Source organism: Arthrobacter sp. P4_H3, from assembly GCF_056400885.1.
On record NZ_JBFUKK010000013.1, the window covers coordinates 1 to 56,600 of the forward strand.

At 65.3% G+C, this 56,600-nt stretch carries 49 protein-coding genes (1 of these 49 running past the window's edge); 23 read left to right on the top strand and 26 right to left on the bottom strand.

Annotation, left to right across the window (positions count from 1 at the left end):
- On the top strand, window positions 1-1,474 hold a 1,474-nt coding region (locus AC1DRE_RS16855), incomplete at its 5' end, for an HNH endonuclease signature motif containing protein (RefSeq protein ID WP_476985665.1).
- 145 nt (window positions 1,475-1,619) lie between these two features.
- Here the strand turns inward: AC1DRE_RS16855 and AC1DRE_RS16860 are convergent.
- On the bottom strand, window positions 1,620-2,954 hold the full coding sequence (locus tag AC1DRE_RS16860) for an FAD-binding oxidoreductase (RefSeq protein WP_476985666.1): 1,335 nt from the start codon (window positions 2,952-2,954) through the stop codon (window positions 1,620-1,622).
- Window positions 2,955-3,145: 191 nt separating this feature from the next.
- Here AC1DRE_RS16860 and AC1DRE_RS16865 point away from each other — a divergent pair, with 191 nt between their 5' ends.
- The 7 genes from AC1DRE_RS16865 (at window position 3,146) to AC1DRE_RS16895 (ending at window position 11,869) form a co-directional block, all read left to right on the top strand.
- A complete protein-coding gene (locus tag AC1DRE_RS16865) occupies window positions 3,146-3,556 on the top strand; it encodes a TOBE domain-containing protein (RefSeq protein ID WP_476985667.1) in 411 nt (136 codons plus the stop codon).
- The gene (modA, locus tag AC1DRE_RS16870) at window positions 3,553-4,371 is read left to right on the top strand and encodes a molybdate ABC transporter substrate-binding protein (protein WP_476985668.1); all 819 of its coding nucleotides are present in this window, start codon (window positions 3,553-3,555) and stop codon (window positions 4,369-4,371) included. Before AC1DRE_RS16865 ends, modA begins: the two co-directional genes overlap by 4 nt.
- A gap of 7 nt (window positions 4,372-4,378) precedes the next feature.
- On the top strand, window positions 4,379-5,278 hold the full coding sequence (locus tag AC1DRE_RS16875; RefSeq protein ID WP_476985669.1) for an ABC transporter permease: 900 nt from the start codon (window positions 4,379-4,381) through the stop codon (window positions 5,276-5,278).
- Window positions 5,275-6,333 carry a sulfate/molybdate ABC transporter ATP-binding protein gene (locus AC1DRE_RS16880; protein WP_476985670.1) on the top strand — a complete coding sequence of 353 codons (1,059 nt, stop codon included), beginning with the start codon at window positions 5,275-5,277 and terminating at the stop codon, window positions 6,331-6,333. The genes AC1DRE_RS16875 and AC1DRE_RS16880 overlap by 4 nt, the downstream gene beginning before the upstream one ends.
- Before the next feature lie 197 nt (window positions 6,334-6,530).
- Complete coding sequence (gene betT / locus AC1DRE_RS16885) at window positions 6,531-8,771, top strand: choline BCCT transporter BetT (protein WP_476985671.1); 2,241 nt, start codon at window positions 6,531-6,533, stop codon at window positions 8,769-8,771.
- On the top strand, window positions 8,768-10,282 hold the full coding sequence (locus AC1DRE_RS16890; RefSeq protein WP_476985672.1) for an aldehyde dehydrogenase family protein: 1,515 nt from the start codon (window positions 8,768-8,770) through the stop codon (window positions 10,280-10,282). Before betT ends, AC1DRE_RS16890 begins: the two co-directional genes overlap by 4 nt.
- A 6-nt stretch (window positions 10,283-10,288) precedes the next feature.
- Window positions 10,289-11,869, top strand: coding sequence for a GMC family oxidoreductase (locus AC1DRE_RS16895; RefSeq protein ID WP_476985673.1), 1,581 nt, complete (start codon window positions 10,289-10,291; stop codon window positions 11,867-11,869).
- Here AC1DRE_RS16895 and AC1DRE_RS16900 read toward each other — a convergent pair.
- Window positions 11,866-12,375, bottom strand: coding sequence for a carboxymuconolactone decarboxylase family protein (locus AC1DRE_RS16900; protein ID WP_476985674.1), 510 nt, complete (start codon window positions 12,373-12,375; stop codon window positions 11,866-11,868). The two genes, AC1DRE_RS16895 and AC1DRE_RS16900, sit on opposite strands and share 4 nt — an antisense overlap.
- Window positions 12,376-12,743: 368 nt before the next feature.
- Here AC1DRE_RS16900 and clpB point away from each other — a divergent pair, with 368 nt between their 5' ends.
- The gene (gene clpB, locus AC1DRE_RS16905) at window positions 12,744-15,413 is read left to right on the top strand and encodes an ATP-dependent chaperone ClpB (protein WP_476985675.1); all 2,670 of its coding nucleotides are present in this window, start codon (window positions 12,744-12,746) and stop codon (window positions 15,411-15,413) included.
- Here clpB and AC1DRE_RS16910 read toward each other — a convergent pair.
- Window positions 15,410-16,159, bottom strand: coding sequence for a septum formation family protein (locus AC1DRE_RS16910; protein WP_476985676.1), 750 nt, complete (start codon window positions 16,157-16,159; stop codon window positions 15,410-15,412). The genes clpB and AC1DRE_RS16910 overlap by 4 nt on opposite strands.
- A gap of 301 nt (window positions 16,160-16,460) precedes the next feature.
- Between AC1DRE_RS16910 and AC1DRE_RS16915 the strand changes: the two genes are divergently transcribed.
- The 3 genes from AC1DRE_RS16915 (at window position 16,461) to AC1DRE_RS16925 (ending at window position 18,701) form a co-directional block, all read left to right on the top strand.
- On the top strand, window positions 16,461-16,694 hold the full coding sequence (locus AC1DRE_RS16915; protein WP_104174527.1) for a DUF3073 domain-containing protein: 234 nt from the start codon (window positions 16,461-16,463) through the stop codon (window positions 16,692-16,694).
- Between the two features lie 343 nt (window positions 16,695-17,037).
- Window positions 17,038-17,832 carry a VOC family protein gene (locus tag AC1DRE_RS16920; protein WP_476985677.1) on the top strand — a complete coding sequence of 265 codons (795 nt, stop codon included), beginning with the start codon at window positions 17,038-17,040 and terminating at the stop codon, window positions 17,830-17,832.
- Entirely contained in the window at window positions 17,829-18,701 is an 873-nt protein-coding gene (locus tag AC1DRE_RS16925) for a VOC family protein (RefSeq protein ID WP_476985678.1), read from the top strand. Before AC1DRE_RS16920 ends, AC1DRE_RS16925 begins: the two co-directional genes overlap by 4 nt.
- 79 nt (window positions 18,702-18,780) lie before the next feature.
- Here AC1DRE_RS16925 and purM read toward each other — a convergent pair whose 3' ends face one another.
- From purM to uraD, 5 genes are read right to left on the bottom strand one after another with little or no spacing between them, the layout of a single operon-like run.
- Entirely contained in the window at window positions 18,781-19,950 is a 1,170-nt protein-coding gene (purM, locus tag AC1DRE_RS16930) for a phosphoribosylformylglycinamidine cyclo-ligase (protein WP_476985679.1), read from the bottom strand.
- Window positions 19,947-21,611: an amidophosphoribosyltransferase gene (gene purF / locus AC1DRE_RS16935; RefSeq protein ID WP_476985680.1), complete on the bottom strand. Its 1,665-nt coding sequence runs from the start codon at window positions 21,609-21,611 to the stop codon at window positions 19,947-19,949. The genes purM and purF overlap by 4 nt, the downstream gene beginning before the upstream one ends.
- A 47-nt stretch (window positions 21,612-21,658) precedes the next feature.
- Window positions 21,659-22,009 carry a hypothetical protein gene (locus AC1DRE_RS16940; protein WP_476985681.1) on the bottom strand — a complete coding sequence of 117 codons (351 nt, stop codon included), beginning with the start codon at window positions 22,007-22,009 and terminating at the stop codon, window positions 21,659-21,661.
- A gap of 34 nt (window positions 22,010-22,043) precedes the next feature.
- A complete protein-coding gene (gene uraH, locus AC1DRE_RS16945) occupies window positions 22,044-22,385 on the bottom strand; it encodes a hydroxyisourate hydrolase (protein ID WP_476985682.1) in 342 nt (113 codons plus the stop codon).
- Window positions 22,382-22,879: a 2-oxo-4-hydroxy-4-carboxy-5-ureidoimidazoline decarboxylase gene (gene uraD, locus AC1DRE_RS16950; protein ID WP_476985683.1), complete on the bottom strand. Its 498-nt coding sequence runs from the start codon at window positions 22,877-22,879 to the stop codon at window positions 22,382-22,384. Before uraD ends, uraH begins: the two co-directional genes overlap by 4 nt.
- A 284-nt stretch (window positions 22,880-23,163) precedes the next feature.
- On the opposite strand from uraD, the gene AC1DRE_RS16955 reads away from it, so the two are divergent.
- The 3 genes from AC1DRE_RS16955 (at window position 23,164) to AC1DRE_RS16965 (ending at window position 27,246) form a co-directional block, all read left to right on the top strand.
- Window positions 23,164-23,769, top strand: coding sequence for a GAF domain-containing protein (locus tag AC1DRE_RS16955; RefSeq protein WP_476985684.1), 606 nt, complete (start codon window positions 23,164-23,166; stop codon window positions 23,767-23,769).
- Window positions 23,756-26,272, top strand: coding sequence for an OpgC domain-containing protein (gene opgC, locus AC1DRE_RS16960; RefSeq protein WP_476985685.1), 2,517 nt, complete (start codon window positions 23,756-23,758; stop codon window positions 26,270-26,272). The genes AC1DRE_RS16955 and opgC overlap by 14 nt, the downstream gene beginning before the upstream one ends.
- Before the next feature lie 128 nt (window positions 26,273-26,400).
- Window positions 26,401-27,246 carry a class I SAM-dependent methyltransferase gene (locus AC1DRE_RS16965; protein ID WP_476985686.1) on the top strand — a complete coding sequence of 282 codons (846 nt, stop codon included), beginning with the start codon at window positions 26,401-26,403 and terminating at the stop codon, window positions 27,244-27,246.
- Between the two features lie 110 nt (window positions 27,247-27,356).
- Here AC1DRE_RS16965 and AC1DRE_RS16970 read toward each other — a convergent pair whose 3' ends face one another.
- From AC1DRE_RS16970 to AC1DRE_RS16980, 3 genes are all read right to left on the bottom strand, one after another.
- The gene (locus AC1DRE_RS16970; RefSeq protein WP_476985687.1) at window positions 27,357-28,166 is read right to left on the bottom strand and encodes an IclR family transcriptional regulator; all 810 of its coding nucleotides are present in this window, start codon (window positions 28,164-28,166) and stop codon (window positions 27,357-27,359) included.
- A gap of 89 nt (window positions 28,167-28,255) precedes the next feature.
- Window positions 28,256-29,512 (bottom strand): aminopeptidase P family protein, encoded by a 1,257-nt coding sequence (locus AC1DRE_RS16975; protein WP_476985688.1) that lies wholly within the window; start codon window positions 29,510-29,512, stop codon window positions 28,256-28,258.
- Window positions 29,513-29,561: 49 nt separating this feature from the next.
- Complete coding sequence (locus AC1DRE_RS16980; RefSeq protein ID WP_476985689.1) at window positions 29,562-30,974, bottom strand: MFS transporter; 1,413 nt, start codon at window positions 30,972-30,974, stop codon at window positions 29,562-29,564.
- 497 nt (window positions 30,975-31,471) lie between these two features.
- On the opposite strand from AC1DRE_RS16980, the gene AC1DRE_RS16985 reads away from it, so the two are divergent.
- The 3 genes from AC1DRE_RS16985 to AC1DRE_RS16995 are packed head-to-tail and all read left to right on the top strand — an operon-like array spanning window position 31,472 to window position 35,570.
- Complete coding sequence (locus tag AC1DRE_RS16985) at window positions 31,472-32,611, top strand: S-(hydroxymethyl)mycothiol dehydrogenase (RefSeq protein ID WP_476985690.1); 1,140 nt, start codon at window positions 31,472-31,474, stop codon at window positions 32,609-32,611.
- Window positions 32,608-33,228: an MBL fold metallo-hydrolase gene (locus AC1DRE_RS16990; RefSeq protein WP_476985691.1), complete on the top strand. Its 621-nt coding sequence runs from the start codon at window positions 32,608-32,610 to the stop codon at window positions 33,226-33,228. Before AC1DRE_RS16985 ends, AC1DRE_RS16990 begins: the two co-directional genes overlap by 4 nt.
- The gene (locus tag AC1DRE_RS16995) at window positions 33,225-35,570 is read left to right on the top strand and encodes an FdhF/YdeP family oxidoreductase (protein ID WP_476985692.1); all 2,346 of its coding nucleotides are present in this window, start codon (window positions 33,225-33,227) and stop codon (window positions 35,568-35,570) included. Before AC1DRE_RS16990 ends, AC1DRE_RS16995 begins: the two co-directional genes overlap by 4 nt.
- A gap of 31 nt (window positions 35,571-35,601) precedes the next feature.
- Here the strand turns inward: AC1DRE_RS16995 and AC1DRE_RS17000 are convergent, their stop codons facing one another.
- Window positions 35,602-37,758 (bottom strand): amylo-alpha-1,6-glucosidase, encoded by a 2,157-nt coding sequence (locus AC1DRE_RS17000; protein WP_476985693.1) that lies wholly within the window; start codon window positions 37,756-37,758, stop codon window positions 35,602-35,604.
- A gap of 261 nt (window positions 37,759-38,019) precedes the next feature.
- Here AC1DRE_RS17000 and AC1DRE_RS17005 point away from each other — a divergent pair, with 261 nt between their 5' ends.
- Window positions 38,020-38,307: a hypothetical protein gene (locus AC1DRE_RS17005; protein ID WP_476985694.1), complete on the top strand. Its 288-nt coding sequence runs from the start codon at window positions 38,020-38,022 to the stop codon at window positions 38,305-38,307.
- A gap of 45 nt (window positions 38,308-38,352) precedes the next feature.
- Here the strand turns inward: AC1DRE_RS17005 and AC1DRE_RS17010 are convergent, their stop codons facing one another.
- The 3 genes from AC1DRE_RS17010 to AC1DRE_RS17020 form a co-directional block, all read right to left on the bottom strand.
- The gene (locus AC1DRE_RS17010) at window positions 38,353-39,477 is read right to left on the bottom strand and encodes a sigma factor (RefSeq protein ID WP_476985695.1); all 1,125 of its coding nucleotides are present in this window, start codon (window positions 39,475-39,477) and stop codon (window positions 38,353-38,355) included.
- A 171-nt stretch (window positions 39,478-39,648) separates the two neighbouring features.
- Window positions 39,649-39,897: a hypothetical protein gene (locus AC1DRE_RS17015; RefSeq protein ID WP_476985696.1), complete on the bottom strand. Its 249-nt coding sequence runs from the start codon at window positions 39,895-39,897 to the stop codon at window positions 39,649-39,651.
- A 236-nt stretch (window positions 39,898-40,133) separates the two neighbouring features.
- Entirely contained in the window at window positions 40,134-40,484 is a 351-nt protein-coding gene (locus AC1DRE_RS17020) for a DNA-directed RNA polymerase subunit alpha C-terminal domain-containing protein (protein ID WP_476985697.1), read from the bottom strand.
- Between the two features lie 263 nt (window positions 40,485-40,747).
- Here AC1DRE_RS17020 and AC1DRE_RS17025 point away from each other — a divergent pair, with 263 nt between their 5' ends.
- Window positions 40,748-41,380: an RNA polymerase sigma factor gene (locus AC1DRE_RS17025; protein WP_476985698.1), complete on the top strand. Its 633-nt coding sequence runs from the start codon at window positions 40,748-40,750 to the stop codon at window positions 41,378-41,380.
- 66 nt (window positions 41,381-41,446) lie between these two features.
- On the opposite strand, the gene AC1DRE_RS17030 is transcribed toward AC1DRE_RS17025, so the two are convergent.
- The 5 genes from AC1DRE_RS17030 to AC1DRE_RS17050 form a co-directional block, all read right to left on the bottom strand.
- Entirely contained in the window at window positions 41,447-41,644 is a 198-nt protein-coding gene (locus tag AC1DRE_RS17030) for a YegP family protein (RefSeq protein ID WP_476985699.1), read from the bottom strand.
- Window positions 41,645-41,829: 185 nt separating this feature from the next.
- Complete coding sequence (locus AC1DRE_RS17035) at window positions 41,830-44,337, bottom strand: GcvT family protein (RefSeq protein WP_476985700.1); 2,508 nt, start codon at window positions 44,335-44,337, stop codon at window positions 41,830-41,832.
- A gap of 21 nt (window positions 44,338-44,358) precedes the next feature.
- Entirely contained in the window at window positions 44,359-45,330 is a 972-nt protein-coding gene (gene purU, locus AC1DRE_RS17040; RefSeq protein ID WP_476985701.1) for a formyltetrahydrofolate deformylase, read from the bottom strand.
- Window positions 45,331-45,339: 9 nt separating this feature from the next.
- Window positions 45,340-47,238 carry a BCCT family transporter gene (locus tag AC1DRE_RS17045; protein WP_476985702.1) on the bottom strand — a complete coding sequence of 633 codons (1,899 nt, stop codon included), beginning with the start codon at window positions 47,236-47,238 and terminating at the stop codon, window positions 45,340-45,342.
- 112 nt (window positions 47,239-47,350) lie between these two features.
- Window positions 47,351-47,701, bottom strand: a complete 351-nt coding sequence (locus tag AC1DRE_RS17050) for a bifunctional 3-phenylpropionate/cinnamic acid dioxygenase ferredoxin subunit (protein ID WP_214966667.1) — start codon at window positions 47,699-47,701, stop codon at window positions 47,351-47,353.
- Window positions 47,702-47,953: 252 nt separating this feature from the next.
- Between AC1DRE_RS17050 and AC1DRE_RS17055 the strand changes: the two genes are divergently transcribed.
- Both AC1DRE_RS17055 and AC1DRE_RS17060 read left to right on the top strand, forming a co-directional pair.
- Window positions 47,954-49,153 carry an NAD(P)/FAD-dependent oxidoreductase gene (locus AC1DRE_RS17055; protein ID WP_476985703.1) on the top strand — a complete coding sequence of 400 codons (1,200 nt, stop codon included), beginning with the start codon at window positions 47,954-47,956 and terminating at the stop codon, window positions 49,151-49,153.
- Between the two features lie 79 nt (window positions 49,154-49,232).
- Window positions 49,233-50,369 (top strand): aromatic ring-hydroxylating oxygenase subunit alpha, encoded by a 1,137-nt coding sequence (locus tag AC1DRE_RS17060; protein WP_476985704.1) that lies wholly within the window; start codon window positions 49,233-49,235, stop codon window positions 50,367-50,369.
- 53 nt (window positions 50,370-50,422) lie between these two features.
- Here AC1DRE_RS17060 and AC1DRE_RS17065 read toward each other — a convergent pair whose 3' ends face one another.
- From AC1DRE_RS17065 to AC1DRE_RS17085, 5 genes are all read right to left on the bottom strand, one after another.
- Window positions 50,423-51,217: an IclR family transcriptional regulator gene (locus tag AC1DRE_RS17065; protein ID WP_476985705.1), complete on the bottom strand. Its 795-nt coding sequence runs from the start codon at window positions 51,215-51,217 to the stop codon at window positions 50,423-50,425.
- A 408-nt stretch (window positions 51,218-51,625) separates the two neighbouring features.
- On the bottom strand, window positions 51,626-52,513 hold the full coding sequence (gene fdhD / locus AC1DRE_RS17070) for a formate dehydrogenase accessory sulfurtransferase FdhD (protein WP_476985706.1): 888 nt from the start codon (window positions 52,511-52,513) through the stop codon (window positions 51,626-51,628).
- Window positions 52,501-53,808, bottom strand: a complete 1,308-nt coding sequence (locus AC1DRE_RS17075) for a molybdopterin molybdotransferase MoeA (protein ID WP_476985707.1) — start codon at window positions 53,806-53,808, stop codon at window positions 52,501-52,503. Before AC1DRE_RS17075 ends, fdhD begins: the two co-directional genes overlap by 13 nt.
- Window positions 53,809-54,128: 320 nt before the next feature.
- A complete protein-coding gene (gene folE, locus AC1DRE_RS17080) occupies window positions 54,129-54,749 on the bottom strand; it encodes a GTP cyclohydrolase I FolE (protein ID WP_476985708.1) in 621 nt (206 codons plus the stop codon).
- An 11-nt stretch (window positions 54,750-54,760) separates the two neighbouring features.
- Complete coding sequence (locus AC1DRE_RS17085; RefSeq protein WP_476985709.1) at window positions 54,761-55,720, bottom strand: methylenetetrahydrofolate reductase; 960 nt, start codon at window positions 55,718-55,720, stop codon at window positions 54,761-54,763.
- Between the two features lie 133 nt (window positions 55,721-55,853).
- Between AC1DRE_RS17085 and AC1DRE_RS17090 the strand changes: the two genes are divergently transcribed.
- Window positions 55,854-56,510 carry a GntR family transcriptional regulator gene (locus AC1DRE_RS17090; protein ID WP_476985777.1) on the top strand — a complete coding sequence of 219 codons (657 nt, stop codon included), beginning with the start codon at window positions 55,854-55,856 and terminating at the stop codon, window positions 56,508-56,510.
- A 43-nt stretch (window positions 56,511-56,553) separates the two neighbouring features.
- Here the strand turns inward: AC1DRE_RS17090 and AC1DRE_RS17095 are convergent, their stop codons facing one another.
- Window positions 56,554-56,600: the final stretch of a hypothetical protein gene (locus tag AC1DRE_RS17095; protein WP_476985710.1), read on the bottom strand. The gene runs 178 nt beyond the window's last position; the window shows 47 of its 225 coding nt (coding positions 179-225); its start codon lies beyond the right edge, outside the window; it ends in the stop codon at window positions 56,554-56,556.

Sequence of the window (56,600 nt, forward strand, 5' to 3'; positions counted from 1 at the left end):
GCTGCTCGGCTTCCGCGAGGCCGCGGACTTCGCCGACACGGTCGAGGAGATCTCCCGGGCCGTCGAGTACCTGCAGATCGTGTCGGCCGGGGCCGTGGACCGCAGCCGGCAGGCAGCCGCAGTGGCTGCGCGCTCAGCCGCAGTCGGCTCAGGATCGGCCGGCTGGGGATCAGCCGGCCCGGGCTCTGGTACGGCGGTCTCCGGCGCGGGGGCCGGCTGGGTGACCGGATGGGGCACCGATACGGCCGCAGCGGATCATAACGCTCCACCGGCGCCGAACCCCGCCACTTCGGACCCGGCCGATGACGGGTCCCGGAACGCGGCCGAGTTCCTCCGCGCCAGGCTGCGGATCAGCATTGCAGAAGCACGGCGCCGGATCAGCCTCGCCTCGGCGGTGCTGCCCAGGCCAGGGTTTGCAGGCCACACGGAACCTCCGGAGCGGCCCGAACTCGCCGCCGCCGTCGCCGCCGGGACCGTCGCGTCCCGCCCGGCGACCATCATCACCCTGGCCTTGGACCGGGTCCGGCACCACGCGACCGGGGAGACCACCGCCCGGATGGAACACGCCCTGACTTGCACTGCAGCCGAATACGACACGGACTTCCTCACCCGGGTCGCCCGCCGCTGGACCGACGCAATCGACCAGGACGGGTCCGAACCKTCCGAGGAAGAACTCCGCCGCCGCCAGGGYGTGTTCCTCCGGCAGGCCCGCCGCGGCCTGCAGCACATCGAAATCTTCGCGACCCCGGACCAATACGAACCCCTCCTGACCGTGATGAACACCGCCACCAACCCCCGCACCCAGGCCGGTACTACCGAGGACCGCGACGGCACGGACGCCGCGCCCGATGAAGCCCTGGACTTGCGGACCCGGCAGCAGCGGCTACTGGACGGCCTCGTCGGCGCATGCAAAGCAGCCCTGACCACGGATGCGCTCCCCGCCGCGGGAGGGCTCCGCCCCCAGGTCATGGTCACTATCGACTACCGCGACCTCCTGGACCGGCTGGGCCGCCTCAACCCGGATACCGGAGCCCCAGGCACCGGCAGGCTCCCCGGCACCGGGTCGTTCACGTTCACCGGCCCCGTCCCGGCCTCCCTGGTCCGGAAGATCGCCTGTGACGCGGACATCATCCCCGTCCTGCTCGGCAGCCAGGGACGCATCCTGGACATCGGCCGCACCACCAGGATCTTCCCGCCCCACATCCGCAAAGCCATCACCGCCCGCGACCAAGGCTGCGCCTTCCCCGGCTGCACCATCCCCGCCCCCTGGTGCGAAGCCCACCACATCACCTACTGGTCACACGGCGGACCCACGAGCACCGATAACGGAACCTTGCTCTGTTCCCATCACCATCATTTGATCCACAAGGAGCAGTGGCACATCCAGGTCAAAACCGGGGTCCCGTGGTTCATCCCGCCACCCCACATCGACCCACGCCAGCGGCCCCAACGGAACAACTACTTCAAGACCTGAAGTACCGGCTGAGGTCGGGCGCCGCTATGGATCGCACCGGAAGCCTGGAATGGAATCGGCCCGTTGCTAACGGCCGAAGGCACCCAGCTGCCGCCGTCCGACCCGCCGCAAGCACCAGGCCCCGCCTGCGGCTGGTCAATACGCCCTACGCCGGGGCGGGCGGGATGTTCTGGTTGCCGCGGAACACGTTGTCCGGATCGAACTCCCGCTTCACCTGGGACAGCCGGACGAAGTTCTCGTTCCCGAAGGCTGCTTGGACGCGGGCCTGCCCTTCGTCACCCACGAAGTTCAGCCACACTCCGCCGGTGGCATACGGCGCAATGTCATGGCGGAACCTCTTGACCCAGGCTTTGGCTTCCTGCCCGCGTTCGGGAGTCTCCTCGATGCCGAAGGGGTGGCTGACCCAGTTGGCATTGCGGTTCTGCAGGGGAGTCAGTGCGGCGGCGGGTCCGCTCACTGCCCCGCCCCAACGGGCTATCAGCTGTTGTGAATGCGGGCCCGGCAGGCGGTGGGCTGAATCGATGAAGATATCCAGTGCGTCGTCGGAGAGTTCGTTATGATAATCGGCGCTCCAGTAGTTGTAGAGGTTGGGCGGATCGTCGATCATGCACTGGAAATCGGCGTAGTTCATGTCGCCCACGAGGTCAACGGAGGGATTCAGCGCACGGTACGGTTTGACCTGTTCTGCACCTTCGGCCGCATCGCCGGCGAACACGTACGCCATCCCCACGGCCAACTTCCCGAGCATGTCTTCCGGCACGAACGGCTCCGGCGGGGCTGTCAGGTACACCAGGGCTGAGCCGACGGCGTCAGGCGCCTTGAGTGCCAAGTCCCGGTAGCCGCGGCTGATCTCGGGTGCCGCATCGCCCGGCCAGAGCATCAGTCCCGCATGGACCGTTGGACCCAGTTCGTGGAGCGCAAATTTGAAGGACGTGGCCACCCCGAAGTTTCCGCCACCGCCGTGCAGGGCCCAGAACAGTTCGGGGTTCTCTTGAGCGCTGGCCGTCACCAGTTCGCCGGCTGCCGTGACGAGGTCCACCGAGACAAGGTGATCGCAGGCGAAGCCGTATGCCCTTTCCAACCAGCCCGAGCCGCCGCCCAGGGTGAAGCCGGCCAACCCTGTGGTGGAGACGCGGCCACCGGTCATGGCCAGGCCGTACTGCTGCGTGGCACGGTCGAAGTCCCCGCAGGTCACGCCGGCGCCAACGGTTACAGTGCGGCTTTCCGGGTCCACCTCAATGGACTTCATCGGGCGCACATCCACCACCAGGCCGCCGTCGTTCATCGACATCCCGGCGACAGAATGCCCGCCTGCGCGGACAGCGACGGCAAGTTCGTTGTCCCGTGCATGCTTCAGGGCCTCGGCCACCTCGCCGGCAGTGCCGCATGGTGCAATCACGGCAGGGCGCCGGTCGATCATTGCGTTGAAAAGCTTCCGGGATGCGTCATAGTCCGGACTGTCAGGCCTGATCCATTGCATTGCAACGCTCCTTCGCGCTGGCGGCTCCGCCCCCACGAAAAATCGTACTGCCGCAGCACTCGGCGGGGCTACGGCTCCTTCCTACGGGAGTCTGTCGCGTGGGTTGCCTGGCCTTTCCAATGCGTCGACGACTCCGAATTTGCGGATAAATTTGCCTTTCATATCCGCAAATGAGGAAATATGCTTGTCTGATGTCAACGATTAGGATCGCGGAAGCTGCCAGGTTCCTGGGCGTCAGCGACGATACCGTCCGCCGCTGGACCGAGAACGGAAGCCTCGCTCCGCTGAAGGACGAATCCGGCCGCCTGGCCGTGGACGGGTTCGAGCTGGCCACTCTCGCCCGCGAACAGGCGCAACTCCCGGAGGATCCGACCCGCGTCGGCAGTTCGGCCCGGAACCGGTTCGTCGGCCTGGTCACGGGCATTACCGCGGACAAAGTCATGGCCCAGGTGGAACTGCAGTGCGGGCCGTTCCGGGTGGTGTCGCTGATGAGCAGCGAAGCTGTCCGGGAACTGGGCCTTGAGCTCGGCTCCGTGGCCACCGCCGTCGTCAAGGCCACCACCGTGATCATTGAAACGCCCCAAGGGAAGAGCATCGTGTGAACATCCGGAATCTGCGCCTCACCGCACTGCTGGCACTTGGCGCCGTCGCCTCCGGCCTGGCGGGTTGTGCCCCCGCATCCCAGTCGCCTTCAGCTGACGTGTCCTCGACCGGGACTGCCCGGCAGGGGGCCGGGCAGCTGTCCGGGACCGTCACCGTCTTCGCAGCGGCGTCGCTCAAGGCCACCTTCACTAAGCTGGCCGGCGAGTTCGAAGCGAAGAACCCCGGCACCAAGGTGACGCTCAGCTTCGCCGGTTCCTCGGACCTGGTCACGCAGATCACCCAGGGTGCGCCCGCTGACGTGTTTGCCTCGGCCGACACCAAGAACATGGCCAAGCTTTCCGACGCCAAACTCATTGACGGTACGGCGACGGACTTCGCCACGAACGTCCTGGAGATCGCCGTCCCGCCGTCCAACCCGGCGTCGATCGACTCCTTCGCCGGCCTCGCCAGGCCGGGCGTCAAGGTGGTTGTCTGCGCCAGCCAGGTCCCGTGCGGGGCCGCGACGGACGCCGTGGAAAAGGCCTCCGGCGTCACGATTTTCCCGGTCAGCGAGGAATCATCCGTTACGGATGTCCTGGGTAAGGTGACCTCCGGTGAGGCCGACGCGGGTCTGGTGTACGTCACCGATGTGAAGGGCGCCGGTGACAAGGTGAAGGGTATCCCCTTCGCCGAGGCCGGCAAGGCCGTCAACACCTATCCCATCGCCACAGTAGGCTCAAGCAGGAACAAGGAACTTGCCGCGGCCTTCATCGCCATGGTGACCGGTACCGAAGGCAGGAAGATCCTCACCGACGCCGGCTTCGGCGCACCGTAAGGAGACCATGGGACGGGCCAGGGCAAGCGGGTACGACGGCATCCCGCGATGGATCTACGCGATCGCCGCGGCGGGCGGCCTGTTTGTCCTGCTGCCGCTGGCCGCGATGGCAGCGAGGGTCAATTGGCCCCAGTTCATCCCGCTCGTCACGTCCGACTCCTCCCTGACGGCTCTCGGCCTCAGCCTGCGGACCTCGGCGGCGAGCACGGCCCTGTGCATCGTCTTCGGAGTGCCGCTGGCCTTGGTGCTGGCCCGTTCGACCTTCCCGGGCCAGCGCCTGCTGCGCGCCTTCGTGCTGTTACCGCTGGTGCTGCCGCCCGTGGTGGGCGGCATCGCCCTCCTGTACACCTTCGGCCGCCAAGGCCTGCTGGGCCGCAGCCTTGAGGTCGCCGGGATCCAGATTGCGTTTTCGACGACGGCGGTGGTCCTCGCGCAGACGTTCGTGGCGCTGCCGTTCCTGGTGGTGAGCCTGGAAGGTGCGCTGCGGACTGCCGGCGGCCGGTATGAGGCCGTGGCCGCAACCCTCGGAGCCCGGCCCACCACTGTGCTGCGCCGCGTCACCGTGCCGCTGGTGCTGCCCGGCCTGGCGTCCGGGGCTGTGCTGTCGTTCGCGCGGAGCCTCGGCGAATTCGGCGCGACACTCACCTTCGCGGGGAGCCTGCAGGGGGTGACCCGGACCCTGCCGCTGGAAATCTACCTGCAGCGGGAAACGGACGCCGATGCCGCCGTCGCGCTTTCCCTGGTGCTGGTGGCCGTCGCTGTGACCGTGGTGGGGCTGACGTACCGGCGCCCGGGCACGCCGGTCCGGCGCAGTGCCCCGGCAGGCGCGGACCCGGCAGGCGGGAACCCGGCCGGCGCTGGCCTGAGACGCTCCGCTGCCGGCGGACGATCGGACGGTAACCGGTGAGCTTTCACGTGCAGGCAGCGCTGGGTGCCCGCGGATTCGACGTCGGGCTGGGCCTTGCGCCGGGCGAAACCGTGGCGGTCCTTGGCCCTAACGGGGCAGGGAAATCCACCCTGCTCAATGTCATTGCCGGACTCCTGCGGCCCGATTCCGGCCGGGCCGAAATCGATGGAAAGGTGCTGTTCGACCTCGACGACGGCGCCAGCACCTGGACCGCGCCGCACCACCGCGGAACGGCCCTCCTCGCGCAGGAGCCGTTGTTGTTCCCGCACCTCAGCGCCCTGGAAAATGTGGCCTTTGGACCCCGCAGCGCCGGGATTCCGCGGAAAACCGCCCGGGAGTCGGCCCGGAAGTGGCTGGCCGCGGTGGACGCCGGGGAACTCGAAGCACGGCGGCCGGCCGAACTCTCCGGCGGACAGGCCCAGCGCGTGGCGGTGGCCCGGGCGCTGGCTGCCAACCCCGAGGTGCTGCTGCTGGACGAGCCCATGGCAGCCCTGGACATCCATGCCGCGCCGCTGCTCCGCAGGCTCCTGAAGAAGGTCCTGGCCGGGCGCCGCGCCATCATCATTACGCACGACGTCCTGGACGCCCTGATGCTGGCCGACCGCGTGATTGTCCTGGAGGCCGGCAGGATCACCGAGGAGGGGCCCACCCGGGAGGTCCTGCAGCGGCCGCGGAGCCGGTTCGCCGCCGGCCTGGCCGGCCTCAACCTCATTCCGGGGACGCTTACCTCCACCGGGATCCGGACAGCAGAGGGGCTGGAGGTGGCCGGGCACCAGGACGAGGAAGTGTTCCCGGCCGGCGCCGGGCAGTCCGGCGTAGCCGCGTTCCCGCCGTCGGCCGTCTCCGTGTTCCTGACCGACGCGCACGGCAGCCCGCGGAACTCATTCGCCGTCACGGTCACGGATCTGGAGCAGCACGGAGACCAAATCCGGGTCCGGGCCGACGGGATGTCCGCCGACATCACCCCCGCAGCCTCGGCGGACTTGGGGCTGGCCCCGGGAATGACGGTCTTTTTCGTGATCAAGGCGGCTGCAGTCGCCGTCTATCCCGCCTAGCAAACGCCCCCAAACTGCGGTAAACGGCACCAAACGAGTGAGTAGTCTCATAAAACTTGGGGGTGCGGCGGAGCGCGTTGATAGCGTCGAAAGCCAAGCCAGACTCAACACGACGCCCGGCCCGGCCCCCGCGCGCCATCGCGCCGCGCGGGCTGACCCGGGGCCTGGACCGCAGCCTCAAAACTGAAATGGGACCGATGAGCCAGAACTCCACACCGCCTTCCGGCGCGCCGTCAGGACCGGAAGTGTCCGCAGGGCCGCCGGCCACAGGACCGCCAGGGCGGGCATCCCCGGTGCCGGGCGGGCCGGGCAAGCCCGGCGGGCCATACGGCCCGGGCGGCCCGGCCGCGCCGGACTCCGGACCCGAACGCACAACACGGGTCAACAAGACCGTCTTCTTCGGCTCGGCGACTGGCGTGGTGGGAATCGCGTTGTGGGCCATCCTCGCCAAGGACAATGCCGAGGCCGTCATCGGCTCCATGGTGGGCTGGGTGTCCACCAACATGGGGTGGTACTACTTCCTGATCGTCACGGCCGTGGTGGCTTTCGTCCTCGTGACAGCGCTGTCCCGGGTGGGGAAGACCAAGCTCGGCCCGGACCATTCCAAGCCCCAGTTCGGCATGTTCACCTGGGCCGCCATGCTGTTCGCCGCCGGCATCGGGATCGACCTGATGTTCTTCTCCGTGTCGGAGCCGGTCAGCCAGTACCTGGCCCCGCCGCAGGGCGAAGGCGGCAATGCGGAAGCAGCGCGCCAGGCCCTGGTCTGGACCCTCTTCCATTACGGCATCACCGGCTGGGCGCTCTATGCGCTGATGGGGCTGGCCCTGGGCTACTTTGCCTACCGGCACAACCTTCCGCTGAGCATCCGCTCCGCGCTGTACCCGATCTTTGGCAAGAGGATCGAAGGCCCGGTGGGGCATGCTGTGGACATCGCCGCCCTGCTCGGCACCATCTTCGGCATCGCCACCTCGCTGGGCATCGGCGTCGTGCAGCTCAACTACGGGTTGAACTTTATGTTCGGCATTCCCGAAAACCTCTCGGTGCAGATCGGCCTGATCGCGCTGTCCGTGGTGATGGCTACGGTCTCCGTGGTCTCCGGCGTCGAAAAGGGCATCCGGCGGCTGTCCGAGCTCAACGTGATCATGGCCGTGGCCCTGATGCTGTTCGTGCTGGTGGCCGGCAAGACCAGCTTCCTGCTGGACGGCATCGTGCAGAACATCGGCGACGTCATGAGCCGCTTCCCGTCCATGACCCTTGATACGTTCGCGTACGACCGGCCCACGGACTGGATGAATGCCTGGACCCTGTTCTTCTGGGCGTGGTGGATTGCCTGGGCGCCCTTCGTGGGCCTTTTCCTGGCCCGCATCTCCCGCGGCCGGACCATCCGCCAGTTCGTGCTCGGCACCATGACCGTGCCCTTCATCTTCATCCTGCTGTGGATCTCGGTCTTCGGAAACTCCAGCATCGACCTGATCATGAACGGCAACGCGGCCTTCGGCGAGGCGGCCATGAGCCACCCGGAGCGCGGCTTCTACAGCCTGCTGTCCCAGTACCCCGGCGTTCCGGTAACGGCCGCCGTCGCCACCTTCACGGGACTGCTGTTCTACGTCACCTCGGCGGACTCCGGGGCGCTGGTGATGGCGAACTTCACCTCGCACCTCAAGGATGCCGACGCCGACGGCCCGGAATGGATGCGCGTGTTCTGGGCGGTTGCCACCGGCCTGCTGACCCTGGCCATGCTGATGGTGGGAGGGGTGTCCACGCTGCAGAACGCGACAATTGTGATGGGCCTGCCACTGTCCCTGCTCCTGGTGTTCATCATGCTGGGGCTGTACAAGGCCCTGCGCGTGGAGAACTCCCTCAACGACAGCTACCGGGCCAGCCTGCCGGGCATCATCACCGGCCGGGCAGGGGAACAGCGCGGTGGACGCAGCTGGCGGCAGCGGCTCACCCGTGCCATGAGCTACCCGGGGCGCCGGCAGACCACGCGCTTCATGGAAACCGTGGCGGTTCCGGCGCTACGCGAGGTCAGCGAGGAACTGAAGACCCAGGGCGCCGAGACGGTCCTTTCGGTGTCCACTGTGGAATCCTGCGGGATCGACAGCATCGACCTGCAGCTTGCCATGGGGGAGGAGCGGCCCTTCAAGTACCAGATCTATCCGGTGCAGTACGAGACGCCGTCCTACGCGACCAGGCGGGCAGACCCGGACGACCACTACTACCGGATGGAAGTGTTCTCCCTCGAGGGCAGCCACGGCTACGACCTTATGGGCTACACCAAGGAACAGGTCATCACCGATGTCCTGGACCATTACGAGCAACACCTGGAATTCCTGCACCTGAACCGTGCAGCACCGGGGAACACCGTCCTCGTCGAGGACCAGGTGGCAAAAGACAATTGGGAATCAGACTTCGAAACGCAGGAGGCAGCGAAATGACCACCGCAACGCTATTCATCGGCGGCACCTGGAGCGCGGCGTCCGACGGCGGCACCCGGGAGATCCGCTGCCCGGCCGACGGCGAGCTGGCCGGCGTCGTCTCCGAAGCCAACGCCTACGACGCGGTCCGTGCGGTCGCCGCCGCCAGGGCGGCGTTCGACGGCGGCGAGTGGGCCGGTATCCCGGCCCTGGAGCGCGGCTCGTTCCTGCTGCGAGTGGCCGCGAGGCTGCGGGAGCGGAAGGACGAATTCGCCCGCGCCGAAACGCTGGACACCGGCAAGCGCCTGGTGGAAAGCGAAATCGACATGGACGACATCGCCAAGTGCTTCGAGTACTTCGGCAAGATCTCGGGCCAAGACTCCGGCAGGCTCGTGGACGCCGGCAGCAGCACCGTGGTCAGCCGGATCGAATACGAACCCGTGGGCGTCTGCGCGTTGATCGCCCCCTGGAACTACCCGCTGCTCCAGGCAGCATGGAAAATCGCCCCGGCGCTCGCGGCCGGCTGCAGCTTTGTGCTCAAGCCCAGCGAGCTCACACCCCACACCGCGATCCTGATGATGGAGGTCCTGGAAGAACTGGGCCTGCCCGCGGGCGTGGCCAACCTCGTCCTGGGCGACGGCAAGACTGTCGGATCCGTGCTGTCCGGCAACCCGGACGTGGATCTGGTGTCCTTCACCGGCGGACTTGAAACCGGCAAGACCATCGCCGCTTCGGCAGCGGCCACGGTCAAGAAGGTGGCCCTGGAGCTGGGCGGGAAGAACCCCAACATCATCTTCGCGGACGCCGACTTCGACGCCGCGCTGGACAATGCGCTCAATGCCGCCTTCGTCCACTCCGGCCAGGTCTGCTCCGCCGGCTCGCGCCTGATCATCGAGGAATCCATCGCCGAACGGTTCGTGGACGAGCTGGTCCGCCGGGCGGAGCGGATCCGCCTGGGCGGTCCCTTCGACCCCGACGCCGAAACCGGGCCGCTGATCTCCGCCGCCCACCGTGACAAGGTGGCCGCCTACGTGGACAAAGGCATCGCCGAGGGCGCACGGCTGCGCTGCGGCGGAAAGCGGGGCGACGGCGAGCTCAAGAAGGGGTACTACTACCTGCCCACCGTCCTGGACCAGGTCACCAGCGGAATGTCCGTCCTCAAGGACGAGGCCTTCGGCCCGGTGGTCACCGTGGAAACCTTCGCCACCGAAGCGGAAGCCGTCCGGCTTGGCAATGACACGCACTATGGCCTGGCCGGTGCCGTCTGGTCCCAGGACGCCAGCAAGAGCCAGCGGGTGGCCCGCAAACTGCGCCACGGCACCATCTGGATCAACGACTTCCATCCCTACCTGCCACAGGCGGAGTGGGGCGGGTTCGGCCAGTCCGGCGTCGGTCGGGAGCTGGGCCCCACGGGCCTGGCCGAATACCAGGAAGCCAAGCATGTCTATCACAACATCGATCCACAGGTGACGGGCTGGTTCGCGGACCACACCGCAGCCGGGAACACATCTACCGCCGCAGAGGGGGAGTAAACGCATATGACAGCCTTGGACAAGACTGACTTCGACTACATCGTCATCGGCGGCGGTTCCGCCGGCGCAGCAGTGGCCTCACGGCTGAGCGAGGACCCTTCGGTGGAAGTGGCGCTGGTGGAAGCCGGGCCCGACGACCGCGGTGTCGAGGCCATCCTGCAGCTGGACCGCTGGATGGAGCTGCTGGAATCCGGGTATGACTGGGACTACCCCATCGAGGAGCAGGAAAACGGCAACTCCTTCATGCGCCACGCCCGCGCCAAGGTGATGGGCGGCTGCTCCAGCCACAACTCCTGCATCGCCTTCTGGGCTCCCCGCGAGGACTTCGACGAGTGGGAGCAGAAGTTCGGCGCCACCGGCTGGAACGCCGAGATGGCCTACCGGCTGTACAAGCACCTGGAAACAAACGAGGACGCCGGTCCGGACGCGCCGCACCATGGCGACAGCGGTCCGGTGCACCTGATGAACGTGCCCGCGGCGGACCCCTGCGGCCGCGCCCTGCTGGATGCCTGCGAGGAATCCGGCATCCCGCGGGTGCGCTTCAACTCCGGCGAAACCGTGGTCGACGGCGCCAACTTCTTCCAGATCAACCGCCGCGCCGACGGCACCCGATCGTCGTCGTCCGTTTCCTACATCCACCCGGTCATGGACCGGCCCAACTTCACCCTGCTGACCGGGCTGCGCGCCCGCGAACTGAAGTTCAGCGCGGACAACCGCTGTACCGGCGTCGACGTCGTGGACAATTCCTTCGGGAAGACCCATGCCCTGACCGCACGCGCCGAGGTGATCCTGTCTGCCGGCGCCATCGATTCGCCCAAGCTGCTGATGCTTTCCGGGATCGGCCCGGCCGCGCAGCTGGCAGAGTTCGGGATTCCGGTCCGCTCCGATTCGCCCGGCGTGGGCGAGCACCTGCAGGACCACCCCGAAGGCGTCATCCAGTGGGAGGCCCGGAAGCCCATGCCGGAATCGTCAACCCAGTGGTGGGAAATCGGGATCTTCACCGCCACAGAAGCGGGCCTGGACCGGCCGGACCTGATGTTCCACTACGGCTCCGTGCCGTTCGACATGCACACCCTGCGCCAGGGCTACCCGACGACGGACAACGGCTTCTGCCTCACGCCGAACGTCACGCACGCCAGGTCGCGCGGAACGGTCCGGCTCCGCAGCCGCGACTATCGGGACAAGCCCAAGGTGGATCCGCGGTACTTCACCGACCCGCACGACATGCGCGTGATGGTGGCGGGCATCCGCAAGGCCCGGGAGATCGTGGCGCAGCCGGCCATGGCCGAGTGGGCGGGCAAGGAACTCTACCCGGGCGAGGCCGTCCAGAGCGATGCGGAAATCACGGACTACATCCGCAAGACCCACAACACGGTCTACCACCCCGCCGGAACTGTCCGGATGGGCGCTGCGGACGATGCGATGTCCCCGCTGGATCCGGAGCTGCGGGTGAAAGGCGTGACCGGGCTGCGCGTGGCGGATGCTTCCGTCATGCCCGAGCTGACCACAGTGAACCCGAACATCACCACCATGATGATCGGGGAGCGCTGCGCGGAACTCGTCAGGGCCGCGCGGCCGGCTTCCTAGCGCGCCTCGGATTCATCCCTGGCTTCCCGACGCACGGGGTGCTGGCTGGTGATGGACACGCGGTTGAACGCGTTCATGGTGATCACCAGCCAGCTCACCGCCGAATACTCTGCCGCATTCAGGTGCTGCCGGGCATAACCGTCCTCGCGGTCCCGCGTGTGGGCATCCGGCAGGGTGGTGATGGACTCCGCAAGCGCCAGGGCGGCGCGTTCCTTCTCGGTGAAAAGGGCGGTGTCCCGCCAGGCTGCCAGGACGGCGAGCCGCTGCGTGGTTTCCCCCTTCTTGAGGGCATCGGCAACGTGCATGTTCAGGCAATAGGCGCAGCCGTTGATCTGCGAGATGCGGACGTTGAGGAGCTCGGTGAGGGCCCTGCTGATGCCGGCCTCGTCAGCCGCTTCCCGTGCCTTGAGGCCGAGTCCGTTAAGTGCCCGCCAGACCGACGGGCTCTCCTTGTCGATGAAAATGTGCTGGGTGGTGGGGTGCGCGGCTTCAGTGGTCTGGTCCATGGCTCCCAGAATACCCACCCCTGCATGACAAGTTTTGTCACTATCGTGACAAGCGCAAGAAAGCATTGTAGTGTTTTCAACGGATCCCGCCCGCCCCTGCGACGGGCGGTGGTCCACCAAAGAAGTCTCTGTGTGGGGCCGTGCATCAGCGATGTGCAGGCTGCCGCACCAGCCGGAGGGCGGTTCCTTGGGGGAACCGCCCTCCTGCATGTCCGGACCCCCTGGAATCCCAGCATCCCGACTACGGGCCGATCGCCCCTAGACAGCCATTTCGCCGTCGGCAAACATGGACTAAAAGACCCAGTCCGCAAAGTTGAGCGTTGTACACTCAACTTTAAGAGTTGATCTACCCCCGAAAGGAGCTCTCTTTGGACGCCAAGTTCACCACCAAGAGCCAGGAGGCTCTTTCCGCTGCCGCCATGAACGCCTCCACGGCGGGAAATCCGCAGGTTGAGCCGGCCCATCTCCTCAAGGCGCTCATGGACCAGCGGGAGGGTGTCGCCGTCGCGCTCCTCCGCGCCACCGGCGCGGACCCGGACGCTGTCAGCGTCCAGGCCAGCACGGCCATCAAGGCCCTTCCGGCCTCGTCAGGCACGTCGGTGCAGCAGGCCCAGCTTTCCCGGGCGGCCCTGCAGGCCATCAAGAATGCCCAAAACGAGGCGGATAAACTGGGGGACACTTTCGTTTCCACCGAGCATCTTCTGCTGGGTCTCTCCGCCAGCAGCGACGCCGTCGGCAAGCTGATGCGCGACGCCGGCGCTTCCCACGAAGCGCTGCTCGCCGCCCTGCCGGGTGTGCGCGGGGACCGTAAGGTCACCAACGCCGACCCGGAGAACACCTTCCAGGCATTGGAGAAATTCGGCACGGACCTTACTGCCATTGCGCGGTCCGGCAAGCTGGATCCGGTCATTGGCCGCGACGCCGAGATCCGCCGCATCATCCAGGTGCTGAGCCGCCGCACCAAAAACAACCCGGTGATTATCGGCGAGCCGGGTGTCGGCAAGACCGCTGTCGTTGAGGGTCTGGCCCAGCGGATCGTCGCGAATGACGTGCCGGAAAGCCTGCGCGGCAAGACCCTCATTGCCCTGGACCTGGCCTCGATGGTGGCCGGGGCAAAGTACCGCGGCGAGTTTGAGGAGCGGCTGAAGGCCGTCCTGGAGGAAATCAAGAGTTCCGAGGGGCAGATTGTCACCTTCATAGATGAGCTTCACACCGTGGTGGGGGCGGGCGCCTCCGGGGACAGCTCCATGGACGCCGGCAACATGCTCAAGCCCATGCTGGCCCGTGGTGAACTGCGCCTGATCGGCGCCACCACCCTGGACGAATACCGCGAGAACATCGAGAAGGACCCTGCCTTGGAGCGCCGCTTCCAGCAGGTGTTCGTGGGCGAGCCGAGCGTGGACGACACCATCGGCATCCTCCGCGGCCTCAAGGAGCGCTACGAGGCCCATCACAAGGTCTCCATCGCGGACTCCGCCCTCGTCGCTGCCGCGACGCTCTCCAACCGCTACATCTCCGGCCGGCAGCTGCCTGACAAGGCGATCGACCTCGTGGACGAGGCTGCCTCCCGCCTGCGCATGGAGATTGATTCCGCGCCGGAGGAAATTGACCAGCTGCGGCGCCAGGTGGACCGGCTGACCATGGAAGAGCTGGCCCTCGCCAATGAGAAGGACGCAGCGTCCGTGGAGCGCCTGGCCGCGCTGCGGGCGGACATGGCGGACAAGAAGGAAGCACTGTCGGCACTCAACGCCCGCTGGGAGGCTGAGAAGGCCGGCCTCAACCACGTCGGTGACCTCAAGGCCCGGATCGACGAGCTGCGCTCGGCCGCAGAGAAGTACCAGCGCGAGGGGGACCTCGCTGCAGCCTCCCGCATCCTTTACGGAGAACTTCCCGCGCTGGAACGCGAGCTGTCCGCTGCCGCCGAGGCCGAGTCCGCCCGGGTGGCCGGCGGTGGCGCCAAGCAGGAACTCATGGTGGCCGACGAAGTCACGGCGGGTGACATTGCTGAGGTGATTTCGGCCTGGACCGGAATTCCGGCCGGGCGCATGCTGCAGGGCGAAAGCCAGAAGCTGCTGCACATGGAAGAGGAGCTCGGCAAGCGGCTGATCGGCCAGAAGAAGGCCGTCGCGGCGGTGTCCGACGCGGTCCGCCGTGCCCGCGCGGGCATCAGCGATCCGCACCGGCCAACCGGATCGTTCCTGTTCCTGGGACCCACCGGTGTGGGCAAGACCGAGCTTGCGAAGGCACTTGCGGAGTTCCTGTTCGATGACGAACGCGCCATGGTGCGGATTGACATGTCCGAGTACGGGGAAAAGCATTCCGTCGCGCGGCTGGTCGGAGCGCCTCCGGGCTACGTGGGGTACGAGGAAGGCGGCCAGCTAACCGAAGCCGTCCGGCGTCGTCCGTACTCCGTGGTGCTTTTGGACGAAGTGGAGAAGGCTCACCCCGAGGTTTTCGACATCCTCCTGCAAGTGCTCGACGACGGTCGCCTCACCGACGGCCAGGGCCGCACCGTGGATTTTCGCAATGTGATCCTGGTCCTGACCTCGAACCTTGGCAGCCAGTTCCTGGTGGACCAGACCTTGGATGCCAACGCCAAACGCAGTGCCGTCATGGCCACGGTGCATGCTTCGTTCAAGCCTGAATTCTTGAACCGGCTGGACGAAGTGGTGCTGTTCGATGCCCTGGACGTCGAAGAGCTGGCCCGGATCGTGGAGCTCCAGGTGGCAGAACTCGGCCAGCGGCTGCACGACCGCCGGCTCAGCCTGGAAGTCACCGAAGGCGCCCGGGCGTGGCTGGCCATGACGGGCTTTGATCCTGCCTACGGGGCACGGCCGCTGCGCAGGCTGGTGCAGCGCGAAATTGGCGACCGGCTGGCCAAGGCCATCCTCGCCGGTGACATCGCCGACGGGGACACCGTCCTGGTCGACACCGCCGCCGACGTCGACGAACTCACCATTGCCAGCCTGGAAGGCCGGGAAGGGCCCGACGGCGGTGCCCTTGCCGGCAGCGGGTTGTCCGTGCGGCGGAAGAGCTAGGGGATGAGGGATTCCATGATGATGTTGCCCTTGTCCGCCGTGACATAGCAGTCCACCCGCCGGTCGCCCTGTTCCCAGCTGGTGTCGCTGGGGTAGGCGTTGCGTTGCATGAGGACGTAGTTGGCCACGGCGTCGGTCAGCCCTGCGCCCTGGCAGATCTCGCGGCCCTTTTCCCGAAGTGCGGCAACGCCAGGGTACGAGTCCGACTCCGGGTAGCGGTGCACGGCGACCAGCTGGGCGGAGTGGCCCGTGGTGCAGGGCACTACCCGGGATTCGGTGGCTTCGGGATCGAAATTCTCGAAGCAGTCGCCCAGCTGGTAGTCCAGGGCCCCCACCCCATCCAGGGGGAGCTCGCCCCGGGTTGCCTGCGCGGAGGGGGACGCCGACTCCGTGGCCGGGGGCTGGGTTGTTGCCTGCTGGTTGCCGCTCCCGAGCAGGGTGGCAACCCACCAGATAAGCAGGCCCAGCAAAATCAGGCCCGCCACCACGATGCCGGCCTTCAGCAGGGTCTCCTTTGACACAGCCGACGGAGTTTCGTTGGAGAGAGTGTCGTCGGACGGATCGGACGTCTCATCAGACGGCGTGTCGCCAGGCAGTGCGGGATCGTCCGTGCCGGCCGGCGGCTGGATGGGAAGGCTGCTGGTCGGCGGCCGGGCAGGGGGAGGCGGCACGACTGGCGGCAGTCCGGTTCCCGGGGGTGTCTTCGGGTTCCCTGTGCTGTTGCCTGTTGTGTTCTCGTCATTCACGTGAGGATTCACCCTTCCCGGCGTCCTTTCCTGGCTTTTCCCTGCTTTTCCCCGGAGGAAATGTCGCAGATGCGGCCGCTGGCTTGGAGTCGCTCAAACGACTCTACCGAAGAAAATAGGGAGGCCGATATGGCCGGGACCAGCGCAAACGTGGCAACTCTGCTCCGGAGGCAACGGGTCGGGGCGCAGTTACCGCTGAAAGCATGTAATCTAGGTGTACGACAAATTGACCAAACATTCCGGGGCCTCACTAACGCCAATGGTGACCACCTCCGGTCCGAGTACAAAAGGGGGTCACGCCATGGGGCGCGGCCGTCAAAAGGCAAAAGCTACCAAGCAGGCTCGGGATATTAAGTACTATTCCCCGAACACTGACTACTCTGCTCTTCAGCGTGAGCTCAAGAGCTCAGAGGGTCGTGCACCGAGCCGTTTCTCGAGTGAGCCGGTTGAGCCGGATTATTCGGCTTATGTGGACAAGTACGCGGATGATTTGGAAGAAGACGACGACGAGGTAGACACCCGTCGAATCGGCTAGTTGTCGCCCGCTGAACCTGCCGTAAGGCAGTCAGCGGCGTGCCGTCGTCGTACTTTTCACCACAGTGTCCCGTACGACACTTCGGCTCTTCTTTTCCGGCACCCCGTGTGCTGACTTCAGTTATCAGGCCCGTCAGGGCATGCCGGCTTCCGGTGTGCCCTGACGGGCCTTTCTGCTGTTACCCGCCCGTTGTCAGGGTCGGTTCCGACCGGAACATCCTGCTCCGAGCGATGTGGCGGGGGCGATGTTGTCAGCCGTGTTGTCAGTGCCGGAGCCCCGTACTAGGTTGATCGTGGGCTGTTCCATTGACGGGTCCACCGGCGGTCGAAGGGGATTGATTTCCATGCCAGAAGTTGAGGGCTACAAGCAGGGCACGCCGTGTTGGGCGGACCTCTCTGCGAGCGACATCGAGGCGGCCAAGGAGTTCTACTCGCAGCTGTTCGGCTGGGAGCTGGATGCAATGCCCGCAGGCGCGGACATGACGTACTACATGGCCCGGCTGCAGGGCCGCTACGTCGCCGGGATGATGCAGCAGATGCCGGACATGGCGTCCGCCGGGTTGCCGTCCTACTGGGCCAGCTACCTTGCCGTGGACAATGCCGACGAAGCGGCCGCGAAGGTCGCCGAGGCAGGCGGAACCCTGCTGTATCCCGTGGATGATGTGGAAAACGGCGGCGGGAGGATGTTCTTCGCGGCGGATCCCACCGGCGCCCAGGTGGGCTTCTGGCAGGCCGGGTCCCACATCGGGTCCGGGCTGGTGGACGAACCCGGCGCCCCGGTCTGGAGCGAGCTGCAGACAAGCGACGTCCCGCAGGCCGTCCGGTTCTATGAGGCTGTGACCGGATGCACCACGGAAACCGCACCCGCCGGCGAGCTCGGCGAATACACCAACTTCATGGTGGACGGAAAGCCCGTGGCCGGCGCGTTGAAACAGCCCATGGGAGGGATGCCGTCTTTCTGGATGACCTACTTCAAAGTCGAGGACGTGGACCTGGCCGCCGCCCGGGCGGCCGAACTCGGCGGGCAGGTCCATGTGCCCGGGTTCGACGTCCCGGGTGTGGGGAGGCTGGCCGTGCTGACGGACCCCAACGGAGCCGCCTTCAGCATCATGGCTGCCGAAAGTGCAGGCACACGATGACCGGGCGCACCACCTTCAACGCCGGCGAGATCTGCTGGACTGACCTGCAGACCAAGGATGTGGAGGCCGCCAAGGCGTTCTACGCCGCGGTTTTCGGCTGGCGCTACGAGGACCTGCCCACGCCGGACGGGCGGAGCTACGCGAAGGCGTTCCTGGACGACGACCTGGTCACCGTCATTGCACCCCGGAACCCCCATCAGGAAGCCTCCGGAACAGCCGCGAAATGGAACATCTACTTTGCTGCCGCTGATGCCGGGGCCATCGTGGAGGAGACCCCGCACGCGGGCGGCTCCGTGGAGTTCGGCCCGGAAGAGGTGGAGGACACGGGCGTGATGGTGTTCCTGGCCCCGCCCGGCGGCGGCACCACCGGCGTGTGGCAGCCGGGAACGCACACCGGATCCGCGAGGTACAACGAGCCCGGCGCCCTTGCCTGGGCGGAGTTGCTGACACCAGAGCCCCAGGCCGCCGTCGCCTTCTTCCAGCAGCTGTTCGGGCATGAGGTCACCGAATACCCGCAGGACGACGGCGGAACGTACACCACGCTGATGGTGGACGGCGCGGAAGTAGCGGGGATCGCACCGCTGCCTAAGGATGACGCCGACGGGGACGAAGCGGAGTTCTGGGGTGCGGAGCCGGAGTACCCCGCCGGTGACGGGGACGACGCGGAGCCTGAGGAGCCGGCGCTGCAGACGGGCTGGCAGGTGTACTTTGGCGTCTCCAGCGTCGCGGACGCCGTGGCGGCAGCGGTGGCTGCGGGCGCCGTCGTCCTGGTCGAACCGGAAGCCGACAGCAGCGACGACCAGGAAGCCGGAAGTGTGGCCACCCTGCAGGATCCGCAGGGCGGCGTGTTCAGCGTGCTGGAGGTTTAAACACGTCGAGTGCTCCGCAACTGCCGTTATGGACCTGCTAAACGGCGGTTGCGGAGCACTCGATGAGGTTTAGGAACCCTTAGGCGTAGGCGTTCACCAGTCGGACTGCGCCGCCGTCAACACCCTTGGCGCCCTGGACGTAGTCCGGGCCGGTCTTGACGATTGCGTCCGAGTTCTGTTCCACCGTGCCCATGATCCAGGACGGCAGGCCGCGGTCGTTGAGGCGGTTCACGGCGGCGTCGGCGGCTTCGGGGGAGACGATTGCCACCATGCCCACGCCGAGGTTCAGCGTGCGCTCAAGGTCGGCCAGCGGGACGTTGCCCAGTTCCGAGACCAGCTTGAAGATGGCGGGCAGTTCCCACGTGGCACGGTCCACCGTGGCGATGAGGCCCTGCGGGAGGACCCGGGCCAGGTTGGCTGCGAGGCCCCCGCCGGTGACGTGGCTGAAGCCGTGGACGGCCTTGCCGGCTGCGGAGCCGTTCACCGGGAAGGTACGGGCCAGGTCCAGGCAGTCGGCCGCGTAGACGCGGGTGGGCTCGAGCAGTTCCTCGCCCAGCGTGCGTCCGAGTTCGGAGACCTGGCGGTCCAGGGCCCAGCCGGCGTGGTTGATGACGCGGCGGACCAGGGAGTAGCCGTTGGAGTGCAGGCCGGAGGAGGCCATGCCGATCACCACGTCGCCGGCACGGACACGGTCCGGGCCCAGCAGCGCGTCGGCCTCGACCACACCGGTGGCGGCACCGGCGACGTCGTATTCGTGCTCGCCCAGCAGGCCCGGGTGCTCGGCGGTTTCGCCGCCCACCAGGGCGGTACCGGCCACGGAGCAGGCTGCTGCAATGCCGCGGACGATGTCCGCGATTCGCTCGGGAACAACCTTGCCGCAGGCGATGTAGTCGGTCATGTAGAGCGGCTCGGCACCAACCACCACGATGTCGTCCACCACCATGCCCACAAGGTCGAACCCGATGGTGTCATGGATGTCCATGGCCTGGGCGATGGCCACCTTGGTGCCCACGCCGTCCGTGGATGTAGCCAGCAGGGGGCGCTTGTAGGTGAGGAGCTTCGAGACGTCGTAGAGGCCGGCGAAGCCGCCCACGCCACCGATCACCGAGGAATTGTGGGTGGCCTTGACGGCGTCCTTCATCAGTTCAACGGCGCGGTCTCCCGCTTCGACGTCTACGCCGGCAGAGGCGTACGTGATGCCGCGGGCTGTCTCTGAGGAGTTGCCGGCGGTGGGTGATGCGGAAGTCATACGGACTCTTTCTTGTCAGAGGTCAGACGGTCAGCGTCGGTCAGCAGGTTCTCGAACTCGGCGTCCGGTCCCGGATCGCAGCCCGTGGCGCCCGGCTTGCCCGCCGGGTCCTCGTCCGCGTCAACAGCAACGGCTGCACCAGCCGGAGCGGCGGCGGATCCTGCGGCGGCGGATCCTGCAGCGGGCAGGCCGCCGAGGTCCGTGCGCTCCAGCAGGTTCTTGCCGAGCTTGTCCGCGCCGGGAAGCTCGATGGGGTACTGGCCGGTGAAACAGGCAGTGCACAGACGTTCGCGCGGCTGCCGCGTGGCGTCGATCATGCCGTCCTCGGAAATGTAGGCGAGCGAGTCGGCGCCGATGGCCTGGGAGATTTCCTCGATGGTGGCGCCGTTGGCGATCAGCTCCGCGCGGGAGGCGAAGTCGATGCCGTAGAAGCAGGGCCACTGAACGGGCGGGGAGGAGATCTTCACATGCACGGAGGCGGCGCCGGCCTCGCGGAGCATCCGGACGATGGCGCGCTGGGTGTTGCCGCGGACGATCGAGTCATCCACCACCACAACGCGCTTGCCGCGGATGACGGACTCGAGGGCGTTCAGCTTGAGCCGGATGCCCAGCTGGCGCAGCGTCTGCGACGGCTGGATGAACGTGCGGCCCACGTAGGAGTTCTTGACGAAGCCGTGCGCGAAGGGGATGCCGGATTCCTCGGCGTAGCCCACGGCCGCGGGGGTGCCGGACTCGGGGACCGGGATGACGATGTCCGCTTCCTGGATGTTTTCGCGGGCCAGCTGGCGGCCCATCTCCACGCGGGATTCGTACACGGAGCGTCCCGCGATGGCGGCGTCCGGGCGGGCAAGGTAGACGTATTCGAAAACGCAACCCGCCGGCGTCGGCTCCGCAAAGCGCTGGGACCGCACGCCGTCTTCGTCGATGGCGATGAACTCGCCGGGTTCGATTTCACGGATGAAGCTCGCACCAACGGTGGCCAGGGCCGACTGCTCGGAGGCAACCACCCAGCCGCGTTCCAGCCGGCCGAGGACCAGCGGGCGGATGCCGTAGGTGTCGCGCGCGGCGTAGAGGGTGCCTTCGTCCATAAAGACGAAGCAGAAGCCGCCCTTGATCTTGGGCAGCAGCTCAATGGCGGTCTGTTCGAGGGACTTGCCCTCTTCGCCCTCCAGCAGTGCCGTGACCAGGGCGGTGTCCGAGGTGTTGCCCTGCTTCATCTCGCCGCTGAGCTGGCCGCCGTTGCGCTCAATGATCATGGCGTTGAGCTCGGCGGTGTTGGTGAGGTTGCCGTTGTGGGCCAGAGCCACGGTACCCGTGGCCGTTGCGCCAAGCGTGGGCTGGGCGTTGGCCCAGTGGCTGGCGCCGGTAGTGGAATAGCGGCAGTGGCCGACGGCCAGGTGCCCGGTCAGGGTGTTCAGCGTGGTCTCGTCGAAGACCTGGGATACGAGGCCCATGTCCTTATAGACGTTGATCCGCTTGCCGTCGCTGGTTGCTATGCCAGCCGACTCCTGACCGCGGTGCTGCAGTGCATACAGCCCGTAATAGGTGAGTTTTGCTACCTCCTCACCTGGTGCCCAGACCCCAAAGACGCCACAAGCGTCCTGAGGGCCTTTTTCGCCAGGGAGAAGATCATGAGAAAGTTTTCCATCGCCGCGTGCCACTGGTCGATTATCTCACGTGATGGGGTAGGACTTTTCCGGGCGCCCGTTTATGACTGACTGCCGGCCGTGGTGCCGTTGCCGGCGCCGTCGGCCGGATCGCTGCCGGGCCCGGTCTCCGGGACGGCTTCGACGACGGCGTGTTCGGCGCGACGGACGCTGAGCCGGTCCAGCAGGAGCGCGACAATTGCGCCCAGAATCACGCCGCCGGCGCCGAAAAGAACCAGGAAGAAGCCGAAGACGGAGCTCGGTTCGTAACTCGGGTCCCCGGGCAGGGCAAACGCAATGACCGCCGCCACGATGATTCCCACGAGGCCGCCCAGTATGAGGAACGGCACGTATTTGGGTGCCCGGCGGACGGTGATTTCGCGCCGCTCGGCGGGGGTGTCTTCAGAAGCCATGCCTTCTAGCCTACTGCCCGGGGATTTGCTTGGGTTAGCTGCCGCGGTACGTCGAGTAGGCGAACGGGCTCAGGAGGAGCGGCACGTGGTAGTGCTCGCCGGCGTCGGACACGGAGAACACCAGGTCCACCTCCGGGAAGAAAGTGGCCGTGCCCAGTCCCTCGTAATAGGCCCCCGTCGCGAAGTTCAGCCGGTACGTCCCGGCGGGGAGGAGCTCCGGGCCGAGGTCCTTGGCCCTGCCGTCGGCATCGGTGGTGCCGGAAGCAACGAGGTTCCAGCCGTCGCCGTCGCGCGCGTAAAGCCCGACGGCGACGCCGGCGGCCGGGCGCCCGGCGCCGGTGTCCAGGATGTGGGTGGTCACCTGTGAAACGGTCATTCGCTGATCACTCCTTCGAGCCGGAGCAGGGCGATTTCGCGCAGCTGCTGGGCCACTATGGCGTCTTCTTGGTCAGGGCTGTGCGTAAGGCGTTCGTGGAGCGCGGCCAGGATTTCCGGGGCCGTGCGTCCTGCGGCGCGAATCAGGAAGACCCGGCCGAACTTCTCCTCGTAGGCGCGGTTTCCCTCGGCCAGTGCCGTGGTCACGTCCGCGTCCGCCGGATCCACCCCGGCCTGCTCCGAACGGGACATGGATGCCTCCGTGGTTGAGGCCGTGGGCCGTTCCCCGATCCGCGGGTGGTGCGCCATTGCGGACTCCACCTCGTCCGGAGTGAAGGGGGCGGCGGCGTCGCGGGCGAAGTCCAGCAGGGCCTGGCTGCTGGCGAACGGGCGCGCGTCGGCGATCTGGTCCACCCAGCGCTGGACATCAATGCAGGGGCGGAGTGCCGCGGTGACTTCCGCGCGGTCCGCCCCGTTGAATACGGCAAGCTGCATGCTTGTTCATCCCTCGTGCAAATGCTGGCATCCATGGCGTCGGCTATGCGGAAAAGGGAGTGCCCCCGCTGCAGTTGTGCGCTGTGGCTCCATACCGGCCGCAACAGCTGCGCTGCATTCCACATCATGGAACTGTTATTTCAGCATGCGTAATAGTCAACCGGAGCTTCGGTGCCGGTGTCAAGAGATTACCGCACCCCGGATGGAAGCCACCGGCTCCGCTAGACTCCTGCGGGGGGACCTCGGCGCCTCGGCCGGCTGTCCTGAACTGGGGAAGGACTTCAATGGCTCATGCCTACGCGCGCAGTTTTCCTGATGCCGACCTGAAACGTCGTTCAGTGCTCGCGGAGTACGGGCTGCTTCCTGAGGGTCCGGATTCGGTAGCCGCCGCAGAGGTCCCTGACGCCGCCGGGGACACTCCCAGCGCCAGCGCCGCGCGGGCCCTGAATTTCCTGGTGGACCTTGCCGCCAAGCTCTGCGGTATGCCCTTCAGCGTGGTCAACATCATCACCCCCGATCAACAGGTCCAGCTGGCGGCAGCGGGACTGCGGCCCGGACTGTGCGCCCGGGAGGACTCGATGTGCGCCAAGGTTTTCCAGCAGGGCCTCACCACGGTGGTGCCGGATGCCGCAGCCGATCCGAGATTCGCGGACAACCCCTTTGTGACCGGCGAAATCGCGCGCGTCCGCTTCTACGCCTCCGCGCCGCTGCAGACCGGATCGGGTTTCGCGCTGGGCTCCCTGTGCGTGTTCTCCGATGTTCCGGCCGGAATCTCCGCCGAACAGATCGTGAATTCACACGGCGGAGAACTCTCGATCACGGAAACCCTCGGAGGCGGAACAACTGTTTCGGCCCTCTTCCCCGAAGGCGGCCAGGATGAATTTGCCTAGGGCCGCACTCAGGGCAACCCTGCTGCTGCTCACGCTTCTGCTTTTCGTGCCTACCGGAGCCGCGCAGGCCGCAGTGACATCGCGGGCCGGGATCCCGGCGTCGACCGTTAACAGTGGTGAGGACCTCGGCGCCTCGCCGGGAAGGCCGCTCCTGGGCGGCGTCCTGGAATGGGGCGAGGACGATGCCGCCGGTTTCGCCGGGCGGCTGCAGGCCACCCCGGCGGTTCTGGGCCACGATGTCTCCTTTCCCATCAAGGGCGCGGAAAAGGGCTACCTGCGCGAATTTCTGTCCCAGAGTGCCGCCTCGGGTGCCCACGCCCTGATCACGGTCAATCCAACGGTTCCGCTGGCCGAGGTCACCGCGGGCGGCGCCGCTGACTTCGCGGCGCAGCTCGAGGAACTGGCCGAGGGCTTCCCCGGAAAGCTGCTGATCCGCTTCGCCCCGGACATGAACTCAAGCTGGGTGTCCTGGGGCCAGCAGCCTGGGGCCTACGTGCCGGCCTACCGCGCCATGGCCCAGGCGTTCGATTCGAAAACCAACGCGCTGATGGTGTGGCAGCCGTTCCAGGCGCGGGATTATCCGTTCACCAGGAACCGCAATGCCCCGGCTTCCGGCTCTCCCGGGTTTGCCGCGCTGGACACGAATTCCGACGGCGCCTGGAACGGCCTGGACGCTCCCTATGCCCCGTACTACCCGGGCGACGACGTTGTTGACTGGGCGGGGCTGACCACACAGCACGATGACACCGGCGGGAAAGCCGCCGTCAACACGCTGCCCGCTGACGGGGAACTGGACTCGTTGCTGACCGGGACCGCCAGGGGCGCGGCCCCTGGCGGGGACGGCGGTGCAGCTTCCGACGGCGACGGCGACGCCAACTTCTACGAGTCCTACGCCGTCCGGCGGGACAAGCCGCTACTGCTCCAGACGGCCGCGTACTACAGCCCGTCGGCGGGCGGCCCTTCGGAAACCGACATCAAGTCCGGCTGGTGGAAACAGGTGCTGGGCGAGGCAGCACCGGGCAAACTGGAGCGGATTGCCGCCGTCGTCTGGGACGAGAAAACGGACGTTGGCGACGCCGGCAACACCATCATTGACTGGCGACTCACCCGGAACGCCGCCGTGGCCGCAGCTGCCGGCGAGGCCGTCAGGGAATCCACGCTCGTTTCCGGGCCGGTCACCAGGACGGTAGGTGATCTGGGCGGGTCCACCGGCAACACTCTTGCCGCCATGCCGGCGGGGATCGCGGCAGCGGCGCTGCTGCTCGGAGCGATCCTGCTGTGGCTGGTGCCGGTGCGCCTGAGCTCAGCCAGGCGGTGGGCGTACTCGGACAGGTCCTCGCGCGATTCCCGGGTGGACCTGATGCGCGGGCTGGCCATCCTGTTCGTGGTGGTGAATCACGTGGGCATGACGTCGCTTTTTCAGCTGTTCACCCAGGAAGCCATCGGCTTTGTGTCCGGCGCCGAGCTGTTCGTGCTGCTGTCCGGGCTGGTGCTGGGAATGGTTTACGGGCCCAAAGCCCAGGACCGCATTGGTGAAGTGGCGCAAAAGACCGGCCGGCGGGCCGGCAAGCTGTACATTACGGCGCTCGCCGTTGTGGTCCTGGTGTTCGTCATCAGCCTCATCCCGGCGCTCAACTCGGAGGCATTGACCACCTTCACGGACCAGGGCACCGGAGGCGCAGGCAGGTCGGGCGCGGGCCGGACCTACGACCTCTACACAGGCATGCAGGGCCTGCTGCAGTTCCCGGTGTCCGCGGCCGTCATTCCGGCTGTGCTGCTCCTGCAGTTCGGCCCGTGGCAGTTCAATGTGATGGGCCTCTATGTCATCATGCTCCTGGTCAGCCCGCTGATCCTGCTCGCCCTGGCCCGCGGCAGGGTGCTCTGGGTACTCGCGGCCACTACCGCGCTGTACATTGCCGGCACAGTGTTCCGCTTCAGGCTCCTGCCGTCGCAGTTCGAGGATTCCTTCCCGCTGCTGGTGTGGCAGGTCCTGTTTGTGCTGGGCCTAGTGGGCGGCTACTACCGGCGGACCATCGTGGCCTGGCTGTCCGCACACCGCTGGGTGGTGGGTGTTTGCGCCGCGATCACCGTTGCCTTCGCACTGATGTCCTGGGCCAACCCGTACCTGGCCAACGAGTTCGACGTCCGGCTCGCGCTGACGTCGGACGCGAACTTCCGTGCCGTGTACGACCAGTTCTTCGGGCGGACCTACCTCGAACCGGGCCGGCTCCTCAACGTGATCACGCTGCTGGTGACGGCTTATGCTCTCCTAACGGCGTACTGGAAGCCAATCGAACGCGCGGTGGGCTGGTTGCTGATCCCGCTGGGGCAGGCAACGCTGTACGTCTTCATCATGCACGTGGTGCTGATCGCCGTCGTGGCCAACATCCCGGCGCTGCAGCAGGGGAACATCTGGCTGAACACGGCCGCCTATGCGGCCATTGTGGCCCTGCTGTGGGTCATGGTCCGGACCAAGTTCCTGTTCCGCATCATCCCCACCTGACGCCCTCTCACTTCCTGCCGTTTCAGGTCGGGCGCTCTCTCACTTCCGGGGGCCTTAGCGCGGATATCCATTGCCCGGGAGGCAGTGCCGGAGCAGACTGTTGCCTACCCACGAGCATAGGAACAGCGATGCCAACTGATTCAGAGCAAGTCCGGGACCAGCAGCGTGATACCTGGGACAAGTTTTCGGCCGGATGGAAGAAATGGGACGACGACGTCGTGCAGTGGCTGGCTCCTTTCGGCGCGTCCATGATCGACCACGCGGGCCTGAAACCGGATTCGCGTGTGCTGGATGTGGCCGCGGGAACCGGCGAACCCGGCCTGACCGCGGCGGCGATGGTGCCCGCGGGAAGCGTTACTGTTACGGATTTGTCGGAAAACATGCTTCGCGCGGCTGCCGAGAAGGCCTCCGCCCGGGGCCTCACCAATGTCCGGACAGCCATTAGTGATGCCGGCTCGCTCCCGTTCAGCGACGATACCTTCGACGCCGTTCTGTGCCGGTTCGGTTTTATGTTTTTCCCTGACATCCCGGCGGCCATCGGGGAATTTGCCCGGTCAGCCAAACCCGGAGCGCGGATCTCTGCCGCAGTCTGGAGCGAGCCGGCAAAGAACGCCTGGGCAACCACAATCATGGGCACGATCGGCAGGCATGTGGAGCTTCCTACCAGTACGCCGGATGCTCCCGGACTGTTTCGCTGTGCCGCCCCGGGCTTCATGACAAAGGCATTTTCCGACGGCGGACTTACCAACATCGCCGAGGAGATCGTTACGAGTGAGATGGTCCACGAAACGCCGGAGCGCTACTGGGAATTCATGATGGACATCGCAGCTCCCGTTGTCGCCGGTCTTGCCCGGGCGGACGCCGACACCCGTGAACGCATCCGGACACAGGTCCTGGAACAGGCCAGAGGATTAGAGCGCGACGGCGCCATCCGGCTTGCGTCGACGGCAATCGTCGTGGCGGGAACAGTCTGACCTACCGGGTTTGGCAGCAGGTGAGAGAGCGTCGCCGAAAAAACGGCAGGAGGTGAGAGAGCGTCGCCGAAAAAACGGCAGGAGGTGAGAGAGCGTCGCGGGGGCCTGGCTCAGGCGGGGCCGGGGGATGCCCCGCCGAGGCGGGCCGTGACGCGGTCCGCGGCTGCCTTGCAGGACTCCCCGAGGCGCTGCAGTGTGTCCGGGGATACCCGGAAGCGCGGCGCAGGGATGAGGACCGCCGCCACGATGTCGCCGCGGTGATCGAAAACGGGGGCCGCCAGGCCCACTTCGTCCAGTGAGGATTCGCCGTAATTGGTGGCCCAGCCGCGCCGGGCGACGTCGCCCAGCCGGATCAGGTAGGCCTCGAGGCTGGTGTCGTCCAGGCCCGGGTAGGAAATTTCGCCGCTCTTGAGCAGTACGCGTACGCGTTCGGCGGGTTCCGCGGCGAGGAAGACCTGGACGGAGGCGCTGAGCGCGTCCTTGTACCGGGCGCCCAGCGGGGTGGTGTGCTTGATCTGGTGATGGCTGGCGATCTGTTCGACGCACATCGATTCGGACCCGTTCCACACCATGAGGGCGCTGGTTTCGCCGGTCTGCTCGGTGAGTTCGCGCAGGACGGGGTAGGCCACGCGGCGCTCTTCGAGTTCGGCCAGCAGCGGGCCGGCGACGGCGATGAGGCCCAGGCCCAGGCGGAACCTGCGGGTCTCCGCATCGCGCTCCACCAGGTGTTCCTGCTCGAACGTTGCCAGGATGCGGGAAACGGTGCTTTTGTGCAAGCCGACGCGGTTGGCGATCTCCGTGACGCCGAGCAGTGGCTCGTCCGCGGTAAAGCTTCGCAGTACTGCGATGGCGTTGACGATGACGGACGTGCCCTTGGCGTCGCCGTTGCTGTTGGTTTCGGGAGCTTCTGCAGAGGTCATGGTGTCCACCATCATTCCGTATGTGAGCCGGAAAGCGGCGCCACGCAGGACGTGGCGCCGCTTTCCGGCAGGGGCAGGTTGTGGTGCCGTTATGCCCCGATGATGTTGTATTCCGGACCGAACGGGAACTTGGTGATGTTCTCCGCGCCGTCCTCGCCGACAACCAGGATGTCGTGCTCGCGGTAGCCGCCGGCACCGGGCTGGCCGTCCAGGACCGTGATCATCGGTTCCATCGAAACCACCATGCCGGGCTCAAGGACGGTGTCGATGTCCTCGCGGAGCTCCAGCCCGGCTTCGCGGCCGTAGTAGTGGCTGAGGACGCCGAAGGAGTGCCCGTAGCCGAAGGTGCGGTTGGCCAAGAGGCCGTGTCCGACGTAGATCTCGTTCAATTCGGCAGCGATGTCCTTGCAGACGGCGCCGGGCTTGATGAGTTCGAGACCGCGTTTGTGGACCTCCACGTTGATGTTCCAGAGTTCCAGGGAACGGGCATCCGGTTCTCCGTAGAACAGGGTGCGTTCCAGGGCCGTGTAGTAGCCCGAGGTCATGGGGAAGCAGTTCAGTGACAGGATGTCGTGTTCCTGGATCTTGCGGGTGGTGGCCCAGTTGTGTGCGCCGTCCGTGTTGATGCCGGACTGGAACCAGACCCAGGTGTCCCGGATCTCGGAATCCGGGAAGGTCCGGGCGATCTCGTGGACCATGGCCTCGGTGCCGATCAGGGCGACCTCGTACTCGGTGATCCCCGCGGTGATGGCGTTGCGGATGGCCTCGCCGCCGAGGTCGCCGATCCGCGCCCCGTGCTTGATGACCTCGATCTCCTCGGCGGACTTGATCATCCGCTGGCGCATGGCGGCCTGGGCGACATCCACCAGCGTTGCGCCGGCGAAGGCGGCCTGGATCTTGTTGCGGTTGTCCAGCGGCAGCGAGTCGTCCTCGACGCCGATCCGGCGGGCGTTGATGCCGCGGGTGCGCAGGACTTCCTGGATGGCGAAGATGTAGTTGTCCCGGCGCCAGTCCGTGTAGACAATGTTGTCGCCGAAGCTGCGGCGCCACGGCATCCCGGCGTCAATGTTTGCCGTGACGGTGACGGTGTCGTCCTTGGTCACCACCATGGCGTAGGAGCGGCCGAAGGTCGTGAAAAGGAAGTCGGAGTAGTACTTGATCGAGTGGTAGCTGGTCAGGACGACGGCGTCCAGGTCCTTCTCTGCCATGATCCGGCGCAGCCCGGCGAGGCGGCGCTCGAACTCGGTATCGGAGAATGTTAGCTTGACCTTCTCGCCGTTCTTCAGGACTTTGAGTCGCTCCAGTGCGGCGACGGACGTTGCGTTCTCGGATGCTGTGGTGGTCATGATGGTGGTGCCTTTCTGTGGTGCTGTTACTTGACGTGGAAGGAAGTCTTTATTCGTGGCGCAGCGGTTCTTTGCAGGTTTCCTTGGAGAGCGCGACGGCGATCAGGGAGATGACCGCCGCAGCGACGAGGTACCAGGCCGGCGCCAGATCGCTGGCGGTGGCGGCGATCAGCAGCGTTGCCATGAACGGGGCCGTGCCGCCGAAAAGGGCGTTGGAGAGGTTGAAGCTGACCGCGAAGCCGCTGTAGCGGACACGGGTGGGGAACATTTCGGCAAGGAAGCTGGGGAGGGTCCCGTCGTTGAGCGTGAGCATGGCGCCCAACAGGATCTGGACCAGGACGATGACCAGGAAATTCCCGGTTCCCAGCAGTGCAAACGCGGGCACGGTGAGCAGGATGAAGCTCACGGAGGCGGTGATGAGCACCTTCTTGCGTCCGTAACGGTCCGAGAGCATCCCCGTCAGGAAGATGAATCCGATGTAAGTGAGCAACGCGATTGTGGTGGCCAGGAATGATTCAGTCTCCCCGAGGCCCAGCTCTGAAGACAGATAGGTGGGCATGTAGCTGAGGATCACATAGAAGCCGACGGCGTTCAGCAGCACAGCTCCGACGGCCTGCAGCAGCTGCCGCCAGTGGTTCCGGAACAGGCTTGAAACGGGTGCCTTGACCGCCTCGTCCTCCGCTGCCAATTCGCGGAACACCGGAGTGTCTTCCAGCTTGGTGCGGATGTAACGTCCGATCAGTCCCATCGGGGCAGCCAGCAGGAACGGCAGGCGCCAACCCCAGCTTTGCATCGCGTCGGAACTGAGCAGGACTGTCAGCAGGCCAGCCAGTAGGGAACCAAGGAGCAAGCCTGCTGCGGTGCTCGCAGGAACTACCGCGGCGTATACGCCCCGTTTGTTGGCGGGGGCGTATTCGACCAGGAAGGCTGATGCTCCGGCGTACTCGCCCGAGGCTGAGAAGCCCTGTACCACCCTGATGATCAGGAGCAGGATCGGAGCCCAGATACCGATGGTGCTGTAGCCCGGAATGAGGGCTATGCAGAACGTCGCTCCGGACATGATCAGGATCGATAGGGAGAGGGCGGTCCGCCGGCCCACTCTGTCACCGATATGGCCCCAGACGAACCCTCCGAGCGGGCGCACGAGGAAGGAAATCGCGAACAGGGCGAAAGTCAGCAGAAGCCCCGTCTGGGGATTTGATTCAGGGAAGAAGACCGTCGCGATCGTGACAGCCAGGTAGCCGTAAACGGCGTAGTCGAACCATTCGACGAAGTTGCCGATGAAGCTTGCCGCGATCACTCTGCGGCGCGTGTCCTTGCTGACGCCGTTGTCAGCAGGTTGGAAATTCTGGCCGCTCAACGTACTACGGCCGGTGCGGCGGTCTTCGTGGCGTTCATGCTCGCCAGCCTGCTCCGCGCCCGGGCCTCCCGCAAGAGCGGGAGAGGAAGTTTCGTTACTCATGTGTCCACCAAGTGTTAATGGTTGCATTCAGCGCAACGCTGTTGCACCAGATTATGCGTGATGTGCGACACAGTCAATACTTATTGGCTCTGGAATTATCAAGAGAGTGCGCGCGATAAGGCAGGGTGTGGCTTGGAGTTCGTTGGCGTATGTTGCGTCTGAAGCGACTTTGTTGCATTAATTGTTCCCGGAGTGATAGCCGGCCGTGGCGCCGTGAGGCAGCGTTCGGGCGATCTATTGACACTCCTGTGTGACGCCTGACATATTTTCAAGTACGCGCTATGTGCATCATGTTGTGTAATGCGCAATTCGGCGAAGGGTTGCGTCTCCGCCGAATGCTTCCGAGCATCGGCCGGGCCGGGTTGAGGCTGTCAAGACCGCGGACAGCAGCAACCAGCGGCTGGAAGAGGATTTGGATCCGCAGGGAGTCAGCTAGATTGGCAACGGGTGCCGTTGCCAAAGAGTCCCGCGGGGCTCAGGAAAGGAACACAGGAATCATGGTTCACAAAGTAAAGGCTGTCATTGCCAAGGAAAAGAACGCGCCGGTCTCGGTTGAGACAATCCTGGTGCCGGATCCCGGGCCCGGTGAGGCCCTGGTGGACATTCTCACTTGCGGTGTCTGCCACACGGACCTGCACTATAAGCAGGGCGGAATCACTGACGATTTCCCCATCCTGCTGGGTCATGAGGCCACCGGCGTGGTCAGCGCTGTCGGACCGGACGTCACCGACGTGGCTCCGGGGGACCGCGTGATCCTGAACTGGCGCGCTGTATGCGGGGAGTGCCGTGCCTGCGCCAAGGGCCAGCCGCAGTACTGCTTCAACACACACAACGCCACGCAGAAGATGACGCTCGAGGACGGTACGGAGCTCTCGCCGGCGCTGGGCATCGGCGCCTTCGCCGAGAAGACCCTCGTCGCCGCCGGGCAGTGCACCAAGGTTGACGAGGACGCCGATCCCGCCGCCGTCGGGCTGCTCGGTTGCGGAGTGATGGCAGGCATCGGCGCCGCCATCAACACCGGTGAGGTCAAGCGCGGCGAATCGGTGGCCGTGATCGGCTGCGGCGGTGTGGGCATCGCCGCCATCGCCGGCGCCAAGCTGGCCGGCGCCACCACGATCATCGCCGTGGACATCGACGCCAACAAGATCGAAATGGCGAAGTCGCTCGGTGCCACCCACGGGGTGGATTCCAGCAAGGAAGACCCGATCGAGGCCATCCGGGCGCTGACCGGCGGCAACGGCGCCGACGTCGTGATCGAGGCAGTGGGACGCCCCGAAACGTACAAGCAGGCGTTCTACGCCCGGGACCTCGCCGGGCGCGTGGTGCTGGTGGGTGTGCCGACGCCGGACATGATGCTCGAGCTGCCCCTGCTGGACGTTTTTGGCCGCGGCGGGTCGCTGAAGTCCTCCTGGTACGGCGACTGCCTGCCGTCCCGGGACTTCCCGATGCTGGTGGCGCAGTACAAGCTGGGCAACCTGGACCTGGACGCGTTCGTCACCGAGCGCATCACCATCGACCAGGTGGAAGAGGCCTTCGGCAAGATGCACGAGGGCAAGGTGCTGCGGTCCGTCGTGGAGATCCGCCCGGCTGCCGGGACTGTCACGTCCGCTGAGGCCGTCACGGCGGTGTCCGCATGAGCGTCACCATCGAAAACCTGGTCACCTCGGGGACGTTTTCGCTCGACGGCGGCACCTGGGACGTGGACAACAACGTCTGGATCGTGGGGAACGAGGAAGAATGCGTCATCATCGATTCCCCGCATGATGCAGCGGCGATCATCAATCAGGTCCGTGGCCGGAAAGTCCTGGCCATCCTGCTCACGCACGCGCACAACGACCACATCGGCGCCGCGCGTGCCGTGGCGGAAGCCGTGAACGCGCCGGTCTACCTGCACCCTGACGACCTGATGCTCTGGGAGCAGGTCTATCCGGATGCCAAGCCGGACCATTACCTGGCCGACGGTGACGTGTTCCAGGTGGCCGGGGCGACCCTTCGGGCGATCCACACGCCGGGCCACTCGCCGGGGTCCACCTGTTTCCACCTCGAGGAGGAAGGCACGGTCTTCACCGGGGACACACTGTTCAACGGCGGACCGGGCGCCACCGGCCGGTCCTACAGCGACTACCCGACCATCCTCACCTCCATCCGCGAACGGCTGCTGACACTGCCCGCACGGACAGTGGTGCGCACCGGCCACGGCGACGGCACCACTATCGGGGCGGAGCGGGAGACGCTGGCCAGGGTCAGCCAATGAAAGGCGTGCCCCTGAAGTTCGGTAAGCAGCCCGCCCCCGTCGCGGATATCAACGAGGATGAGCTGGAAGTCCATAAGCCGAAGACGCAGGCGGCGGGCGTGAAGGCGGTGATGGTGGCGCTGGAGCGCGCTGTGGCCCAGGCCGGGGTGTCCCGGACGGCTCAGTCGCTGCTGCGCCTGAACCAGCGCGGCGGCTTCGACTGCCCGGGTTGCGCGTGGCCCGAATCGGACAAGAAGCGCAAGACGGCCGAGTTCTGCGAGAACGGCGCCAAGGCGGTGGCGGAGGAGAACACCCTGCGCACGGTCGGGGCGGAGTTCTGGGCGAAGCACTCCATCGCGGAGCTGAGGGGGAAGACCGAATACTGGCTGGGCAACCAGGGCAGGCTCAGCGAGCCGGTGGTGATCCGCGAAGGCGAGACGCACTATTCGCCGATTTCCTGGGCGGACGCGTTCGAACTCATCGGCGAGCACATGCGGGCCTCCACGCCGGACCGTTGCGTCTTCTACACCTCCGGGCGCACAGCCAACGAGACGGCATTTATGTATCAGCTGTTCGCCCGGGCACTGGGCACCAACAACCTGCCGGACTGTTCGAACATGTGCCATGAATCCTCCGGTTCGGCGCTGAATCCGACCATCGGCATCGGCAAGGGCACCGTCTCGCTGGACGATATCCACGACTCCGAGCTGATCTTTGTGGTCGGCCAGAACCCCGGCACGAACCATCCCCGGATGCTCTCGGCGCTGAAGGAATGCAAGGACAAGGGTGGCAAAGTCGTGGCGGTGAACCCGCTGCCCGAGGCCGGACTGTTCAACTTCAGGGACCCGCAGACCGTTTCGGGTGTGGTGGGCGGCGGCACGCCGCTGGCCGACGAGTACCTGCAGATCAAGGTGGGAGGTGACCTGGCACTGTTCCAGGCCCTCGGCCACCTGCTCCTGGCGGAGGAGGAACGGAACCCCGGCACCGTCGTCGACCGCTCCTTCATCGATGCGCAGACCGACGGCTTCGACGCGTACCGTGACGCCCGCAAGGTGCTGGACTGGGACGAAATCGAGAAGGCCACCGGCCTGGCCCGGACGCAGATCGAGGACGTGGCCGGGATGCTGATCCGGTCCAAGGCCACGATCTTCTGCTGGGCCCTGGGCGTGACGCAGCAGCCGCACTCGGTGGACACCATCAAGGAAATGGTCAACGTCCTGCTCCTGCAGGGCAACTTCGGCAAACCCGGGGCCGGGGCCTGCCCGGTCCGCGGGCACTCCAACGTCCAGGGCGACCGGACCATGGGCATCTGGGAGAAGCCTAAGGAATGGCTCCTGGAGGCCCTCGACGAGGAGTTTGGAATCCAGTCCCCGCGCGGCCACGGTGTTGACGCCGTGGAGGCCATGGAGGCCTTCGAACGGGACGACGTGGACGTCTTTGTGTCGATGGGCGGCAACTTCTCGCTGGCCTGCTCCGACACGGAGATGCTGGAGGCCGGGATGCAGCGGATCGGCTTGACGGTGCACGTGTCCACCAAGCCGAACCGTTCCCACGTGGTGCACGGGCGCACCTCGCTCATCCTGCCCACGCTGGGCCGGACGGACAAGGATGACAAGCACCCGGGCGGGGCCCAGTTCCTGTCCGTGGAGGATTCCATGTCCGTGGTCCACTCCACCCAGGGCAGGCTCCAGCCGGTCTCCGAGCACCTCCTCGCCGAACCTGTAATCATCGCCCGGATGGCAGATGCCACCTTCGGCGAGGACCATCCGGTCAACTGGAAGGCCATGGCCGCGGACTATGACGTGGTCCGGGACCACATCTCCCGCGTCATCCCGGGTTTCCAGGACTTCAACGCCCGGGTCCGGACGAAGAACGGCTTTGTGCTGCCCAACCCGCCGCGCGATACCCGGTCCTTCAAAACGGACATCGGGCGGGGACGCTTCACGGTCAGCCCGCTGGAATACCTGACTCCGCCGGACGGCCACCTGGTGCTCCAAACGATGCGCAGCCATGACCAGTACAACACCACCTTCTACGGCCTGGATGACCGGTACCGCGGGATCTCGGGCGGCCGCCGGGTGATCCTGGTCCACCCCGAGGACCTGACCGAACTCGGCTTCCAGGACCGGGACCTGGTGGACGTGGTGAGCACCTTCCGCGGGATCGACCGGCAGGCGGACAAGTTCCGGCTGGTGGCCTACCCGACGGCGAAGGGCTGCGCCGCGGCGTACTTCCCCGAAGCCAACGCCCTGGTCCACAAGGAAAACGTCGCCCGCGAATCCAACACCCCCGGGTTCAAGGCCATGTTCGTCCGCTTCGTGCCGCACGAGGCTGAGGGCTCCGCAGAAGCGGCGGCGCCGTAGCCGCGGTAATCGCGGACGCCGCGCACAGTCCCTAGTCCTTCTTGGGCATCCTGGCCCTCTGCACCAGGTCGGACATCCAAGGGCGGGTTCCGTGGTGGAGGACCATGCCCTCGGGCAATCCCTGGATGGTCGCTTCGGAGCCGGAAACGTCGATGGTGATGCGGCCGCCGGCCATGGGCGCGTTGGTGATGTGGAGGTCCCCGTAGGATTCCGGCAGCACGGGGTCCATCCACAGCCCGCCCTCGGAGACGTGGGGGTTGTAGCGCATCAGGTTCGTTACGAGATAGATCGGCGTGGTGGCCGCCCATGCCTGGGGCGAGCACGCGGTGGGGTAGGGCACGGGAGCGGTGAAGTGCTGCCGGTCGAAGCCGCAGAACAGTTCGGGCAGTCGCCCCTCCGAATACTCGGCCGCGTCCAGCAGGGCCGTGGAAATCCGCTGCGCCTCCGCCACGAACCCGTAGCGGAGGAGGCCGGCCTGGATGATCGCATTGTCGTGCGGCCAGACGGAGCCGTTGTGGTAGCTGGCGGGGTTATAGGCGCCCATATCGGTTGCCAGGGTCCGCACTCCCCAGCCGCTGAACATTTCCGGGGACATCAGCCGTTCCACCACCATCGGCGCCTTGTCCTCGTCGATGATGCCGTTCCACAGGCAATGGCCCATGTTGGACGCGCACGCATCGACCTGACGCTTGTTGCCGTCCAGCGCGATGGCATAGTAACCGCGCTCGGGCATCCAGAACTGTTCGTTGAACTGTTTCTTCAGTCGTGCCGCGCGGTCCCGGAGGTCAGAGGCCAGAGCATCGTCGCCGGCGTCGTACGCCATCCACGACCTCGCCATGTACGCGCCATAGACATACCCCTGCACCTCGCACAGCGCGATCGGCCCCTCGGCCATGCGGCCGTCGGCGAAATTGACGCCGTCCCACGAATCCTTCCAACCCTGGTTGATCAGGCCCCTTTCGTTGAGGCGCGCATATTCGACGAACCCGTCGCCGTCGCGGTCCCCGTATGTACGGATCCACTCCATCGCCCGGTCCGCATGGGGTAGCAGGGCGGCGATGGTCTCCGCGGCAAAACCCCAGCGGCCCACCTCGCCGAGGACTATCAGGAACAGCGGCGTGGCGTCGACGCTACCGTAGTACGCGGATTTTCCGCCCAGTGCCAGCCCGCTGGAGACGTCGAGCCTGACTTCGTGGAGGATCTTGCCGGGCTCCTCCTCGCTCATCAGGTCCACCCTGCTGCCCTGACGGTCGGCCAGCGTCTGCACGGTGCCCAGCGCGAGTGACGGGTCCACAGTCATCGACATGATGGAGGAAATCAGTGAGTCGCGTCCGAACAGCGTCATGAACCAGGGGGCGCCGGCGGCCACGACGATCCGGTCCGGGTGGTGCGGATCCTCAATCCGGAGGGCGCCCAGGTCGTCGTAGCTGCGGCGGATGGTCCGTTCGATCGAGCGGTTGCCCATGTGCAGTGCAGGAATCTTGGACACCCAGGCCTGCCGGCGGAGGTCACGGGGGGACATTTCCCCGGCAGCGGGGTGGGCGAACGGCGTCGCGGGGCCGCTACCGTCGAACCTGGGCACCACGCTGACCCGGGTTTTCCACTCTCCATGCGCCGGGATAACCGTCCGGTAGGTCAGGGCCTCCGCTTCGATGTCCGCGCCACCTGCGTTGACGACGACTGCCTTTCGGACATCCTCCCAGGCGGCCCGGATGGTCAGCGTGTCACCGTCAGGCTCGCGGCTTTCTTTCCAGTGCCGCTGGATCCGGGCTTCCTTGACCTCGAAGAGGTCCGCGAAATCCGCTTCAACACTCAGCTCCACCACGCACTCTGCGGCGTCGGACGAGTAGTTCCTGATGGTGATCTCTTCCAGGATTCCCGCACCGACTTCCCGCAGCCTCTCCACGATCAGTGGGCTGTCCGCGTACCCGTCCGAACGGGGCACACGGCCTGCGAACAATGCACGGTACGGTTCCTTCGTTTCCGCCGCCAGCGGCTCGACGGACTGGCCGTTGACGGTCAGGTTCCAGCGGGAAAGGATCCGGGTGTCCTCATGGAAGACCCCGTGCGGGTGTTCCGGATGGACGTCCCCGTTGGCCGAAGAGATACAGAATGATGAACCTTCCACCAGCGTGACCGTTCCGGACCCCAATGGTCCGGCAGCTGTATCCGCGTTCCATCCCGCCATCGCCAACTCCTTCAGTGGATTGACTCCATTGAGGCGGCGCCCGGCTGCAAACGTGGCCCGGCCACAATCCAGCAACTCCGCCCTTTTGCCTGTGTGAATGACGCTACGCCTAGCTACACCGTGATGCCATAGTGGACCCGCGGCCGGGTCTTGAGCCAACCCTTGCATTGGCTTGAGCCGATGCTGAGCTACTTTCGCGACACTCGAAGGGAACAGTTCAAGGAAGATCTTGTCCGCGCACTGGGGATGGTGAAGGTCCGCATGGAAAATATTCAAGCCGGCGAAAAGCTGCTGGGCGAAGCCCTGGCGCGCGCCGCCGTCCAGCTGTTGAGGCAAAGCCCCGAGTACCGGAGGCGGGCCCTCCACTACCTGAAGCACTCGTGGAAGGTGTACTCCCTGTCCCGTGCCCTGGCCAAAGCCCTGGAAGACTCCTGGGAGGCCTCCAGCTGGCCCGGCGACCGGCTCCAGGTCGGTACGTACATGTCTGAACGGGTCGAAAAGCTCACCCGGCTCATTCAGCGTGAGGCCAGAACCTACGCGGCGGGCTAGCCGAAAAGACGGTCAGGGCAACCTGGCGCCATAGCTGCAAGGGCGCTATTGGGATGATCGGGTCACTGCCCGCAGCTGGAGGTAATCGGGGGCGGTGGCTGCACGATGCACGCAACCGACGGATGTTCCGTAAGGGCCGCAACCACCTTGAAGGGCAGGAGGTTCCCGATCGGGTGTTGCAGCGTTCGGGGCTGCCGGCAGGATCATGAGGACAACGACCGCCGCCGATGCGCCAATTGTTTTCAGCCCTTGGAAGAGTGAACGTGCAACGTCCGCAGATTCATTGATGGTTTCCGCGATGTGGCCCAGAGGGCAGCGGGGCGACGATGACAGGATTTCGAGGATCCGGACAGCGGTGAGTGGCGAGAGCGCCGCCGGCAGGAGTCCCGGGTTCAGGAAAGCATGCATTCTGGAACGGACACCATGCAAACCCCGGAGTGCCACGCGGCAGTTCCGGCACGTGCGGACGTGTCCGTCGACTTTGGCCTGGCCTGCCGCCGTGGTGCGGTCGAGGGCAGATTCGGCCAACATCCGCAGCATGGAGTCGCAGCCGCGGCTTTCGGAGTCGCGCAGGAACACCAGGAGATAGGCCTCACGAAGTCCTTTGCGGGCACGCCGGAGGAGGGCGGAGAGTGCGTTGGGGGCGACGTCGAGAAGTGGCGCCGCCTCGCGCGGCTTCAGTCCTTCAATCTCGACATACCACAGGACTCTTTGCCAGCGAAGGGGAAGAGTCGCGAATGCCTCCGCGACGAAGTCCTGTTCCTTGGAGCCGTTGAGGAGCCCGTCAGTGTTCTGGCCGTCAGCCAGCTCGACGATTCGCCCTGACGGATGTTCGGCGGACGCATGGCGGTCACATGCCGCCGTGCGGACAGCCCTCAGGAGATATGGTCTGACCGGGCCGTTTGGCCCTTTTCCGCGTCGCATGGCGGTGAGGGACTTAAGGAATGCCGTAGCGGCGACATCCTCAGCATCATGTGACGATCTGCTCAGCACGTTGGCATAAGCCAAGGCCGGTTCCCAATGCGTTCTGAACAATTCCAGAACGGCCCCGGCCTTGCCTTCCCGGCAGTCCTGTACGAGCCTCGCCTCAGCTTCCGCCGCGGCGGCTCCCGCCTCCGCGGACGCGCCGTCCGGCGGGGTTGCGGCGGCCTTCACAGCACTGCCCGGCACGCGGAAACGACACGTGATTGACGGCAAAGGGTGGGCATAGTGACTCCGGGCGGACGACGAATTCCTGCTGGCGCGGAAATGTGGTAGCGCTCACATAATCACCTAATGAAGGGTTCGGGGCGTTTTGGTCATAAAAAACATCAACAAGTCGGCGCGTGACGGTAGCGGCCTCTACCCGCTGTGCTCGGACTCGCGGCGCTCCGACCCGGCTGGGGCCTGGCTGTCCTCGCGGCCGATCGAAGCCAGCAACAGGTCCAGGGAACGCAGGACCCCGCCGGTCCGCCTTAGGGTGAGAACCGGGTCGACCGGGCTTGATCCCGCAGTGGCCGCGGCGACGTAGTCAGCCCACTCACGGTTCAATTGCTCGAACTCCCGCCGGCCCACAGATAGGGTCAGCCGCCCGTCAGGTCTTTCCGACATACCGAATACCCCCCAATTACTGCGTATGCTGATTGATCCCCATTTTACCGGTCAGCGGCGATCAGGCTTCCCGACAGGCCCCCGGATCCCGTGCAGGAACGGCCCGCCGCAGTGCCGCTGCTGCCAGCCGCAAACGAATCGGCGGCCGCGATCTTCCAGCCGGCAATTGTTTAGCGGGTGCTGGCGGGACACGCGGCCGGTGCGGGCCGGTGCGGGCAGCGGAAATCGGCAATACTTCACTGAACCCCGCCTGCCTCTTTCAAGATCGGCAGACCAGCCACCCAGGCGTGGTGATTCCTGGCATGCCGGCCGAGTGGACGGCTATACCGTGAAGTTCTTCCGGCGGTGGCGAGGCTTAGGCCTTCCCGCTTCAGGGCTTCCTCAATGTCGCGGATGCTGCCGATCCCGAGGCCGTGAATCTCGTTCTTGAGATCCTGCCGCGAGCGTGCAATGAGCTGTCCGATGCTGTTCACGCCGTGCCGGGCGAGGCCGTTTACTGCCCGCGAAGGCAGGCGCAGCTCAGATATCGGACGAGCCCGCTGCAGCTCAATCGAACGCGTTGACAAAGTCTTCTGGCCGTCCGGCATCACAAGAATCCTCCCGCAGTAATTAGGATCCCGCCGCAACGGCGGAATCACCCGGAGTTCTAACCGTGCTGCCCGGAGTCCGTGACGGACAACTGCGGGACGGACAACTGCGGGCCGGGCCCCTAGACCCGGATCTGCCACCTCCTGCAAACGCTTTCACAACAATTTCGGTTTCCGCGTCATGAAACAGGCCCGCCCGCGGTAAATGGGGTGAGGCGCTTGCAGCGCGTTCTCGCTTTTCGGCATCGAGGGCAGGCAACCACATGGAAACAATGGAGCACGTTTCACCGGGGGGCGGGCATCTGCGCCGTGCAGCAGCCGACGGGCCGTCCGGCGGTACCCGGGGCGATGAATCGGATTTGATTGCCGGCGTCCGGGCCGGGGACGCAGAGTCCATGGCGGTGCTGTATGAACGGCACCGCGAGCCGGGGCTGCGGTTCATCCGGGGTCTGATGTCCGGCGCCCAGGAGGCCGAGGATGTGCTTCATGACGCGTTCGCCAAGGCTGTTGGCGCAATCAGGAACGGCTACGGGCCCACGGACGTGTTTGGCCCGTATCTGAGCACCGCAATCCGTTCCGTGGCTATGACGTTCTGGAACAAACGTGTTCGTGAGCAACCTGCACCCGACGAAGTCCTGGATCCGGGACCTGTCGAGGACCAGGGGCTCGAGACGGTCCTGACTGTGTTCGAACAGGAACACGTCGCCGCTGCGATGCGTTCCCTGCCGGAACGCTGGCGGACGGTGCTCTGGCACGCCGAGGTCATGGGCGAGAAGCCACGGAACATAGCACCGATCCTGGGCCTCGAACCCAATGCGGTCTCCGCGTTGCTCATCCGTGCCAAGGCGGGGCTGCGCACCGCGTACGAGCAACAGAGCGGATCGGAACTGAGTTAGGCTCACTGGCCTGGATCGATGCGGGCTCTGGCCGATTCCGGCTCGGATCGATGCCGGCGAAAGTCCTCAGGCTGTGGGCTTCAAGCCGGTGAGATCCACGATGCTCCCGGTGACTGCTGCTTCCCGCATGGCCCAGATCCCGGCAATTGCGACGTCCTCGTACGCGTAGGCCACCGAAGTGAGCATCACCTCACCATCCTCTGCGACCAGCCGGAACCTGAAGCAGTCGTCCTCGTCCAAAAACAGTTCAAACAAAGCGGCCATGGGTCGTTCTCCTAACGTAATGCGAGCGTTCACAACGCAGGGTATTAACCGCATGAAGAGGTGATCGTGACGGCGGCCCCGGCCCCGCTGACCTGTTTTAAACCGAGAACGACGGCGACACTCCGGACTCGCCGGTGTGTCGCCGTCGTTCTCGCGCAAAAAGAGGTCAGGACGGTGCGCTGGCGCTAGCCGCGCAGCCGCTCCATGCCGGGATCAAACAGCGGTTCGGCCGTGACGGTCGCCGCGATGCGCTCGCCGAAGTACTCCACTTCCACGGAATCACCGACGGAGACAGCGGCCGGCAGCCAGGCGTAGGCAATCGGCTTGCGCACCGAGTAGCCGTAGGCCGCGCTCGTGACGTACCCGGCGGCTTCACCGTTGACGTACACCGGTTCCTTGCCCAGCACCACGGACGTCCCGTCGTCCACGGTGAGGCACCGGAGCGCCCGGGTGGCCGGCTGCTCCTTGCGCGCGGACAGGGCCTCGCAGCCCACGAAACCTTCCTTGTCCTTGGCGATTGAGAAGCCCAAGCCGGACTCGTACGGGTGGTGCTGGGAGGTCATGTCGGTGCCCCACAGCCGGTAGCCCTTCTCCAGCCGCATGCTGTTGAATGCGCCGCGCCCGGCCGCGATGATGCCGTGTTCCCGCCCGGCCTCGAAGAGGAGGTCCCAGAGTTTCAGCCCGTATTCCGCCGTGGTGTAGAGCTCCCAGCCGAGCTCGCCGACGTAGGAGAGCCGCATGGCCGTGACCGGGATGCCGCCCACCGAGATTTCCTTGGTCCGGAAGTATTTCAGGCCGTCATTGCTGAGGTCGTCCGCGCTGACCTTGCCGATCACTTCACGTGCCAGCGGGCCCCACAGCCCGATGCAGCACGTGCTGCCCGTAATGTCTGAGACGTGCACCCACTGGGCAGGATCCGCGGCCGACTGCTTCCTGGCCTCGACCCGCAGGTAGTCGAAGTCCACGTTGCTGTTAACGCCCAGCTGGAACTGTTCCTCCGCAAGGCGGGCAACGGTCACATCGCTGCGGATGCCGCCGTCGTGCTCCAGCAGCAGGCAGTACGTCACGGCGCCGGGCTTCTTGGCAATGTTGCCGGTGCTCAGGCGGTGCAGCAGCGCCTGGGCTCCCGGTCCGTTGACCTCCAGCCGCTTCAGCGGCGTCATGTCGTAAAGTCCGACGGCGGTGCGCGTCTTCCACGCTTCGGCAGCCGAGATGGGGGAGTGGAACATGGCGGACCACTCGTCCCGCTCCGGCGCCTGCCATTCCGCCGGCAGCTCCTCGAGCAGGCCGCGGTTGGCCTCGAACCAGTGCGGGCGCTCCCAGCCGGCGGACTCCAGGAAGAACGCTCCCAGCTCCTTCTGCCTGACGTTGAACGGGCTGACGCGCAGGTCCCGGGGGGATTCCTTGGACTGCAGCGGGTGCAGGATGTCGTAGATCTCCACGAAATTCTGCTGGGACGTTTCGCTGACGTACTGGTCGCTGGTCTGGACCTTCTCGAAGCGGGTCAGCTCACAGCCGTGCAGGTCGGTGCGGGACCGGCCCTCGATGAGCAGCTCGGCCATGGCCTTGGCGACGCCGGCCGAGTGGGTGACCCAGACGGCCTCGGCCACGAAGAAGCCCCCGACGTCGGGGGACTCGCCCATGAGCGGTCCCCCGTCGGGAGTGAAGGAGAAGATGCCGTTGAAGCCGTCCTCGATCTGCGCGCCGCGGAGGGCCGGAAGGAGTTCCTTGCTGTCTTCCCAGGCGGGCAGGAAGTCCTCCATGGTGAAATCCAGCCGGGACGGCATGCGGTGATCGGACATCTCCTCCGCACCGACCCGGGGCAGCCGGTCCATGTCGACGGGCATGGGGCGGTGGGCGTAGCTGCCGATGCCAATCCGGTCGCCGTGTTCGCGGTAGTAGAGGTCGCGGTCCTGGTAGCGCAGGATGGGCTTGCTGGCGCCGTTGGGCATCTCGTTGTTGCCGGCGAGCTCGGCCACCGGCGTGGACTTGACGTACTGGTGGGCAAGGGGAAGCAGCGGCACCTTCATGCCCACCATCTTGCCGAGCTCGCGGCCCCAGAACCCGGCGCAGGACACCACGATGTCCGCCGGGATGACACCGGAGGAGGTTTCGACGCCGGTGACCCTGCCCGCCCGCTGTGCGATGCCCGTGACCGTGGTGGAACCGAGGTAGGTCACCCCGGCCTCCTGGGTCCGGCTGATCAGGAGCTGGACCGCACGGGCGGCTGAGGCGAGGCCGTCGGACGGCACGTAGAGACCGCCGAGGACCTTGCGGCCATCGGCAAAAGCGCCGCTGTTCAACAGCGGCCAGTGCTTCTCGCATTCGTCCGCGTCGATGAGCCGGCCGTCGATTCCCCAGGAGGCGGCGTAGCCGAGCTTGCGCTTGAGATCCTCGAGGCGGGCTTCGGTGGTGGCCAGCTCCAGGCCCCCCACCTGGTTGAAGCAGGACACTCCATTGGCGCTAAGGGAGAGCAGCTTGTCTACGGTGTAGCTGGCGAACTCCGTCATGGTCTTGGACGGGTTGGTCTGGAAAACCAAGCCCGGGGCGTGCGAGGTGGATCCACCCGCCAGTTCCAGCGGCCCCTGTTCGACAACCGTGAGGTTGGTCCAGCCCCGGCTGGCCAGTTCATCCGCAAGGTTGGTGCCGACGATACCGGCGCCAATGATGACGACGCGTGGTGATGCGCTCATAAGTAGTTCTCCTGGTTCGCGTTAGCGGAATACGACGGTGCGGGTGCTATTGAGCAGGACGCGGTGCTGGCAATGCCATTTCACAGCCCGGGACAGGGCCTGTGATTCGGCGTCCCGGCCCACGGTCACCAAGGCGTTCGGATCGAGGCTGTGGTCCACGCGAAAAACCTCCTGCTCGATGATGGGTCCTTCGTCCAGGTCGGGCGTCACGTAGTGTGCCGTGGCACCGACCAGTTTCACCCCGCGGTCGTAGGCCTGGTGGTAAGGCTTAGCGCCCTTGAAGCCAGGCAGGAACGAATGATGGATGTTGATTGCGCGGCCGCGCAGCTGGGTGCACAGTTCGTTGGACAGGACCTGCATGTAGCGGGCCAGGACCACAAGGTCCACATCGTACTCGGCAACGAGGTCCAGCAGCCGTGCCTCGGCCTCCGCCTTTGTGCCGGGGGTCACCGGAACATGGATAAAGGGCAGACCGGCGGTTTCGGCCATGGAGCGCAGGTCCTCATGGTTTGAAACCACGAGGGCGATCTCTGCGCCCAGGCTGCCAGCCTGCGAACGGAAGATCAGATCATTGAGGCAGTGCCCGAACTTCGACACCATCACCAGGAGCCGCTGGGGCCTGCCGTCGTGGATGGTGAAGTCCATGCCGAATTCGCCGGCTGTCGCTTCAAACTCGGCGCTCAGGCCATCCGCGACCTGGCCGAGCTCCGCACGTGCCCGGTCGCCGGAACCGGAGCCGCCCCCCGTGAAGGCCGTGCGCAGGTAGAGCTTGCCGCTGACGTGGTCATCGAACTGCTGATGCTCCACGATGTCGAATCCGCGGTCGGCCAGGAAGGCGGTGACAGCCCGCACGATGCCGGGCCGCTCGGGGCAGGCCAGGGTGAGGACAAATTCCGCCGGACGGGTCTTGGAGATGGTTGTCGCGGCGCCGGCAACGGCCGTCACTGGTCCGGTCGCGGCGCCGGCGGGGCGGCTTTCAATGAGTGTGGTCACGGTTCTCTCCTAATTGCTGGCGTCGGCTTTGGTGGCGTCACTGCTGCCGCTGTCACTGTTCGCTGCATCGCCGGGGCAGCGAGCGTCGGCGGAACAACGCTCGTCGCATTCATGCCTGGTGACCAGTTCGAATTGGACGCCGCCGTGTTGTTCAACGCCGGTGCGGATGGCGCGTTCGACGACGGTTGTGGCGAGTCGTTGCCGCAGGGCGAGGGGGTCCCGACGCAGGTCTTTGGCGAGGGCGAAGCAGAGCAGGAGCATGACGATGACGAAGGGTAGCGCCGCGACGATGGTGATTCGTTGGAGGCCGGCGAGGGCTTCGGAGGGTTTGTCGCCGCCGGCCAGTAGCATGACTGCTGCCACGGCGCCGGTGAGGCAGCCCCAGAAGATGACTACTCCGCGGCGGGGGTGTTCGGCGCCGTTGGAGCTTAGTGATCCCATCACGATGGAGGCCGCGTCGGCGCCGGTGATGAAGAAGATCGCGACCAGGACCATGGCCAGGACGATGACGGCTGCGGTGAGCCAGCCCGGCATGTGCAGGTTCTTGACCAGGTCGAAGAGGGCTCCGTCGAAGTTGACGGACGGTGTGCCGTTGACCATGGTGACCAGGCCGGGGGTGTTGGCCTTGTCGGCTTCCTGCTGGACGTGGAAGGCGGCTCCGCCGAAGATGCCGAACCAGATGACGCTGACGATGCTGGGGACCAGCAGGACGCCGGTGACGAACTGGCGGATGGTGCGGCCGCGGCTGATGCGGGCGATGAACAGGCCTACGAACGGCGTCCAGGAGATCCACCAGGCCCAGTAGAAGATGGTCCAGCTGGTCATCCAGCTGCGCAGTGCTTCGTCGCCGACGGCTTCGGTCCGGGAGGACATTTCGGCCAGGTCGCGGGCGTAGTCGCCGACTGCGGAGGGGATCAGGTTGAGGATGAACAGGGTGGGGCCGGCGATGAAGACGATGAGGGCCAGGACGACGGCCAGGACCATGTTGATGTTGGAGAGCCACTGGATGCCGCGGCTGATGCCGGAGACGGCGGAGGCCACGAAGCAGGCTGTGAGGATGGCGACGATCACTACGAGCACRGGGGTGCCGATTTCGCCGAACCAGCCGTTGGAGGTCATGCCGCTGCCGATCTGCAGGGCGCCCAGGCCCAGGGAGGCGGCGGTGCCGAAGAGGGTCGCGAAGATGGCCAGGATGTTGATGAACTTCCCGACCGGTCCTTCGACCATCCTGATGCCGAACAGTGAGGTGAAGGCGACGGAGATCAGTTGCCGGCGGCCCAGGCGGTAGGTGCCGTAGGCCATGGCGATGCCCACGACGGCGTACATGGCCCAGGGGTGCAGGGTCCAGTGGAAGATCGAGGTGGCCATCGCGGTCTGGATGGCTGCGGGGGTGCGGCCGTCCACGGTGCCCGGTGGGGGAGAGATGTAGTGGTAGAGCGGTTCGGCTACGCCGTAGAACATGAGCCCGATGCCCATGCCGGCGGCGAACATCATCGAGACCCAGGAGACGGTACGGAATTCGGGCTTCTCGCCGTCCTTGCCCAGCGGGATGTTGCCGAACTTGCCCAGGGCCAGCCAGAGGACGAAGACCACGAAGAGCGAAGCGGTGACCATAAAGAGCCAGCCGGTGTACTCCATGACCCAGTTCAGGACGCTTGTGGAGGTCTCGGAGAGGCTGTCGCGTCCCACGAAACCCCAGATCACAAAAGCGATGGCAATGGCGCCGGTGATCCCGAACGTGACCTTGTCGAGGCTGAGCCTGCGGTTGCGGCGATCCGCAACTGCTTGCTCGGTCTTGGACTGACGCAACTCCTGCAGAATCTGGTCATAGTCCTCGGTGTCGAGGTGGGGCGCGGAAGGGAGTGGATCCGGGCCATCGATCACGAGGATGGCGGGTTGCCCTTGCAACTCCTTGGAGTCATCCGGAAGTTTATCTTCGTTTTGTCGTTCATCATCTTTTAAGCCAATGTCACTATTCAGTGCCATGAGGTAGTCCTTTGTTTGGATTCATGGGCTGGTGCTAGATGTGGCCGTCGACTGTCAGGCCAGGGGGGAGGTTGGGAGCCTCTTCGGATTCAGTGATCATGATGTCGCCATCGATCACCGTCACTTCGTGGGAGCGGACCGGCAGCTTGGCCGGCGGGGCGTCGACGCTTCCCGTGCGCAAGTTGAACCTGGACGCGTGGAGCGGGCACTCGACCCAGCAGTCCTCCACCCAGCCGTCCGCCAGGGAGGCATCCTGGTGCGTGCAGGTGTCGTCAATGGCAAAGAGTTCGCCCTCCTCGGTGTGGAAGACGGCAATGGGCGGCGACGTATTCAGCCGCAGCGCTTCGCCGGGTGCCAGTTCGCTGAGCGGGCATGCCTTGTGCATCGAAGGACCTCTTCGTTGTTTTGTGGAACCTTGACCTCGCAACGCCCGGTGGTTGAGTTCCGCAGGAAACAACAGCAATCGCGATAAGCAACAGCGTGCTCCAGGTCACACGGCTTGTCAAGGTATTTCTTCTCTGTTGCGGGACTCGGCCCCGTCCACCGGGCGAGCCTTGACAGTGGCCGTGGCGTAGATCACGCTGTTGCATATAGCGCTTGTTGTTGCGTTGAAAGCAATTGAAAGAGGAACGTCGAAATGAAGACGCTTGCGATTGTGGGAGCCTCTCTGGCGGGTCTTTCCGCCGCCCGTGCAGCCCGCGCCCAAGGCTTTACCGGACGACTGATCATCATCGGCGATGAGCAGCACCGTCCCTACGACAGGCCGCCACTGTCCAAGGACTTCCTGCTCGGTACGGTCACAGTGGAGGACCTTTTCCTGGAATCGGACGCCGACGAGCTGGAGGCTGAATGGATCCTGGGCGCAGAAGCCGCTTCACTGAATGCATTTTCGCGGACCATCACCCTGAAGGACGGCCGCACCGTGCACGCGGACGGCATTGTTATCGCCACCGGCGCGAGGGCGCGGCAGCTACCTACCCTTGCCGGGTTGAGCAACGTTTTCACCTTGCGCACCCTTGCGGACGCACAAAGCCTTGCACCCGAACTGGTGCCCGGCAGCAGGATGGCTGTGATTGGTGCCGGCTTCGTCGGCGCGGAAGTCGCCTCCGCTGCCGCATCGCGGGGCATGGACGTCACCATGATCGACGCCAGGCCGGTGCCGTTCGCCGCTCAGCTGGGTTCGGAGATGGGTGGCGTTGTAGCCGGACTCCACGCAGCCAACGGGGTGGAGCTCATTTCATCTGCCGTCATTGAGGATTTCTACAGCGGCGAAGGCAACGTGACCGGACTCCGGCTGGCGGGAGGACGCTATGTGCCCGCCGACGTCGTGGTAGTGGGCATCGGAGCCGAGCCGAACACCGGGTGGCTGGAGGGCTCCGGCTTGGAGCTGCGGGGTGGCGTCGTGTGTGACGCCATGGGCCGCACCGGACTGCCGGGAATCGTGGCCGTGGGGGACTGCGCCGCTTGGTTCGACCATGCCGCGGGCACTCACCATCGAGTCGAGCACTGGACCGGCGCCATGGAGCGCGCCACAGTGGCTGTCGAGGCGCTCCTCGACGCGGACGCCGTGCCGAAGCCGGCCAAACCGCACTATTTCTGGTCCGACCAGTACGGCGTCAAGCTACAGTTCGCCGGCCACTCCGCCGGCTACGACCGTCTGGAAATCGAAGTTGGTGATGTCCTGACGCACAGCTGCCTTGCCGTGTACTACCGCGAGGATGTGCCGGTGGCGGTCCTGGGCATGAACCAGCCGAAGCTGTTCACCAAGTGGCGGCGGAACCTCACAGCGCCGGTCGCGGACACCTCCGCACTGGTGGGGGCCGCGGTCTTGTCGTGATTCAAAATCCGTACGTGAAATCTGTCTCTACGAAACGTGGCTTTCGTTGTTTGTGATCTTTGTTCGTTAGGAGGACAAATTGTCTGTTGAGGTTAGTACCCCGAGCCTGATTCCTACGCTGCCGGGGTCCACTTATGTGGATGAGGCGGTGTTCCGGGCGGAGCAGGAGCGGATCTTCGAGCAGATGTGGTTCTGTGCTGTCCGCTCGGCTGATCTGGATAAGGCCGGGGCGTGGCAGACGGTTCAGATTGGGCGGGAGAGCGTGCTGATCAGCCGTACCCGCAAGGGCCAGATCCGTGGTTTCTATAACATTTGCCGGCACCGCGGGGTGAAGCTGTGCATGGAGGAGAAGGGCGAAGCCGCGCGTTCGTTCCAGTGCCCGTACCACGCGTGGACCTACGATTTTGAGGGCAAGCTGATCGCGGCGCCGAACCTGACCAAGATGCCGGACATCGATCGGGACGAGTACGGGCTGGTGAAGGTCCACATCCGCGAGTACCTGGGGTATGTGTGGGTGTGCCTGGCGGACGAGCCGCCGTCGTTCGAAGAGGAAGTCATGGGCGCCATCGAGGAACGCCTCGGTGATGTGCATGCCATTGACGGCTACGATGTGGCCAACCTCAGCCTGGGCCGCCGGATCCGCTATGACGTGAAGGCGAACTGGAAGCTGATCATTGAGAACTTTATGGAGTGCTACCACTGCGCCACCATCCATCCGGAACTGACCGAGGTCCTGCCGGAGTTCGCCGACGGCCTGGCCGCGCAGTACTTCGTGGGCCACGGTGCGGAGTTCGGTGAGGACGTCAAGGGCTTCACCGTGGACGGCTCGGAGGGTCTGGACCTGATCCCGGGCGTGAGCGAGGACCAGGACCGCCGGTACTACGCGATCACCATCAAGCCCACGGTGTTCGTGAACCTGGTCCCGGACCACGTGATCATCCACCGTATGTTCCCGATGGCCGCGGACCACACGATAGTGGAGTGCGACTGGCTTTACCTGCCCAGCGTGGTGGAGAGCGGCAAGGATGTCAGCGCCTCGGTGGAGCTGTTCCACCGTGTGAACCAGCAGGACTTTGACGCCTGCGAGCGGTGCCAGCCGGCTATGGGCTCGAAGGTCTACGCCAAGGGCGGCGTGCTGGTCCCCAGCGAGCACCACATCAGCGCGTTCCACGACTGGGTACAGGAAATGGTCGGCGACGTCACCCCGTCCCGCTAAGCCGAACCCGGTGGCTGAGCTTGTCGATACAAGCTCAGCCACCGGCTTGGCGTTTAATGCCCGGTGTAGCCCAGCTTTGCACTGATCCTCAGCCCGGCCTCGCGCAGGCCCTGAATGAGATCGGGTGTATTTTCCGGGTCGAATCGGAATGACGGTCCCGAGATACTCACGGCCGCGATGACCGTTCCAACGTGGTTGTAAACAGGCACAGCAACTGCGGTTAGTCCGATCTCAAATTCCTCGTGCACCACTGCGTACCCATTGCGGGAAATGTCGAGGAGCTGGTTCTCCAAGGTTTTCCGGTCGGTGACGGTGCGGGGTGTCCGGCCTGCCAGGCTGACGCTTTTGTATATCTGGTCCCGTTCGTCAACAGACAGGGCCGCCAGCAGGACCTTGCCGCTGGAGGTGGCATGGAGTGGCGTGAGACTTCCCACCCAGTCGTAGGTGGCGAGCGTGGAGGGCCCCATGGCCTGGTCCACATTGACGGCATAGTTGGACCGCAGCACGGCCAGGTTCACCGTCTCCTTGTATTCGTCCGCGAGGCTTTCCAGGATCGAACGGGCCTCCCGCACCAGGCTCAGGCGGCCGGGAATAGCGCTGGCGAGTCGGAGGATTCCAAAGCCCAGCTGATATTTTCCGCGATCATTGTTCTGCCGGACGATCTCCCTGGCCACCAACGATCCCAGCAGTCTTGAGACCGTGGATTTGTGAACACCCAGTTCTTCGGCGATTTCGCTGACGCCGGCATGGCCGGTTCTGGCCAGGATGTCCAGTACTTGGAAGGCGCGGTCTACGGATTGGACGCCTCCACCCGGACCCTCAGCTTCTAGCTCGTCTTTTGCAGCCATCGCTGGTGCCCCCACGCCGATGCCGTGACGGGCGGCGGGCCTTGCCGTCTGTACCGTCCTATTTGCTTCACAGGAACGATCCTAGACCGGAATGGCACGGCATCGTCACTTCGCCATTAACGGAACGCAGAATACCCCGCCGCGGATGGTCCGCGGCGGGGTGTTCGTATCAGGGGCTGTCGGGCGCCGGTTTAGGGCGCCGTCGCATCAGCTGTAGCGAGGGAGCGGTTCAGAGCTTGTTGGCCGTCGGAAGTGACGGGAGCACCGGACTGCGTGGCGAACACAGCGTGTGCCTCACTGTCCGAGCCGACCCACTCCACAGAACCATCCCGGTGAGCGGCCCAGATGCGGACGGGCTGGCCGCCCACTGCAGTTTATTCGGCCACAAGTTCGGTCGCCGGTCAGGATTTAGGCTGTGGCGTTGACGTTCGCTCTTTGACCGAGTGGTTCGAGCCGGTCACCGCCGACATACACATTTAGGCTGCTTCCCCGGCTAAAACCCACCAGGGTAATGCCGGTCTCGGCAGCGAGATCTGCGGCCAGGCTTGAGGGTGCACTGACCGCAGCCAGCACCGGAATTCCTGCCAGGGCAGCCTTTTGGACAAGTTCGAACGAGGCCCTCCCTGAGACCTGAAGGACTGTCCCCCTCAGGGGCAGAAGCCCTTCCCGCAGCGCCCACCCGACTACCTTGTCGACGGCGTTGTGGCGTCCCACGTCCTCACGAAGGCAGAGGAGCTCGGCACCGCCCCCGCTGTGGATTCTGAACAGTCCTGCTGCGTGAACCCCGCCGGTCTTGTCGAAGAGGGCCTGAGCTTCGCGCAGCCGTGCGGGCAGCTGCGCCAGAATGTCGACCGGTATGCGCAGATGGTCCTGCTTGATGTCGAAGGTGACTGTCTTGCGGACGGCTTTGATGGAATCGCTGCCGCAGATCCCGCATGAGCTGGACGTGTAGATGTGCCGACCGGTATCGGGGAGCTGCAGGCCCTCGCGGAACCGGGCCTCGACGACGTTGAACGTCTGCTTGCCTTCTTGGTCCTCACCGGCACAAAACCTCAGGGACACGATGTCCGACTGATTCCTGATGATGCCTTCAGAGACGAGAAAGCCGGCAACCAGGTCAAAGTCGTCGCCGGGGGTTCTCATCGTGACGGCAAAGGAGAGATTGCCGAGCCGAATTTCCAGCGGTTCCTCCGCCGCCAGGATGTCCTCCCTGAACCGCACGGGGTATTGAAGGGCGGCGGGCGAGCCGTCCAGGAGGTACTTCTGGACTTTCCGCCGCTGTGTCATGCGTGCCATGGTGCTGCTCCGATCGATCGGTCCACGGGGAACGACTGCAATTCCGGCCGCCACGGAAGAGTGAACGAGGGAACCGGTTCCCCCGGTTGGACGCCGCGCGATGGAACCACCATGACACCATCGGCCGCGGCCAGGCCGCGCATCATCCCGGGCCCGGTGTGCTGGACCGGTAGCGCCATGCCGTCGAGGATGCGAAATGGCATAAGGCGTGTTGGTGCCTTGTGGGCATCGATCGCAGTCCCGCAGGGTAGCGGGTTGATTTCGCCAAGGGGCCGGTGGCCCAGCGCGGCCAGGAGCGGACTGCCGATGGTGAAGAGGGCCATCAGTGCCGCCAGCGGGTTTCCCGGCAGCCCGACGACGAAGCGCCCGTTGGGCAGCTTGGCCAGGACAGCGGGGTGGCCAGGCCGCATCGCGATGCCGTCAATAAGGAGCTGCCCGCCGAGTTCGGCAATGGCACGTCGGAAGTGATCCGAAGCGGAACGACCAGTCCCGCCGGTCGTAACGACTACATCGGCCCCTTGACTGGATCCGATTCCGGAGGCTTCCAGCGCTGCCAGCCACTCCTCAAAGGAGTCGCCAACGCGATGCTGGGCCCCTGGGATGCCCCCGAGCAGGCGAATGACGGCCCCAAGCTGCGGTCCGAAGGTGTCCCTGACCTGTCCTGGGAGCGGAATGCCCGATGACACCACCTCGGAGCCCGTGAGCAGCATCTCAACATGTGGTTTGCCGAGAACTTCGAGCTCGTCAAAACCGGCCACCGCGGCAAGAGCTATGTGGGCAGGGTTCATGGTGGTGCCTGCTGCAATCAGAGTCTCACCAGCTGCCGCTTCCGAGCCCGACCTCCGGATGTGCTGACCTACGCGGGGTTCACCGGCCGGCGCGTCCGCGCGCAGAACCAGGAGGGGCTGCCCGTGCGGACCGGTTGTCAGCTGTCCGCTCTCTAGCCGCAGCACGGCCTGCGCGCCCGGCGGTATGACACCGCCTGTGACGATTGGGGCGGCACTGCCGGGATCGAGGTGCTGCCCTGGTTCCGTGACTGCCCACGGGCCACCGGCGTTAACCGCCCAGCCGTCCATTGCCGAGGAGGCGTAGTGGGGAAGGCTCTGAAGGGCTGTAACGTCAACAGCCAGCACCCGCCCTATCGCGTCGCCAAGCGGAATTGGCCCTGGGCTGATCGGCGTGGCGCAGTCAAAAGCCAGACGACGCGCGTCTGACCATGCCAGCGGCTGATCAATGATCAGGCTGTTGGGCTTGCCCGGTCGCGCATCGCCAGTCGAAAGGACTTGGACTGCCACAGCTGGCTCCCTCGTTGATGAAGTGGGGATGATTGGGTCGAGAAGCTGTTGAACCGAATGGTGCTGCTACCAGTTCCGGGCTACGCCGTTTCTGGCAATGCCGTGTGTTTGCTCGTTTCCCGAAAGCGGTGTTCCGGCGTTTACCTCCCCAGGTATCAGGCCCCCGGAACACCGTTCACGGGAAACGAAACTTACATTCAGCGACAGGGAGCAATTCGTGATCGAGCAGCCAGGCCTGCGGTACTCGGCATTGATATCTTAAGCATATCTTAAAGATATATCAGCGCCTCTAAGTGACGGTGAATGACGTCCCGGCTTCATCATCGCCCCCGGATCAAGCTCAGCGCCTCGGCCCGGGCCGCGGGAAGCCGTAGCTGTCCGCGGACTGCGGAGGTAATCGTCTTAGCTCCTGGCTTCCTGACGCCCCTCATGGACATGCACAGATGTTCGCATTCGATGACAACGATCGCCCCCTGCGGCTGGAGGGCCGCTACCAGGGCGTCGACCACCTGGGTTGTCAGTCGTTCCTGCACCTGCGGCCTGCGGGCAAACGTGTCCACCAATCTGGCCAGTTTGCTGAGTCCCGTCACCAGCCCCTCCGGCGACGGGATGTAACCGACGTGTGCAACTCCGTGGAAGGGTACAAGGTGGTGTTCGCAGGTGGAGTAGAAGGGGATGTCTTTGACAAGCACCAACTCCTCATGGCCGAGATCGAAGGTCTTATCGAGTACCTCCGCGGGGTCCTTGTGGAGCCCGCCGTACATTTCTACTGCGGCGCGGGCCACGCGTGCCGGGGTTTCAGCCAGGCCGGGCCTGTCAGGGTCCTCGCCGACTGCGAGGAGGAACTCCCGGATGGCGCGCTCGACGCGTGGGAGGTCGACTCCGTGCCACGGCAGGTTTACCGTCTCGTCAATATTGTCGCAAGGGACTTTTGAGGCCATGGGTTCTTCTTTCACGTCTTGGCCGGGTGGTATAGGTTGGCTTCGCGCTGGACGCGGGGAGCGGGCGGATCCATGGGTGGAAGCGCGTTGAGAATTCCCGGGAGTCGTTCCAGGTCGTTGAAGGAATAGATGTGGAATCCGGCGAACATGGGATTGTCGGCCAGCTTCGTTTGCATGTCGCGCATCAACCGGTTGCTGTCAAAGTTCAAAAAATCGCCGCGTCCCCACAGAGCCTTGGCCATGCCAGTGCCGCGGGCCAGTTTAAGTGAACGTCCGACTCCGAGCCGTGCTCCCATGGCGAGTAGCTTTTTCGTGCTGATCGGGCCAGGAACTCCGATCCAAACAGGCAAGCGGACTCCCTCACGGCTCAGCACATCGAGGTACCGGGCCACCGCCTCGGCCGAAAAGCACATCTGGGTAACCATGGAATCCGCCAGGGTCCACTTCTTCTCCAGGCCACTTCGGAGCTGGAATGGTGTGAGGCGTGGGTGTCCCTCCGGATAGCCCGCTATGCCTATGGCGAAGTCGGAGGAGAACATCCTGACGTCTCTGATGAGGTCCCCGCTCCAGGAGTACGGTCCTGCGGGGCCCCGCCTGTCGCCCGCCACCAGGAACAACTCTGAGATTCCCGCTCCTTCCAGCGTTTCCAGGTACGTGTACAGTTCAGCCCGGCTGGCGATGCTTCGGGCTGCAAGGTGAGGGACCACGTTGTAGCCCAGGCTTGCAAGTTCAATAGAGGCCTCGACGGTCCTCGACGGTCCATGGTGGGGTAGGCAAGTTACGCTAACCGGGTTCGGCGCCGGGTAGACGCGGGAAAGCGCTTCAAGGAGGCTGGCGGATGGAACGACCTCCACCCGTAACTGCTCGGCAGATTCGGTGCTCATGGTTTTCGCTCCTTCGCATGCTCGGTTCGTCGTCCCGCCGGCTTCGGCTGTAGCCCACCGCCCAAACTGGAGCGTCAGCCTTGACATTCTTGTTCTGAAGTATTGATATATCAGTTGTAGGAATATTATGGTCGCGGGGGCCCGCAGTCAAGGCTCGGTCGTAGATTGGAAGGAAACCAAGGTGAACAGCAGCGGAGACCTACCGGTTGAGGTAGGTGAACTGGACGCGCCGGTGAAGCAGGAGGACGAGTCCTATGCGGACTACGCCTACCGCGTCCTGTGTGACGAGTTGATTGTCCTGGACATCAAACCTGGCGAGCCGTTGAACGATGAGGTTATCTCTCGCCGTTTGGGCGTCGGCAGGACTCCTATACGCGAGGCCATGAAGCGGCTGGAAAGTGACCACCTTGTGGTGGCATACCCTCGCCGGGGAACCTTTGCTGCTGGCGTGGATATTACCGACCTCGCTGAGATATCGGAGATTCGCCAACTGTTGGAGCCCGCCGCATCAGCTCGGGCCGCCCGTATGGCGTCTCCGCGGACGCGTCAGGAGCTGAGGGAATTTGCGCGGGAAGTCGAGATCCTGCTCGATGGCCGGCGGGGACAGCGGGACCTCATGCGGCTGGACATGAAAGTCCACCGGAGCATCTACCGTGCGGCTGGCAGCCGGCATCTCGAGGATGTCCTGATCCGCTACGACAATCTGGCAACGCGCATCTGGAGCCTGGTGCTGGAAAAGCTTCCTCCGGTCTCGGAACACATTGCTCAGCACGTTGGCCTGCTTGAATGCATCGCAGACGGCGACGCGGATGCCGCCGCCCGGCTAACTACCAAACACGTTACGGAATTTGAGAATTTGATTCGCGCGGTTCTGTGACCGCGCGATTGTGCTCACCATCTGATGCACAGTGGGTAGGTCCCTACGATGCTTCAACAGTGACGCGATCACCGTCCTGCCGGAAAAACA

Bases quoted from the DNA above. Each gene is read 5' to 3' on its own strand.
- AC1DRE_RS16860 (WP_476985666.1), bottom strand. From the start codon at position 2,954: ATGCAATGGATCAGGCCTGACAGTCCGGACTATGACGCATCCCGGAAG.
- AC1DRE_RS16865 (WP_476985667.1), top strand. From the start codon at position 3,146: ATGTCAACGATTAGGATCGCGGAAGCTGCCAGGTTCCTGGGCGTCAGC.
- AC1DRE_RS16875 (WP_476985669.1), top strand. From the start codon at position 4,379: ATGGGACGGGCCAGGGCAAGCGGGTACGACGGCATCCCGCGATGGATC.
- betT (WP_476985671.1), top strand. From the start codon at position 6,531: ATGAGCCAGAACTCCACACCGCCTTCCGGCGCGCCGTCAGGACCGGAA.
- AC1DRE_RS16890 (WP_476985672.1), top strand. From the start codon at position 8,768: ATGACCACCGCAACGCTATTCATCGGCGGCACCTGGAGCGCGGCGTCC.
- AC1DRE_RS16895 (WP_476985673.1), top strand. From the start codon at position 10,289: ATGACAGCCTTGGACAAGACTGACTTCGACTACATCGTCATCGGCGGC.
- AC1DRE_RS16900 (WP_476985674.1), bottom strand. From the start codon at position 12,375: ATGGACCAGACCACTGAAGCCGCGCACCCCACCACCCAGCACATTTTC.
- AC1DRE_RS16915 (WP_104174527.1), top strand. From the start codon at position 16,461: ATGGGGCGCGGCCGTCAAAAGGCAAAAGCTACCAAGCAGGCTCGGGAT.
- AC1DRE_RS16920 (WP_476985677.1), top strand. From the start codon at position 17,038: ATGCCAGAAGTTGAGGGCTACAAGCAGGGCACGCCGTGTTGGGCGGAC.
- AC1DRE_RS16925 (WP_476985678.1), top strand. From the start codon at position 17,829: ATGACCGGGCGCACCACCTTCAACGCCGGCGAGATCTGCTGGACTGAC.
- purM (WP_476985679.1), bottom strand. From the start codon at position 19,950: ATGACTTCCGCATCACCCACCGCCGGCAACTCCTCAGAGACAGCCCGC.
- AC1DRE_RS16940 (WP_476985681.1), bottom strand. From the start codon at position 22,009: ATGGCTTCTGAAGACACCCCCGCCGAGCGGCGCGAAATCACCGTCCGC.
- uraH (WP_476985682.1), bottom strand. From the start codon at position 22,385: ATGACCGTTTCACAGGTGACCACCCACATCCTGGACACCGGCGCCGGG.
- uraD (WP_476985683.1), bottom strand. From the start codon at position 22,879: ATGCAGCTTGCCGTATTCAACGGGGCGGACCGCGCGGAAGTCACCGCG.
- AC1DRE_RS16955 (WP_476985684.1), top strand. From the start codon at position 23,164: ATGGCTCATGCCTACGCGCGCAGTTTTCCTGATGCCGACCTGAAACGT.
- opgC (WP_476985685.1), top strand. From the start codon at position 23,756: ATGAATTTGCCTAGGGCCGCACTCAGGGCAACCCTGCTGCTGCTCACG.
- AC1DRE_RS16965 (WP_476985686.1), top strand. From the start codon at position 26,401: ATGCCAACTGATTCAGAGCAAGTCCGGGACCAGCAGCGTGATACCTGG.
- AC1DRE_RS16970 (WP_476985687.1), bottom strand. From the start codon at position 28,166: ATGACCTCTGCAGAAGCTCCCGAAACCAACAGCAACGGCGACGCCAAG.
- AC1DRE_RS16975 (WP_476985688.1), bottom strand. From the start codon at position 29,512: ATGACCACCACAGCATCCGAGAACGCAACGTCCGTCGCCGCACTGGAG.
- AC1DRE_RS16980 (WP_476985689.1), bottom strand. From the start codon at position 30,974: ATGAGTAACGAAACTTCCTCTCCCGCTCTTGCGGGAGGCCCGGGCGCG.
- AC1DRE_RS16985 (WP_476985690.1), top strand. From the start codon at position 31,472: ATGGTTCACAAAGTAAAGGCTGTCATTGCCAAGGAAAAGAACGCGCCG.
- AC1DRE_RS16990 (WP_476985691.1), top strand. From the start codon at position 32,608: ATGAGCGTCACCATCGAAAACCTGGTCACCTCGGGGACGTTTTCGCTC.
- AC1DRE_RS16995 (WP_476985692.1), top strand. From the start codon at position 33,225: ATGAAAGGCGTGCCCCTGAAGTTCGGTAAGCAGCCCGCCCCCGTCGCG.
- AC1DRE_RS17000 (WP_476985693.1), bottom strand. From the start codon at position 37,758: ATGGCGGGATGGAACGCGGATACAGCTGCCGGACCATTGGGGTCCGGA.
- AC1DRE_RS17005 (WP_476985694.1), top strand. From the start codon at position 38,020: ATGGAAAATATTCAAGCCGGCGAAAAGCTGCTGGGCGAAGCCCTGGCG.
- AC1DRE_RS17015 (WP_476985696.1), bottom strand. From the start codon at position 39,897: ATGTCGGAAAGACCTGACGGGCGGCTGACCCTATCTGTGGGCCGGCGG.
- AC1DRE_RS17020 (WP_476985697.1), bottom strand. From the start codon at position 40,484: ATGCCGGACGGCCAGAAGACTTTGTCAACGCGTTCGATTGAGCTGCAG.
- AC1DRE_RS17025 (WP_476985698.1), top strand. From the start codon at position 40,748: ATGGAAACAATGGAGCACGTTTCACCGGGGGGCGGGCATCTGCGCCGT.
- AC1DRE_RS17030 (WP_476985699.1), bottom strand. From the start codon at position 41,644: ATGGCCGCTTTGTTTGAACTGTTTTTGGACGAGGACGACTGCTTCAGG.
- AC1DRE_RS17035 (WP_476985700.1), bottom strand. From the start codon at position 44,337: ATGAGCGCATCACCACGCGTCGTCATCATTGGCGCCGGTATCGTCGGC.
- AC1DRE_RS17050 (WP_214966667.1), bottom strand. From the start codon at position 47,701: ATGCACAAGGCATGCCCGCTCAGCGAACTGGCACCCGGCGAAGCGCTG.
- AC1DRE_RS17055 (WP_476985703.1), top strand. From the start codon at position 47,954: ATGAAGACGCTTGCGATTGTGGGAGCCTCTCTGGCGGGTCTTTCCGCC.
- AC1DRE_RS17065 (WP_476985705.1), bottom strand. From the start codon at position 51,217: ATGGCTGCAAAAGACGAGCTAGAAGCTGAGGGTCCGGGTGGAGGCGTC.
- fdhD (WP_476985706.1), bottom strand. From the start codon at position 52,513: ATGGCACGCATGACACAGCGGCGGAAAGTCCAGAAGTACCTCCTGGAC.
- folE (WP_476985708.1), bottom strand. From the start codon at position 54,749: ATGGCCTCAAAAGTCCCTTGCGACAATATTGACGAGACGGTAAACCTG.
- AC1DRE_RS17085 (WP_476985709.1), bottom strand. From the start codon at position 55,720: ATGTCAAGGCTGACGCTCCAGTTTGGGCGGTGGGCTACAGCCGAAGCC.